Genomic DNA, 57,671 nt, shown 5'->3' on the forward strand with positions numbered 1-57,671 from the left:
GTTACCGGTTTTCTTTTTCGTTTTCTTTTTCATTCGTCGGTAAAGTTAATGATATTTGCTGAGGTTCAGGATGACAGTCTTTTTTCCCCTGGCAGGTTATTGCAAATAGGAAATAACAGCGTTGTTCCGTTCGGTTACATGGGTTTTTAATTCTTCCACGGCATTGTCAAATTCGGAATTGCTTCTTATGAAAGAATAACCAGTCTCTTCACTGTAGGCATAATCTTTTATTAAATCATAATAAGAAGAGTATAAGTTGACCATTTGCTCAGGGACAAACACTTCTTCAATAAATTGCTGAAGATAGTTGTTGTAGGATGCTTTGTATTCGGGAACTTCCATGAGGTAACTGATCAGAGGCCAGTTGTCATCAACTTCACTGAGCGAAAGACTTAATGCCCCGGATTGTTTGCCATCCTGAAGGGCTTCGTTGTTGTCCCAGGGAATCCAAGTCAGCAGACTGTTTTCCGGATTATTGTATAGATAATAGTTGTGGGTCATATTGCCATAGGTATCCCAGTTTTGAATGATTGTGTTGGCTGCCAGCCATTTTAAGAATTGTTCCACATTCAATACCGCTTCCAGATTGTTTTTCCAGGTTTCAACGTCGGTTGTTCTCTCTGAGCTGTGAAGCACGTCGTATAAACTTTTTAAATCCGAATAATCGGTCTCATCTTCATTGGTCTTGGGATAGAACTCGTCGGTGTCGAAGGTGCCGTAAGCAAAAGAGGCTGCATCACCGTCGGGTTTGTAGAGGTTGCCGGAATCATCACTGAATTGGGTTTCGATCACCGTATCGTCCACTTCTTCCACAATGGTGTAAACGCCATAATACTGGGGTCCGTTGCCATGGTCTACATAAATCACACAAAAGGCTGTTTGAGAGGCCGGAACACCAAACTCACGAAACAGATCGGCGGTTACTTTCTCACGCATCAAAGAGGCATCATCATAATTGTTGTTTAGATTCAGCTGTTTAAAACCATAAAAGCGTTGGTTTTTAATGGCAGGATAGTCGTCTTCGAATTCATCAAAATCGAGTTTAAAGGACAATTTATTGTTCCCCGACTGATAGGCCGATTGCAAACTTGAGTTGCCTTTAAAGCGAATGCCGACATGATACCATTCCGTGTCATTGTAATTAAATGAGCAGGGCACCCATACAGGATCAAAATCGGTAGTGGATTCCATGCCACCGCCCCCCATGCCGGGCCGATTTCCACCACTGGTTCCCAGGTTGGCGGCCAGGTCTTCCTGCATGGTTGTCCAATCTTCGCTGCTTATTACGATGTCGAAGCGGGCCACCTGAGACTGATTGAATACCACATCATAGTTGAGTTCCGCATTTTTGCTGTGGGTCTCGTCGCTCCAGTCGGAGTAGTCTTCATCGTCGTCGGTTGACGTCTCATCGGTTGTCTCTTCCTGGTCAATGTCGGTTTCGGTTAGGTCATTATCATCGTCTGAGCAAGCAGAAAAGAATGCCAGGGAAATGATAAGGATTGCTGTAAGAAAATTGTTTTTGTGCATTGTTGATAGTTTTTAAGTTGATAAATAGGTTTGATATCATCTTGATAGAGCTGTATCCGCCTTTTTGTTGGTTGGTTTATCGCCAATGGCTGAATGGCTGTTTTTCCAGTTTCATGCTGCCGTCTTCAGCCTTATAGATGTTGATCCATGCCTGCCAGTTCTCGTTGTCCGGGTTGGGATAATCCAGCCGGTAATGGCTGCAGCGGCTTTCGGTGCGCATGATGGATGCTTTCAGCTTCATTTCGGCACTGATGATCATATTAGCCGTTTCGTGGGCCAGCCGCAGTTCATGCAGGTCGGAAGCCCGGAGCATGGGCATATGGTGATCCCTTAACTCTTCCACATAGGCCAAAGCAGCCTTCATAAGCTTCTCTTTTTTAATATAAAGGATGAAGTTGGGAATGATGATGCTTTGCAATGTGTGGGTGACGTAGGCCGGGCTGTATCCTGCCTCACGGTTAAGAGGGGCATATATTTCTTCTTCTATCTGTTTTATTTTCGATTGAGATATTTCCACCTTTCTGATCGATTGGGCATATTGAGCAGCGGCTTGCCCTGCAACTGCACCCTGGACGGCCGAACCTGTAAGCGATGAACCTACCTGTGTGTAGATGGCGCCCGACATGTAAGAGCCCAGGGCATCGCCTGCAGCATATAGGCCCGGAATGTTGGATTGGCATTTGTCATTGACAGGCACCAATCCTTCCGATTTGTGGATGGCCATTCCGGCCGATGATCCGCCTACGGGGATACCGCCCATGCCGGGAGGGGCACCGCCTTCTTTGGGTGGTTTGCCATCGTCCTGAGGTCTTTGGCCTCTTGGTGGTTTCTGGCCTTTTTGTTCGCCCCGGCCTTCCTGAGGTGCTTTACGGTCATTATGTCGAAATTCTTCCGGCACATAAGGGCCCTGACCTTCGGGCAAGTTGGTCATTGGTGCGCCGGGACCTCCGCTTACCGGGTTGCCATTGATATAGGCCAAGTAGTTGAGTTCCATGCCCAGGTCGTGGTGAATATCTACCGAAGTGGTTCCCGGTTTCTGCTCAAACATATCGCCCCATCCGTCGTAGCAGGCAGCAGGATTCTCCGATTTACCGGGGTGTCCGTCATTCCATTCTTTTCCTGTTACTTTGGCACCTATATTATAGGCCATGATGGTTCCATCGTGTGTCAGGTCGTTAATGGGAAAGCCATTGGGTTTAAATCCACCCGCACCGGTACAAAGAATGACGCTTTTGGCCCGGAAAATATAGGTTTTGCGCTCATCGATGCTAAAGCCGGCGGCCCCGGCAACGCTTCCGTTTTCTTTTATCAAATGAGTCACCATAACACGTTCGATAACAGGGATGTTTCTTTCTGTGACGGGTTGGCTGAAGCTTTTATGATAGATGGCCGAGTCGAAGAATCCCCATTGCCTCAGTTCCTCAATGCGCGCTTTGGAATGTTCGGCCATCTGGCGCGTATAAACCGGGTTGTTGGTTCCCAATGATGAACGGCCCACCGCATCGACAAATTCATCTAATGAATATTTGGATGTGGCCGGGTCAAATTCAAACATTCCTTTGGCAAAGGGGGTAGAGCCGGAAGAGCCCAGCCGACCTTTGGATACCAGCATGACTTTGGCGCCGGCGTCGCGGGCTTTCACGGCCGCGAATAATCCTGCCATTCCACCGCCAATGACCAATACGTCGGTCTGTAATTGTTTCTGAAGCATATCTTTCGACTGAAGGGTGGGCTTGTTCTGGCCCCATCCCAATCCCATTGAGGCCAGAGCTGCAAACCCTGCCGTTGCCGCAGTCCTCTCTATAAATTGTCGTCTGGAAATATTTTGCATAACAGATGTTCTTTGTTGGTTAATGGATGTTCTTGCTCAATAGTGGTTTGGGATGATTCCTGAACCACTATTGTGAAGACTAATTCTGCCCGATCTCTTTGGTAATTTCGTTGGTTGTCAGTGGGGTTTTCTTTTTTCTGCCGGATGGCTTAATAACATAGGTTCTTAGCAATAATAGGATGCCACCACCTGTCAGCATCGCCATGAACCAACCCAATTCCGTGGTTATGTGTCGTCCGGTATCGATGACATGAAACGCTGCCGTGGAAATGAAGGCGATGGACAAAAGACCATGAAATATTCGCCAGGTTTTGTATGACCATGGAAGGCGTTTCCGGAGGAGGGCGGTTAATCCCAGAATCAACATCAATACCCATGCTGTTATGCCGGCGAAAATACCCGGAGTTTGGTATGAACCAAGCATTAGCATAAAAGCATCGGCCGGGGCAACACCTGGCTCAAAATAGCGGGGCAACACCACCAAAAAAGGATGAATCAATAATATGCCGATGAAGATGTAGCCCAGTATTTTATGCCATTTTATCATATGGCTTTTTTTTCGTCCTTCCCAAAATTTGTCGTTGGCACGCGACAAGTAGAACTGGAAAATCATGTCTAAAAAGGCAAGGACGGTGATTATCGATATCGACTCTTTCAACCATGTTTGTTGTGGCACACCGCTATAGGCATAAAACAAACCGGGAAAGACAAGAAATAGCCCGATGACTATAATGGATTGATAAAATTTCTTACTCATAATTATTACCCCCATGAAACGATTACCGGAATATATTTTTCGGGTGTGATGGTGATGGCATCCACCGGACAATTCAATCGACATAAATGGCAGATTTGACAATCTTCCGGGTATTTTATTTCTGCCTTTCCTTTACTGTTGAGGCGAATCACATCGGTGGGACAGCTTTTTACACACTCCCCGCATCCAATGCATCCGTTAATACTACTTATGGGCATATCTTCTGGTGTTATATTGTTTATTGCCCGGAAGGATCGGCATCAAAAAAATTGTTTGTGTTCGATGGATGATCCTTCCGGACCGTTGAATTCATTCGTTTACTCCTCTTTGTTTTTAGGCTGACATGTCTCAAAATATTCCCAACAACCTATTTGGCCTACTTCGCATCCCTTACCAGCCGTACATAATTATAGTAGCGTTCTCCGCCTTCGCCCAGCGGTCCGCCTTCATATTTGGTGTCGAACCGAACACCTCCGGCACCGTGAAAATCTAAACCCTCTCCATTTACGGCCCTGCCGAATGCCACATACCAAGCATAATAGTAGGGTTCGCCGCTGGTGAAATGGGCGGATGTGCCGGTCCAATAGTAGCCGTAATCACTGTCGCCCGCCTCATTGGTTATTGGGGTGCAGGAAAAGACCGGATCGATGGCCGGACCAACTTTTGATGCATCGGTGGCACTGGGTGAATAGGAATAGTCTACAATACTTTGAAGCTCCTTAACATTGGGCAGTCGCCAGTCGGTGTAGCCTGCCAGATCGGAGTTTTCGGCATAAGCCAGTGCGTCTTCCCAATCCATTGCTTCACCACTGTCGTTTTGGGCCCACATTAACCCGGTTGAGTTATCGGTGATGGTGCCGTCACCATTATCCGTAAAGTCGTTGATGCCATAGTTGTCGCCTCGCACGGCTCGAACCTGCTTCCCGAAGGGATTGCCCATGGGCATTTCGGCTCCCTCGCCGGCAGGGGGTGGGGGGGTCCCTGTCTCCATAGTCCCAAAACCAGAATCCCCGGCGGGATAGGCTTTAATGTGACCAGTAACATGGTTTACGCCAAAAGCGGCATTGTCCTGACCTTCTACTGTTATGCCCACATATTTGTCGGACGACCAGTACTGTTCGTCTTTGGTGACGCCTTCGCCTGCCAGCTTAAAGTAGGTGGTGTTCAGATAGGGCCATCCTGAAGAAAAGTCGCTGATAGAGTATAACTCTTTGCAGCTGGGTAACCGCCAGTCATCGTATCCTCCCAATTCCAGATTTTCACAATATTCGACGGCTTCATCCCAGGTGAAATCTTCCGAATCGGGGATTGATTGCCACATGAGACCGGTATTTAGGTCGGTGATGGTTCCGTCGCCATTGTCTTTATAGGCCATTTCAGCGCCTTTCATATAGTTGGCATCCTGGCCATAGAGGGCATCCCCCTCGTTAAGATGGCTGATTTCATTGCCGTCGTTATCGTAGAGAGATGTTTGTCCTGTTGCGGTTAACAGGTAGTTGTTGACTGTTGGCGCTTCGGCTTGTTCAGCGTCGATGGTGTTTTCATTGTCTTCGCAAGAACAGATGGCCATACTCATGATTGTTATCAGAATCACGCCTGCCGATATTAGTTCATATCTTTTCATGGTGTAATTTTTATGGATTTGACAGCAACAAATGTGAGGGTATAATTCAGGATGCTCAAACAAAGTCGGCCAATGGGGTAGTTGTATCGACCAAATGAAAAAATTGGGGGGCAAACCCTATTAAATTTCACAGCAGAAGCTGAATCTTTCACAGGCTATTACAGCGGAACGGCTAATTGTAAAAAAGCCGGTCGGCTTTTTATAACAAAGCAAAACGGATTTAATAAAAAAAGCGCTTTTGCTTTTTTTATTAGATTCGCGTGGCTTTTCAAGAAAAATCGCTACTGCCTGAACTATTTGCAAAAGCCACCTGAAATGGGTGGTATGGAAATTAATATAAGATTGTATGTTGTTTAAAAGTTGGTGAGGCGTGTTATGGGTGACATCTGGATGGAGGATCGGTGTCGTGGGGTGGTAGAATTGTATCGGAGAAAACCAGCCCCGAAATAATAAAACCATATAGTTTCAGGGCTGTCTTCTGTGTTCGTTTTTTGTGGGTCGGAGATGAACGGCTCAGCCATTAAGCGTTTCCACATTCAATGGATAGGGGAAGCGAAAGGTTTTTATGTGTCGGTCTTTAAACGCCGGCACTCTTATTTCCACTTCAACGGGCCCATGCATGTCTTCCGGCAGACTAAGGAGGAGTCGGGATGGAGTGTTGGTATGTATTTTTTGCGGACGTATTTCGTTCTTGTTTTGGTCGATAAAGAATATTCCCTGTTCCGGGTCGTTTGGGTCAATTTTAAGTCTTGATCCCTCAACAAGAATAACATTATTGGCCGTTATTAATTTATTTATGGTATTGGTGTGTAAGTCGGTAATTCTTCTAATGATAGGTGTCATGGGAAGCGTGTTTAACCTTTTAGGCGTTACTATTGAAAGCGCTTCTTTTAAATGTTTTGAAGGGGAACAAACCACATACAACTGATGTCGGGAGGGGGTGAAGTAGTCCTCTTCCGAATCGAAGGTTCCCCTAATGGACAAGCGGAAATTAAACAATCGGGTTTTGATGTTTACCCCTTCCCGTAAAAAAAATATTATGGCCTTTTGCAGCGCTTCCAGTACCGCCTTCACATCCGCCATTGTAATGGTAGAGCCTTGATTGACCATATGATCCATTAATTCTTTTTCGGTTATTGTGCGATTACCATGAATCACGGCGATATAGTTCTCATTACTGTTTTTTAACGGATTTTTGATTAACCGATATAGAAATGCCATAGCTGTTTGTTTTAAAGGATTAGTGTTTTTGGTGAGTTTTATGTTTAAATCTGAGCTGTTTAGGTGATTAGAGTCGACCGGATAGTTGATGACCCGGAGACATAAAATTTTTTAAAACAAACTGAGTACACCTTTTTTTCGTATTGCCTTGCATTCAGATGCAATAATTGCTTTTTATCCCTGCATCGGGTTTTGGTAATCTTAACTTTGGATGAACATTTATGTGAATCCTGAAAAAATAATGCCTGTCATGTGATATTCAGTTGTTTGATGATATTACAAATTTTAAAAAAAAATAAAAAATGGCCAAGGTCAACAGAACGTTAAGGATGCCCGGATTGGGGTTAACTAAAGCTGCGCTACCGATGGGAAGTTCGGTGAAGAAAGGGGGGGGAGAGATCGACAGAATCGGTCATTATAAAATGTGGGGTCGTTGCTTCTTTCCGGGAAAAATATCAATTTTGTCAGCTAACAGAAGTATTGCAATGAAGGCCTACCATTACTTTTCCTTCCTTATGTGGGGAGCTTCGGATTTTACTGAAAGAGGTGGGATTAATACGAACTAAAAATAAATTAAAAAATTGATGACCGATTCGAGCAAAGGCATACTATATGCCACTATCACAGCCCTGTTGTGGGGCGTTTTAGCCATTGTCTTAAAGATTTCGTTAGCCTATTTTGATTCCTATACGGTTGTTTGGTGGCGGTTTACTATGGCCTTTGCGTTTTTGGTGATATATTTTGCGATCAACCGCCGGGGGTATTTAACAATTTTGAAAAAGCCGCCCCTGAAGCTCTTGTTGGCAGGCGCCTTGTTGGGGTTGAATTACATTGGTTTTATGCAAGGGGTGCATTATGCAGGACCAGCGGTAACCCAGGTAATGATACAACTAGGTCCCATCATGTTGGCTTTAACCGGCTTTTTGTTTTTCAAGGAGCGACTCACTCGAATTCGGGCATTTGGCTTTTTGTTAGCTCTTTTGGGTTTTACTTTCTTTTATTTTCAGCAATTACAAACACTTGTTAATGAGCCTGCAATGTTGAATTTGGGGGTGTTGTGGGTGTTGACCGGTGCTTTGGCCTGGACCGCCTATGCCGTACTCAATAAAATATTGGTCCGCAATATAGCCTCGGGCCAGATTAATTTGATTCTATATGGAGTTCCCGCAATTCTTTTTCTTCCGTTAGCCGATTTTTCTTCTCTACTGGCCGTTGATTCGTTAGGGAAAGTCTTATTGTTATTGTTTTTGGGTGGCAACACGCTGGTTGCATACGGATCACTATCGTTGGCATTAAAATATGCGGAGGCCAATAAGGTTAGTATGATAATAACCATTAATCCGGTGATAACCTTTGTTGTGATGGAGATTCTGTTTTGGAGCCATGTAACCTGGTTTGACGTTCCTCCGGTTGGCGCCATGTCGTATGTGGGTGCTGCTATGGTGCTTGTGGGTGCCATTTTTGCCATTGGTGCCATCGACCGGAAAAATAAAGGAAGGTAAGAAACAGGTTTGCGTGTAACGTGCCGTTTTTTTGAGAGAGAATAGCTCCGGAGGCTCATCCCACCTGGGTTTACGGGAATTTTTAAATAGTGAATTTGTTAAGTTAAAGCAAATCGTGTTGTTGTTTAAATAAAAATGTATAAATTAGGTAATTCTAAATATTATGATGTTGTAGGAATTTATAATAAATGATTACTATAATAAAGTATATTGATATTGCCTTCATCGTATTGGTGTTATCAATTTTAGTCGTATTATTTATTCAAATAAAAAAGAACGGTGATAAATCAGGAAATCCCAACAATTCGGTTCGTGAAGGTTTCTTTTCACGCTGGTTTGGTCCTAAGGGCTCCGGTTTAATTCTGGCCTTTATAATTATTTTTGGAGGCTGGGTGATAGGCAGGGAAGCTTCCCGAACCCAGGAGTCTTTTATGAAACAGGCACTGATAAACAATTTAAAGGACCTGTCGGGATTGTTTCAATCGGAAGATACCACACCAATTACATTTACGCAAGAGGATGAAAATTCCGTTCACTTCAACAGAGTTGCCAATTTATTGAATCATTATTCAAAACTTACCGGAGTACATCATATTTACACGCTTCAAAAAAGGGGACGGCACTATTATTTTGGGCCCATGAACCACCAGAGTGATGATCCCTATTATTTTTCTCCCGGGAGTAAGTACCCAACCGACAGAGACATATTGGACAGCGTGGTTCTCAGCCGTACGATCTATTTTGCCGGTCGTCATAATGATGGGTTTGGACAAAATGTGAGCTGCTATCTTCCTTTGCTGGACAAATCGAACGATAAAGTTTTATTGGTTATAGGGATGAGTGTTTCTGCAGAGATGTGGGAACGGAATCTTTTTCTGGTAAGAATTATTCCCTTTTGTCTGACATTATGTTTGTTGATTATTGTTCTGATCTATGTTCGGTCATCACTAAGGAGGAAAAAAGGGCTGCAAAGGGTCTTCTACCAACGGGTCTTTTATTTTCGGGAAGGCATTTTGCTGTTTATATCAGGCTTGCTCATCACGCTGTATGTGACCCATTTTTCTTACCAGAAAAGCCTACGGTATCATCAGATTGTTTTTTCGCAGAGTGCGCATGGTCGTGGCAGTGTGATTTCGCAAACCATCAATAAGGTGCGCTATTCGGTTTCGGGATTGGCTCGTTTGTTTGAGGTCAGTGAAGAAGTCACCGAAAATGAATTTGCCGATTATGTGCAGGATTTAGTGAACTATCCGTTTGTGGAGGCCGTTGGGTGGGCCCGACAACTCTCTGAATCTGACGATAATTTTGTTATTGAATATCAGGTTCCTGAAACAGTTCAGTTTTCAGAGAACAGAAAACTGATATTGCGAGAAGATACTTTACGGCGGAACGCTGTGTTAGAGGCCTTGAAAAGCGGATATATTTCAGTTACCAATACTTGTGTTGATCATGGTAAAAAGTGGGTTGAACTTTTTTTAAGAACCAGGGACAAAAACCGGCAGACAAATGGATTTGTCATTGTGTCCCTGGATCTGACACAATTATTAGAAAGTATTTCACGAGTCAATACGGAAGATGATCCTTATTTTGAGATTTCGCTATTGCAAATAGATCATCTGGAGGCGCCCCGGCAGGATTGTAATAATCTTTTATTACCGGCTGTTTTCGGGAAGAGGAATGAATTATCTTATGAGTATTATGATTTCTTTTTTGGGAAAGTATATAACATATCCATCGTTCCCTTGTCGGGCTATTATGAAATTTATGGTGATACTGTCTTTGTCTCGGTATTGATTTTGGGAATATTGGTAAGCCTGGTTATTTCTGTGATAATTGTGGTTTTGGTGAATCGTCGTTATTTGCTTGAAAAACAGATAGAAAAATATTCTTCGAGATTAAAAGAGAGTCAAGATCGATTTCTTACTCTATTTTCGGCCATGCGCGAAGGGGTTGCCTTTCATGAAATAATACTGGATGATGAGGGTAATCCCAAAAACTATATAATAAAGGATGTCAATTCAGCATTTGAGATATTAACCACGATCCCGTATAAGAAAGTAATTGGAGCAGATACCAAAAAGATCTTTGGGAAAGCTTATTATTTGGAACAATTTAGCCAGGTCGTCAAAGAGAAGAAATCGGTGATTTTTGATGGATATTTTGAACCGGCCAATAAATATTTTAGAATATCGGCTGCGCCGTGGGGTGAAAATGGTTTTGCAGCGATTTTTTATGATATCACCAAGCAGGTTATTGTAGAAAAAAAGCTTAAGAAGAGTGAGGAACGGTATCGGTTGATTTCAGAGAATGCAGGTGATCTTATTACCATATTTAACCATAATACAGGGAAACTCAGTTATATTAGTCCTTCGGTAAAGAAAATATCGGGGTATTCTTATAATGAGGTGGTTGGTAAAGGGTTGGAGGAGGTTGTTTCTAAAAAATCATATGAAAAGATTATGTCTGCCATGCCGGAGCGAATCGTCCGCTTTGAAAAAGGGGACGATAGCGAACGCGTCAAAAGTGTCTTTCTGGAGATAAGACACAGGGGCGGCGGGACGGTACCGGTGGAAGTTGTCACCACATTGTTAACGGATAAAAACAATAAAGTGACCTCCATATTGGGGGTGGGCAGGGATATCCGAGAGCGTTTGAAAGCGGAAGATTCCCTTCGAAAGAGCGAAGAGAAATTCCGTTTGTTGGTTGAGAATCAAAATGATTTAGTGGTAAAGGTAGATAAACATGGTCGATTTTTATATGTTAGTCCTTCCTATTGCCGGCTTTTTGGACGAACGAAAGAAGAATTACAAAATAGAAAGTATATTCCAATGGTGCATCCTGACGACCGAAAGGCGACTCAGGAGGCCTTAAAGAAGTTGTTGAAACCGCCCTATCAGGTTACCATAGAGCAGCGTGCTATGACCAGAGATGGTTGGCGGTGGTTGTCGTGGAGCGATACCGCGGTTTTTGACAAATCGGGTGAAATAAAGGAGATTATTGGCATTGGAAGGGATATTACCGAGCGGAAAGTGGCCGAGAAAGCTCTTCAGAAAAGCAGGGAGTTACTGGAACGACAAAATAAGGAGTATGCTGCGCTCAACGAAGAGTATATGGCGATGAACGAGGAATTGTCGAAAATTAATGATGAGTTAAGTGTTGCTATTGAAAAAGCGGAAGAAAGTGAAAAGCTGAAGACTGCCTTCCTACAGAATATGTCACATGAGATCCGAACGCCTTTAAATGCGATTATAGGTTTTTCGGAAATGTTGGGAATGGATTACCTGACCGATGACGATCGTAAGGAATTTACCTCAATCATTGTAAACAGTGGCCGGCAATTATTGGAATTGGTCAACGATATTCTCACGATATCAGCCATTGAGACGCATCAGGATAAACTGAATTTATCGTTGTTGAATTTAAATCTATTGTTAAGGGAGCTGCACTCTGTCTTTAGCCCCAAAACCAAAGCGAAGGGGTTAGAACTAAAGGTGGAATTGGGACTACCTGATGATGGTTGTGATATTCGGAGTGATGAGCTGAAATTGCGCCAGATCTTTATCAATTTATTGGGCAATGCCTTAAAATTCACCTCTGAAGGAGAGATTGAATTTGGGTATAAGAAGGAGGATTCAGGCGAAATTCTGTGCTATGTCAGAGATTCAGGAGTGGGCATTTCTAAAGATAACCAGGGGAAGATCTTTGAACGTTTTGTGCAGGCCGACAGTACCATAAAGCCTAAATATGGGGGTACGGGCCTCGGTCTTTCCATCTGCAAAGGACATGTGGAAATGCTGGGCGGAAAGATCTGGCTTGAATCTACCCCCGGAGTCGGCTCAGTCTTCTACTTTACTCATCCTGGCTGACCGATTGGTCAGGATCATCTGTAACGACATCGTCTGCGTCGGCCGGATCGGAATCCACATTAAAAAAGTTCATGAATTTCTTAAGACGGTTATTGTTCCCTAATTGGAATACGTAATTGTCTTGTCCGAGGCCGGTTTTCATTTTCCGATCGTCAATATCGAGTTGTTGAATGGCAGTATTAAAGGTTTTAGAGGACGAGAGAACCATCATTTTTTCGTTGTTGTAACTAAAGAAAAACCAGGTATCCTCGTCCGACTGGATATGGATTTCGAATGAGTTGCCGCCTCTGCTTCTGGATATTAACGCTTTTACCTGCACTTCTTTTTCAATGGCTTGATCCTTTATCCAGCCCAGCGTAGCTTTGTCGTTGGCATAATAGGAGCGAGAAGGGGTATCCCATTTGAACTGGATGTTGGTAAAACAGAGCGTATGTTTGAGATGGTCCGGTATTATTTGAGAGAGATCGGCAGCCGTAACATACTGTTTGGTGATGTTTTCCGCGGTTTTTGAGTCGGTCCATTCTCTTAATCTGTTTTCCAGAATTGTTTTGTCGGTATTAGCATCTCCGGCTTTGGAGTCCAGAATGATGCTGGCCATGGCTTGAATGCTGTTGGGATCGAGCATAAAATCTGCACCAAAGAGGGCGTCTATTTCGATTTCATTCTGGTCGCGATAGTGGCGAATGGTACCGGATGAATGAAGTTTTACCTGCTCCAGATCGAGTGCTAAATCGAGTAATCCAGTTCCGCTAACGATGCATTTATCGCTGTAGAAACGCAAAATATTGCCGGCCGAGTCTGGATTGGCCAGTTTTTCTTTTTGGGCAATTTCGAAGCTTTTTAAATCATCGTTATATCTAAGGAAACCATAGGCATCAAGAATGGGATTGTTGTTCATGCCTTTGCTTTTTTCCAGGAAAGCACTGTAGGCATGAGTGGAGTCCAGTTGTAGGAAAAAATGGTGACTCAGTTTTTCTATATCGGTATTTACCGATTTTTCTTCCACGGGGATTAGGATGTCGGCGGGATTAATTCTGGCATTAAATCGCAGATAATCCTGTGGCCCATATTGATGACAAGAATGCAGTAGTTGCGTGCCACCGTCAAAAGAAAGAAATGGTTCGGCAGCGTTCAGTTCTACATCTCCGTTAAAGGCAAAGTGGCTGTCGAAGGTAAAGAGTTTCTCGTTGGGAATGGAGCCTTTTGCCACGGTGATGTTTTTGTTGTTGACCGTTATGTCGTTGAAATTGATTGTGTAGGTTTTATTATCCCCATTCCTAAAGTCATATTGACCATTGCCCTGGTATTGGTATTTACCTTCAACGGTGACGTGTGCATTTTTGAATTTGTGGGGAGAGTTGTTGATTAAAATTAACGTAGAATCCAGCGGGTCCATTTCCGCTTTTTCGCGGATGTTGATGATCCCGTCGTTAAGAATTATATTGGCATCAGCGACTTTGATGTTGGGGACTTCGCGTGCTTTGATGGTTTTTTCTTCCACATCATAAATGGCAATGGGTGCGATAAAATCGAGGGAGTCCTGACGTCGGTCAATGGAGACAAATCTGTTCCCTTTTGATCCGCTGGCTCCCAGGACGATTTCATTATTGTCCATGTTCCAGGTAAATTCGTTGATGAATGCAATATATCGGTTGTCAGTAAATTCAACCACATTTCCGACATCTCTCGACTGGAATCGTCCTTTTCTTTTTTCAAAGTCGATCTGAGCCTTGAGGTTGTTGGTTTTAAAAGAAATACCTTCCACATTTCCACCACCGATGAGGTGAAAATCAGCGCTGTCGGCCATCAGTGCGTGGTGGGTCAGGTCCATCTTTTCGGAGATCAGGTTTGCCGTAGGCATGAGGAGTTTTCCTTTAGCCTGCAGTCCGTTAGGCGAATAAGTGAGTTCTCCCTCCAGGGAGGTTTCCTTTTGGAAGAGATTAAAAAAGTTATCGGTTTGTTTGGCCATCAGCTTGTCTTCATAAGGCAGGAATCTGATGGATATATTCTGTCCCTGTACATCCGGGAGCTCAACGCCGGTGGTTTGGGGTTCAACATTGAAGTTTTGGGCCATGCCCTTTGTTTCCTCCGGCAAAAAAGTAAATGCCTCTGACTCGGCCTTGGTATTACCATAACTGAGTAGGCCTTTTCCAATAAGGCCCTGGTTACTGAGGTCGATGGTGTTGGTAAAGGTGGCTTTGTTTTGATAAATGGGGTAGCCTTCCGGAGGAGATGCTTTGACAAACCCAAGTGAAAAATCGCTCCGAACCCGGAGTTGATCGTCTATGTCGGGGAAAATATTGCTTCGAAATGTTCCATCGAAAACAATATTCCTTTTATTGAGCTGGTTAAGGCTGTCTATTTCAAAAGGTTGAAGTTCAAAGTAAAAGTTTTCTTTTGAATATGCGCCGCTTTGAATATCGGGTCTGTCATAGTAGACATAAGAATTTCTGTTGCTGACAAGAAGAGGAAAGTGGGGATAGTCAACCAATCCGGATTTATTGCTGGCGGTATCAATTTGCAAATATCCCGACAGTTTGGCGATGGTATTGTCCACCGGTTGCAGAAGGGGTTGTCCGTATTCATCCGTTTTATTGGTGCCGATGTTCAGCCGCATGGAATCGATGGTGGACATATCAATTCTAAAATCATCATAGGAAAAAAAGAAGCCGTCGCCAAAGAGTTGAATCATACCAGCGATAATGCGACCATTAAAGCTGAAATTACGATTGAACTTAAGAGTTACTTCCTGTTTTTCGGGAATAAATACCACGTTTTGCCGATCACTAATGGAAATGTTTTTCACCCCCTGAAGGGCCAGGTCATAGTTTTTGAGGTCAAATTTGGCGTTGGGAATATTTTTGGGTGTTATTGAGTTAAATCGAATGACATCATAGTCTTTTTTCCCCATTCGAAACAGGATGTAATCTTTCAGCCTTTCCTGTATTTTGATGGTGTCGGTATTTGGATTGTAGTCGACAAAACCGTAAAAGGAGAGTTGAAGGACCTGTTGTCTTACCTCACTCAGCGGTTTGTTCAAAAAGCGGGCATAATGTTTGGCCGTAAAGGGTTGTTGTTTGTTTTGATAGTAACAATTTCGGAGGCCAAAGAGGGGATGTATGGCATCCATTCCCTGAAGTTTGACGAAAAAAGCCTCACGATAATAGTCCAACGACTCAAAAAAGGAGTAGTTGTTGGCAGAACCCGGCAGCATGCGAAACTCCATGTAGTCGGAATCGAACTGCCAATATATGATTTCCGAATCGATGCTTACATTATGGTAGGTATCAAAGAAGGGACTTTGTGAAATCCCTTCTCCACTACGAATGAGATATAGTTCCTGAGAGGGCGCCATATATTTAAACTCCAAACCGGGATGACGAATCTGCCCGGTATCAAGGTGAATGGTAACGGCCGTGTTTCGGCTCAATATTTCATCTTCTCGCAGAGAAAAGATGAGCGATTGTGCCGTAATAAAAAGGTTGCCGTTTCGGAATATGCTAATGGTAGCGGGGTTATTGTCGGTCCCTGATCCGCGAAATTTGGCACCATGCTGCGAAAAACCACCTTTGTAATTAATGTTGGGATGGATATTGTTAATATGGAAGGTTTGACGGTGAGAGGTGAATTGTGGATATTTGCTTGCTGAAGGTTCGCGGATGAACATGACCTGGTGTTTCACGCTTCCTTCCAGAGGTTCATTGAAATAAAACTTATTGTAAAAGGTCACATTATCAACAAAAAAATCAGAACGACTCATGTTGATGGTATAGCTTCCAAAGGTGGCAAATACTTTGTCTTGGGGAAACCCGCTTCTTTCCCAGGTTATTTTTCCGGAAGTGCCGGTCCATAGGCCGGTCAGAATATTTAATTGGCCGGCGGTATTATAAATTTGGATGCTGTCGTTTCTGGAATGGCAAACCAAAGTGGTTGCCTTAACTTGCAGAAAAAGGGTGTCTTTTTCAAATTTAAAGGCATATTCGGGGCTTTTAGAATACCAGGCCACACCCGATGACCTGAATAATTTTTGTTCTTCCAGAATGCCTTTGGTCGTCTTCAATAATTCATCAAAATGACGGACATAATAGCGGGGTTGATTAAGGAAGGTAATGGCCGCCTCTTTCCATGTGAAAAAATTTTGATTGGGCGCTCCTTGATCAATAAAGGATTGGATGGTGTTCAGAAACAGAAAATAATCGGGAAATGCCCTTGCCTGCTTCTGGTAAAGCAAATCAGATATTTCAATGATTGATTGTTTTATTTCATCAGGTGCAGAATCGGAATACCAAAATGCCTCGAACTGATCCAGAAACTCTTTGGCTCTTTTTTTCTCGGGAGATGCTTTAAAAATGGTTTCTAACTTATTGAAGTATTCTGCTTCTCCGGCGGATGAAAAGTGGTTTCCCCGGGATTGGGAAAATCCAGAGACATATGAAAAAACGGAAATAAAAGTAAAAAACAAGGTTGCAAAGAAAGTGTGATGGCCGTGACCCGGTTTCTCCATTTTTATTAGTTTCTAAATTAACCAAAATTGTTATTTCTCAAAGCCTACCTGAATAATCGTAACCGGCAGGGAGACGTCGCATGGCAAAGGTTACCCCTATTCTCGGATCCCGGTGGGGGAAGAGAAAAAACTGCGATGCTCTTTTCGTTCGTATAAATATTTCTATGTTATTGGCCGAATGGATCACGCACGACTAAGGTTTAGACATTATCTTTAAGACAATTTCATATTGTCATGGCTGATTCATTCGCATAAAATTTATTTTTTTCTATACGAGAGAGCTATCCAATTGTTCTGTTCTTTTAAAGAAAGATGTTCCCACCCCAGCGATAGGGCCATTGCGTTTAATTTTTCGAAATCATCTTTGTAGAAACCACTGAGTATTACTAATCCGTTATTTGTGAGGGCTTTGTCGTAGGATGGCAAGTCTTGCAGGAGGATGTTTCTGTTAATATTTGCCAGAATAATGTGGAAGTGATTATCGGAGGAGAGGAGGTCAGCATTACCCTGCTCAACGGTTATGTTGGAAATATGGTTGAGATTAATATTATCCTTTGCATTGTTGGTTGCCCATTGGTCAATATCTATGGCGGTAATATGGGCCGCACCTTTGAGTGAAGCCAAGATGGCAAGAATGCCCGTACCACACCCCATATCCAGAACTTTAAGATTGGTTAGATCCATTTCCAACAGATGTTGAATCATGAGAGTCGTGGTTTCATGATGACCGGTACCAAAGGACATTTGGGGTTGAATAAGAATTTCGTAAGGAACTTTTTGCTCGGAGACCTCATGGAAGGGAGAGCGAATAATGCATTGGTTCGCGATTACAACCGGTTTGAAATAGTTTTGCTCCCACTCTTTGTTCCAGTTTTTGTTTTTCATCTTTTCCCATGAAATGGAAAAGCGGTAATCGGGGGAAGAAAGAAATGGCAGATTTTCAGGTCCAAGCGGACAATGTTTTTCAGAAGGAATATATGCTATTAGCCCGGTGTCTGTTTCCATAAAGCTATCATATCCCAGCTCACATAGCTGAGCAATCAGGATTTCACGGGCTGTTGCGTCGGTAGGGGTTATTTGAATGGTTGTTTGTATGAAATCCATCTGCTAGAGTTGAAATTTTAAAGGGTTAAATTAAGTAATCCAGGGAATTGACTTATTTCTTCCTTGCTGTCAATACCCGAAATAGAATCGCTCCCATGCGAGTGAAAAAAAAGTGCCAAAGGGCATTATCATTAATGCACCAATTGGCACTTTGGGTATTTTAGAAACTTAAAAAGCGGCAATAATTCCCATGAAATCGTCTGCTTTGAGAGAAGCCCCGCCAATAAGACCACCATCTACGTCGGGGTTGGCAAAGAGTTCTTTGGCGTTGGAAGGTTTGCAGCTTCCACCATAGAGGATGGAAATTTCATCGGCAACATTTTGTCCGTATTTTTCGGCCAAAGTTTTGCGAATGAAGGCATGTATTTCCTGAGCTTGGTCGGGCGAAGCTGTTTTTCCGGTACCGATGGCCCATACGGGTTCGTAAGCCAAGATGATTTTTTTGAAATCGTCAGCCGAGAGGTGGAATAAAGCTTCTTCAATCTGACTTTTTACTACCTCGAAATGTTTGTTGGCTTCTCTTTCTTCCAACACTTCTCCAATACAAAAGATGGGCGTTAATCCATTTTTTAAAGCCAGATCAACCTTTGTTTTGAGAATGGCATTGTCTTCATGATAATAGGCTCTTCTTTCGCTGTGTCCAAGGATCACATAGGAAGCACCTGTCGATTTCACCATTTCGGGCGATACTTCGCCTGTGTAGGCACCAGATTCATGATCTGCACAGTTTTGTGCGGCCACGCCGATCAATTCTTGGTCAACGGTTTTGCATACTTCTGAGAGATGAATAAAAGGGGTTCCTATGATCACTCTGCAGTTGGGTGCTTTGGCTTGTAATGCATTTTGGAGTTCTTTAGCCAATTCTACCCCCTCTTGCAGGGTCTTGTTCATTTTCCAGTTTCCTGCTACAATGTTTTGTCTCATTGTTCTTTTGTTTTATGGTTTTACTTGATTGTTGGATTTTAATATCAATGCTGCCAGTAGCGCTATCAAGGCTACATAGCCGAATATTAACAAATTGTTTCTCTTTTTCTGTTGAAGTTTCAGGGCTGTGGATAGCGGGTTTTGCATGCGGGAGGCCGCTGGCAAATCGTTGTAATGCCATTTTCCGACAATGGTGCCTTTAATGATGAGCAACATGCCGGGATTGGAACGGACAATGGTTTTTAGGTTGGTTTCGTCGCCTTGTAAAAACTCAAAATTGGTTTTGTATGAGCGATTAATTTTTTCAGCATCTTCGAGCGATGAAGAGGTCACCAAATAAAAAAGGGCACCTTGATCGTTGGCGGCTTGTTGCAGCTCTGCCAATTGGATTGCTGTTTTTTCTTTTATGTGATTGATATTTGGTGAAATAATCAGAAAAAGCGGGTTTTCCAGAGTCATTAAACGGTCTGTAATATTCCCTTCCTCGGGGTGTTGCAGAACAAAATCGTGGATGGGAGGTTGATAACCTTCTGACAGGAGTTGTGTTTTACTGTCGATGAATACCCATGTGGTATCATCGTAAGGGTAATCTTCTTCGGAAAACTCCTTTCTGACATTATTTTTTTCCAAAATAAAAGTTGTCTTATACTGTGGTTGCGGAGCATCATCCGGGATTATCATGCCCGATGGAATATGAGTCCCTATGGCGTAAGGTCTAAAATCCAACAGGGGAAGGTGGACAAGACTATACAATGAGATGCCTGCCACCCAAAGAATCATTGCCAGCAAAAAGATGCGCTGACGAATCAAAGGGTAGGGGGATGTGAGGCTTTCTCTGGACAGAAAGAGAAATGTGGCGAAAACCATTATAACAATATTTTTCCAGAAGGTTTGCCAATTGGTTAATTTTATGGCATCTCCAAAACAGCCGCAATCCGATACGGGATTAAAAATGGCTAAAACGAGGGTGAGGAGAGTGAAAAAACTGAGAAAAATGAATGATAAAGTGGTTGTCTTGCGGGGAAATATGTTGAAGATGAGTAATATCCCCATGGTAAACTCAAGGACGGCCAGTCCTATCCCCAATGGCAGGCCGAGAAACATGAGCCATTCTAAATGGAAGGCTTGGAAATAATCGTGAAATTTAATCCCGCCACCTATGGGGTCAACCGCTTTTACAAAACCGGAAAAGACAAAGGTGGCACCTACAAAAATACGGCTGAATGATCGTAAAATATTCCACATGGTGATGATGTATTAAGGTTTAGTTTTATTGTTTGGTTTCTGTATCATCCGTGTGGTCTTGTGGAAATTCAATTTTAATCAGACCAAAAACTGCATAATTGATGATGTCCATATAATTGGCATCAATACCTTCCGAGACCAGGGTCTTGCCCTGATTATTTTCGATCTGTTTGGTCCGGTGAATTTTCATTAAAATGAGATCGGTAAATGAGCTGATCCGCATTTTTCTCCAGGCTTCATCATAATCATGATTTTTGTCGGTCATGAGTCGTTTGGCCTGGAAAATATACCTATTGTATAGATCGACTGCTTCCTGGGGATCCATGGCCGGGTTGTCGCTGGCACCCAGTTCCAATTGAATCAGTCCCATTGTTGCATAGTTGACGATTCCGATGAATTCGGAACGAATATCTTCTTGTATTCGGGCTTCCCCTTTGGTTTCAATGCTTCTGATTCTCTGAGCTTTGATGAAGATCTGGTCGGTCATGGAGCTGGGTCTCAGAATACGCCAAGCCGTGCCATAATCGGCCATCTTTTTTTTAAAAACATCCCTGCACAGTGAAATGATGTGTTCGTATTGTTGGTCTGTTTTTTCTGCCATATCCTTATTTTGAGCCGTAAAAATACAAAAAAGCTACGGAACCTGTCGAGACAGAAGACTATTTTCTTGTTTTATGGTGTTGTCATGATATAAACCTTTGAAAACTCTCTTTTTTTAGTTTTTTTTGTTGAGGCTAAAAGGAATAAGGATGGAAGACTTTAAAGTAGAAAACCGATTTTTACATAAAGCGCAAACTATTAATTGTCGGGGGAGACTGGTCGATTTAACCCAACCGTTGGTAATGGGTATTGTTAATATAACGCCCGACAGTTTTTATAAGGGAAGCAGAGTTTCGGCCCCAGAGAAAGCGTTGCAACGGGTGGAGGAGATTTTGAGTCAGGGTGGAAGCATTGTGGATATAGGCGCCTATTCCTCCCGTCCGGGAGCTTCAGATATCTCGGCGGAAGAGGAAGGTTTGCGACTGTGGCCGGTTTTGGAAGCGGTGCGTAAGAAGTGGCCCGATCTATTGATTTCAGTTGATACTTTCCGAAGTTCTATTGCACGTCAGGCCGTTGAGCATTTCGAGATAGATATCATCAATGATATTTCAGGGGGGGAATTGGATGAAGCCATGTTTGAAACCGTGGCCCAACTGAAAGTTCCCTATATTTTAATGCATATGAAAGGGACGCCTGCCCATATGCAGGAGCAACCCTATTACGAGGATGTCACTCGGGAGGTGATATTGTATTTGTCGGAAAAACTGAACCGACTGAGGGAATTGGGAGTTTCAGATGTAGTTATCGACCCGGGGTTTGGTTTTGGAAAAACCATTGAGCATAATTATCAATTGTTGAAAGACCTGGAGCAATTTTGTATGCTTGAATGTCCAATTTTGGTCGGCTTGTCTCGGAAATCGATGATTTTTAAGTATCTTAATGGCTCTCCGGAGGATGCCCTCAATGGTACCAGCGTACTTAATACTTTGGCTTTGACCAAAGGAGCCAATGTTTTAAGGGTCCATGATGTTAAGGAAGCTGTGGAATGTGTTAAACTGGTATCGAAAATGACGGATCAGGATTTTCGGCATTAGAGGCCACTGACTATTGAAAGCCATGAGGGAGATAAAGGAGAAGAAAAAGATCAATTGATGCACGATAAAAATTTAATATGACATTTTTAGAGATACGATTTATCGACCTGGTAGATATTTTTCTGGTTGCATATTTGATGTTTCGGCTTTATAAGCTGATCAAAGGCACCGTTGCGCTAAATATTTTTATTGGGATTTTTGCATTTATTGTCTTTTGGCTATTGATCAAGTCATTGAAAATGGAATTATCCTCTACCATCCTTGATAATTTTGTCAACGTTGGTGTGCTGGCCATCATAGTAGTTTTTCAGCAGGAGATTAGGCGTTTTTTGTTATTGTTAGGAAGCCGCTATAACTTGCATAATAAATTTTCGTTTGAGCGTTTTTTTGAGGGAAAGTCGGCAGGTGCCGGGATGATGAATATCTACATAAAACCGGTCGTGCAGGCATGCGACTATTTTACACGCACCCGGACCGGCGCCTTAATTGTGATCACCAAGAATTCCGAGTTGCTTGATTTTGTTCATACAGGGGAACTTTTGAATGCCGTTATTTCCCGGCGATTGATAGAGTCCATTTTTTTTAAAAATAATCCGTTGCATGATGGGGCGGTAATCATTAATAGAAATAAGATCAAAGCAGCGGGTTGTATTTTGCCGGTTTCACAAAACATGGAGCTTCCCAAGCGTTTAGGTTTGAGGCACAGGGCCGGGATGGGCATTACCGAATCTACGGATGCTGTGGCTATTGTGGTTTCGGAAGAACGAGGCAGGATTAGTTTTTTCCAGAATGGAAGGGGAGAATATAACATCTCGGCCGAAGAGTTGGAAAAACGTCTGGAGGCGGCAGGATTAACACGCTAAAAACGTTTCATCATGAATATTGCTATTAGCGGAATTACCGGTCTTATCGGGCGGGCATTATCAGAGCATTTACGTAAAGAAGGTTATTCGGTGATTGGGCTATTACGGGATGATTTCGGAAAGGGAGAAGTTGCTTTGGCCGAAAAATTAGAAGGCTGTGATGCTGTGGTTAATCTGGCGGGAGCCCCTGTTTTAAAACGGTGGACGACCCAGTGGAAAGAAACCATTTATAGCAGCCGGGTGGATTCAACATCACTTCTTCGGCAAGCCATGGGACGGATGAAATCTTTACCCAAGGTAGTGGTATCTGCTTCCGCTGTTGGAATTTATGATACGTTGAATGTTCATGATGAATATTCCAATGAATATTCCAATGATTTTTTGGGGAAAGTGTGTCAGGATTGGGAAAAAGAGATGTATAAGGTTAATCGTATTAACATGCGATTGTGCATCGCTCGCTTTGGAGTGGTATTATCTAATAAGGGGGGTGCTTTGAGGAAAATGATTACTCCCTTTAAATTAGGTTTGGGGGGTAAAATGGGGGATGGTTTCCAGCCAATGCCCTTTATTCATGTAGATGATGCTGTAAGGGCTATTCAATGGCTTATTTCATCGGCTGATCAGGAAGGGATATATAATTTTGTGGCTCCTCAAATGATAACCAATGGGGAATTTACAAAGGAATTGGGAGAAGTGCTAAAGCGTCCCACATTTATGAGAATCCCCGGCTGGGCTATAGAAATGATGTACGGGGAGGCGGCAAGTGTTCTGATGCAGGGGCAAAAAGTGGTCGGGAGACGTTTACCGGAAGGAGGATTTCAATTTTTATTTCCTGATATCCGGTCTTCGTTGAATGATTTGCTGAGGTGATGGTTGGGGGCGGCAGTTCGCGAAATAGAGCGGGCTGTTGCGTGAGGTCTGGTGATTTCGGAAGTTTGGCTTGTTAAAAATGCAGATAAGAAAATGATGCAAAGAAAAGGGCTGTCCACCATTTTGGGACAGCCCTTTTTTTATGAATTTTTGCCGGAAAAATTATTCCGGTCAAACAAAAACTCTAATTAAATTAAAGCTGAGGACCAGCAGCTACCAAAGATTTACCTTCTTCGTTGTCAGTGTATTTTTCGAAGTTTTTGATGAATTTGGCAGCCAAGTCTTTGGCACGTTTTTCCCATTCTGCAGCATCAGCATAGGTATTCCGGGGATCCAGAATTTCGGTGTTAACACCATCCAAAGCAACAGGCACTTCCAGATTGAAAATAGGAATAACTTTGGTTTCGGCTTTTTCGATAGACCCGTCAAGGATACGGTCAATAATTGCTCTGGTATCTTTGATAGAGATCCGTTTTCCGGTTCCGTTCCATCCGGTATTTACCAGGTATGCTTCAGCACCGGCAGCTTCCATTCTTTTTACCAGTTCTTCGCCATATTTAGTGGGGTGAAGAGAAAGGAAAGCTTCTCCGAAACAAGCTGAGAAAGTAGGAACAGGTTCGGTAACTCCACGCTCAGTACCGGCCAGTTTGGCGGTAAATCCGGAGAGGAAATGGTATTTAGTTTGTTCTGCAGTCAGTTTTGAAACCGGAGGCATAACACCAAAAGCATCCGCAGTCAGGAAAATGACTTTTTTGGCATGTCCTGCTCTTGAAACCGGCTTAACAATGTTTTGGATGTGATAGATTGGATAAGAAACACGGGTGTTTTCAGTTTTTGAACCGTCGGTGAAATCGACTTTTCCGTTCTCATCCACTACAACATTTTCCAGCAAAGCGTCGCGCTTAATGGCATTGTAAATATCCGGTTCAGCTTCTTTGTCCAGGTTGATGGTTTTAGCATAACATCCGCCTTCAAAGTTGAAAACCCCTTCATCATCCCATCCATGTTCGTCATCACCAATCAGTGCACGTTTAGGATCAGTTGACAGCGTGGTTTTTCCTGTTCCTGACAAACCAAAGAAAATGGCAGTGTCGCCGTCTTTTCCAACATTGGCAGAGCAGTGCATGGCAGCAATGCCACGAAGAGGCAGGTAGTAGTTCATCATGGCGAACATACCTTTTTTCATTTCACCACCATACCAAGTTCCACCAATAACGTGCATTTTTTCGGTGAGGTTGAACACGGTGAAAACTTCAGAATTTAAACCATGTTCTTTCCAGTTTGGATTGGTGGTTTTTGAAGCGTTCAATGAAACGAAGTCGGGTTCACCAAAGTTTTCAAGCTCTTCTTTAGTTGGACGAATAAACATGTTGGTGACGAAATGAGCCTGCCAAGCTACTTCCATAATGAAGCGAATCTTCAGGCGCGTGTCCGGGTTGGCTCCACAAAAGGTATCTACCACATAAAGTTTTTTACCAGAGAGCTGTTTAACGGCCAAATCTTTCAGGTCGTTCCATACTTCCGGTGAAACAGGTTTATTGTCATTGGGAGCGTGTTCTGTTGTCCACCAAATAGTATCTTTAGTGGTATCGTCTTTTACAATGTATTTGTCTTTTGGGGATCTTCCTGTGAAAATACCGGTATCCACAGCAACAGCACCTAATTCGGTTACCACACCTTTTTCAAAACCTTCCAGTTCAGGACGGGTCTCTTCCTTAAATAACTCTTCATACGAGGGGTTGTGAATAATTTCTTTCACACCGGTAATCCCGTACTTGCTCAAATCCAAATTTTGCATGATTTTGTGTGTTTTAATTAAACTATTGGTAAATTTATTTTATTTGATTTCTAAAGCGCCAAAAGTATAAAAAAAGCCATTAAAGAAAAATATCTTTAATGTTTTTTTGTCTGAAAATTCACTTTTAACTGCTGAACAGTCATTATCAGGTTCTGGATTTTTTTCTGCCGGATTTGCTGATTTCTGATTGTTACAAACTGCTTACAGCCGTTTTAAATAGAATTAGTTTAAATTATTGATTGGCGGGCAGTTATTTTTTCAACGCGTAAAAATATACATTAGGTACCGAAAGAACAACTTAGGATTTGTTATAATATATAAAAAAGTCTTCAATGATTTTGATGTGATGGAACCAACCATCAGCACAAAACCTTCTGAAGACTTTTTTGTGGTTTGTAAATTAAAATCGCATCAAAGGTTTGTTACGACCTTGGATGATACTGAATAATGGTGTTTTTTAGATATTCTTTATCCAGATGTGTGTAAATTTCAGTGGTAATGATGGATTCATGTCCAAGCATTTCCTGTACAGCCCTTAAATTAGCTCCGCCATCAATGAGATGGGTGGCAAAGGAGTGGCGGAAAGTATGTGGACTGATGTTTTTTTCCAACCCCAGCTTGCGGGTTATGTTTTTTATAATGGTAAAAATCATTACTCTGGAGAGTTTTTTGCCGCGGCGATTCAGGAAAAGAATATCCTCATGATCTGGATGAATTCTTAAATTCCGACGATATTCACTTAAGTAAAGATTAATCTCTTTGATGGCTTTGGTGCTGATAGGTACCAATCGCTCTTTACTTCCCTTTCCTTCAATTTTTACAAAACCCGATTCGAAAAAGAGGTTTGAAATCTTTAGATCGATGAGTTCTGAGACTCTAAGTCCGCAACTGTAGAGCGTTTCCAAAATGGCTTTGTTGCGTTGACCTTCCGGCTTTTTGGTGTCGACCGCATTGATGATGGTATCAATTTCCTCTACACTCAGTATCTCCGGTAGTTTTCGACCCACTTTGGGGGTTTCCAATAAAGCGGTGGGATCTTTTTCCACTTTTTCTTCTATCAACAGGTATTTGTAAAACGATTTAATTCCGCTAATAATCCTAGCTTGGGTACGTGGGCTAATGCCTTTGTCGTTCACCCAAGCAATCATCTCTTTCAGATGGTCCAGTTTAACTTCTTCAGGGGCTACCTTATAATCCTTCTCTTTTAGGAATTGCACCAATTTGAGAAGATCCGTGATGTAGGCATGGATCGAATTGTCGGAGAGGCCCTTTTCCAATTTTAAATAATTTCTAAATCCGTTTACTTCTTGTTCCCAATTCATGTCGCTGTTCATTTTAAGTGTTCAAAAAAATCAAATTGCTCTAACTGTTTCTTATCATATTTTGTTTAAAGGTTTTATTATTAACCCAATTCTAATCTCATGTAAATATACAACGCAAAATTGTAAATGTAAATATTAATTCTACTGTAGATCAGTAATTTGTTTAAGCTTTTTTATGATTGCCTTACAAAAACAGAAACTAACAGGCGTAGTCATTCAATAAATAGACCTAAATAGACTTGGTGGGGCAGGATTGAAGTTAAACTTATTATAGGCATGTTTCTGTGTCTTAAGGCCTGTGTTAATCTTTGTTGGCCAGCAAAACGCAATCATTTTCATCCCTTGAATTTAATCGAAATGTAAGAGGGTGGAGTCAGGTGATTTGATTTGGAATATTCTTCCTTTGACATCTTATTTTATTCTGATTTTCTCTAACCGTCAAAGATTATCTTTTTTGTTCATTAGCGCTAAGATAATAATTTATCGGTTAAAAATAAAGATCAGTGAATTAAAAAAATTATTATCGGTTAAAGTCTCTGAACTTTTTTACGAAAACGCAAATATTGTTTAAAAAAATCGGGATCTCAAAAGAATTTGTAATATATTGTTACGTTTAGCTGGTTTGGATGGCTGTTCGGGTGGAGTAAATGGATTGTTTGACAGGTTGTTGTAAAATGTTTTTGCCGTGGTTTTTTATTTTATATTGATATCGTATTTTTGCACCCAAATAAATTGATATTTCAATGAAAATTCTCATAGTCAATGGACCCAATTTGAATTTATTGGGTGTCCGCGAACCTCAAATGTACGGAAAGGAATCTTTCGAGAATTACCTGGATACTTTACAAAAAACATTTCCGAATACTCATATTGAGTACTATCAGTCTAATCAGGAAGGGGACTTGATTAATAAAATTCATGAATATGGCTTTTCGGATTTCGGAATTATATTAAATGCCGGGGCGTATACACATACTTCTATAGCTCTTGCCGATGCTATTGCAGCCGTGGAGGCGCCGGTAATAGAAGTTCATATATCCAATGTCTTTAAGCGGGAACATTTCCGGCATCACTCTTTTCTTTCTCCTGTATGTAGGGGGGTAATCTGTGGTTTTGGGCTCGACTCCTATCGGTTGGCCGTTCAGGCACTTGTCAATCAGTAAAAATAAGTTTTAGGGATTTTAATTGGTTTAAAATTATGTAAATCAGATTATTTATTGTGCCTTTGTGTTTTGCATTTTTATTAGCCAATTGGACGAAATGATCATTTTTTCCGGAAGGCTGTTGAAAAATATAAGGAAGTATTGAGTAATATATATTTTTAAAAATTACAGGGAATGAAGAAATTCACCAAAATTGTTGCAACTATTTCAGACAAAAGGTGTGAGGTTGATTTTATTAGGGAACTATTCGATGCCGGGATGAATGTGGCCAGGTTAAATACCGCCCATCTGGATTTTGATGGTTTAAATAAGATCGTTACTAATATCAGAGAAGTTTCGGATGAAATTGCCATACTGATAGATACTAAAGGGCCGGAAGTGAGAACCACCAAATCGGATGAAGATATTGAACTGAAGGCCGGATCGGAGATTCTTCTGATCGGTGATCCTGATGGAAAGACTACCAATGAAAAAATTTGCGTTTCTTATCCGCTCATTGCCAAAGATGTTTCTGTAGGAACCAATATATTGATAGATGATGGAGAATTAGGGCTGGAAGTTCTTGAAAAAAATAGTGAGGGCTTAAGATGTAAGGTCCTGAATGATGGGATTCTGGGAAGTCGGAAAAGTGTCAACGTTCCGGGGGTACGTATTAATCTGCCATCGTTAACTTCGCGAGATAAGGGGTTTATTCTGTATGCCATTGAAAATGATCTGGATTTTATCGCGCATTCTTTTGTAAGGAATAAAGAAGACGTATTAGAAGTTCAAAAAATATTGGATGAACATGACAGTTTGGTTAAGATAATAGCCAAAATTGAAAATCAGGAGGGGGTAGAAAAGATTGATGAAATTTTGGAACACGTGTACGGCGTAATGGTTGCCCGTGGTGATTTGGGTATAGAAATTCCACAAGAAAAAATACCGGGTTTGCAGCGTAAGTTGATCCGGAAATGTGTGGAAGCCAAAAAACCAGTTATTGTGGCCACGCAGATGTTGCACTCCATGATTAGTAATCCTCGACCTACCAGAGCCGAAGTGACCGATGTGGCCAACGCCATTTACTATCGTACCGATGCTATTATGCTTAGTGGGGAGACTGCTTATGGGAAATATGCTGTGGAATCTGTAGAAACCATGTCGCGTATTGCAAAAGAAGTGGAGGCGGCTAAAGATAGTCGAAATGATATCCCTGTGGATGTGGTAAAACATGATATTACCGCCTATTTGGCCGATACGGCTGTAAAGGCTTCAAAAGAGCTGGATATTAAAGCCGTGTTGACCGACAGCCTTTCCGGAAAAACGGCCCGATATTTGGCTGCTTTTCGAGGCCCCAATCCGGTTATTGCCCTTTGTTATAATAAGCGTGTTGGTCGTCAGCTGGCCCTATCTTATGGTGTCTTTCCGGAGTTAACAGAACCGGGAAGGTCAAAAAGCGAAATATTGAGCAATACCCTCCAGCGATTAAAGAAATTCCATACCATTAAAAATGATGAGCTGGTGGCTTATCTGGGTGGAAGTTTTGGTATCGGTGGCGGAACTACTTATTTGGAGATTATGACCGTTGGAGGTTTGCTAAAAAAACATAATCACTTTGCTTCTAATGAGTAAAGGGTAATTTGCCACATCAGTTGTGGAGCTTGATGGCTGTTAATTTTGGGATCGTCAAAGTTGGCAGCCATTTTTGAATGAAAAAAATGAAAAAAATGGAGATTTTCGATGCAATTTTTATTGCAGAATAAAAAAGAACCATTATCTTTGCAACGCTTTAAAAACAAAGGGAAGCACATCTTTCCGGTCTGGTAGTTCAGTTGGTTAGAATGCCGGCCTGTCACGCCGGAGGTCGCGGGTTCGAGTCCCGTCCAGACCGCCATCGGAAAGTAATAAAAACAGACATTTTTAGGTCTGGTAGTTCAGCTGGTTAGAATGCCGGCCTGTCACGCCGGAGGTCGCGGGTTCGAGTCCCGTCCAGACCGCAAAAGAGTTATCCATCAGGATAGCTCTTTTGTTGTTTTAAGGGTTTTAGTTTGATTGTTCTAATTGCCTTCGAATATTATTCAAATCTAAAGAAAGAAAAATTGACCTTTCCATAGTGGCGAGATTGCCAGAAGAATGGGGTATTTTCAAAATTATGGGTAGGACTATGTTCCAAAACAAAAAGACCGTCATCGGTCAGCCATTGTCCATTCATAACCTTTGGAGGCAACTCTTCTAATTCAGCCAGATTATAGGGAGGATCAGCAAAGATGAAGGTATACTTCTTATCATTCCTTTCCAGATACTTGAATACATCGGCTTTGATAACTTTAATCTGGTTGTTCAACCCCAATTGTTGAGCGGTTTTCTTGATAAATGAAAAGTGGTTATAGTTTTTTTCGATGGCCGTAATGGATTCACAACCACGAGATGCAAATTCGTAGGAGATGGCACCTGTGCCACTAAAAAGGTCTAAAACAATCTGCCGATCAAAATCAATGAGGTTATTGAGTATGTTGAACAATCCTTCTCTTGCAAGATCGGTCGTAGGTCTGGCTTTGAAGGATGCCGGAGGTGAAAATCTTCTGCCTTTGAGTTGGCCACTTACGATACGCATGATGCCATACTTAACAAGTTGTGAAACTGATGTCCCGGGACTTCCTTGAATAGATAGCTGTATTGAAAGCCAGAGGGTAATCCGGGCTGTTTTACATGTTTAATGTATTTTTCAAGAGTTTTTTTTATGGTGTTAAAATCCGGATGGTGGCCGGTGATTTGGAGCTCTGTTTTTATTGGAGACAGTTGTAGTTGATCAAAAACAAAAAGAGTGTAGTAAATGAGGTCATTTTCGCCTTTTATGAGAAAAGAGTTGCAAAGCTTGAGGTTGTTGTTCTCTATTACTACCACATCAAAATAATCTCGTTGCAAGTTGATTATTAGTTGTGTTTTGCTTGCCCCGGGACGGCTGATGGCTAGTTTGGTCTCAGTCATGGGAACATACTGCTGAAAAAAAATAGGTCCGGGAAATTGTCTTTGGAAAATAGAGTGAAGATCGGAAGGGATGGCAAAAACATTCCAACCATCTGATAACTTCATTTGTGTGTAGCTCACCTGATAATTTTCTGGCACCTGGTGGGTGAAATGAAGCCATTGGGAGGCTTCTTCAGGTTTAAAAAGGCCTGATGGGACAATGGTAGAATAACGGGTTGGTATCAGAATAAATACTCTTCTGAAGGGTAAATTTAGGAGTTCACTTTCATTAAAAAGTTGGTCGGTTAATTGAGGAAGTTCCTTTTTCTTTACAGAATTTTTAAAGGCATAATGTCTGAACTGAATGTACTTATTACGCACCGGGTCCAGGGTGGAAAAAGAAAATCCATCCAGGCAGACCTGGATGGATAAAAAATATGACGATGAAATATTTGCGTCAAAAGTTTCATCAACGAACGAAAGGTCGGGAACCATAAGTCAAAAATTTATATTTATTCCCAGTTACCCGCACTGTTGTTGGCTTCGGTTAATGAACCCACTTTAAGTCCGGGATACTTTTCATAGGCTTCTGCTTCTTCATTCAGGTTAAAAATAAGCTGTCTGTCAAGCCCATTCAGGAAGATGTCATTATGTACCTTAGCTTCGAATACAGGCACTTCAACACCGGAAGCGGTTTCCAGCGAAGTTGCAGCCATTTCAAACTCTTTGTCTTTGGTAAAAGGTATAAAGCGTAAAGAGTCGGCAATGAAATTGGTTCCAAAAAGAGAATCTTTGACAGCAATAAAGGATGTATCCCGTTTAATGATCCCCAGTTTAAGTGCTTTCAACTCTGTCATTCCTTCTGCAATCATGCTGTCAGTCAGACGTCCTTCCATGCGCACCAAAGGCAGAGAATCGGTTTCGACAAAATTGATAAGCGTGTCAAAGCTACCGGTAAATTTGCCATAAAGGGATTTATACGCTCTTTGGGCTTTTCGAATACCCTGAAGGCGGTCAATTACTTTCTCCTGCCGTGTCTTAAGGGCTGCTTTAAATCGTACGGGTTTTTGAATACTCTCCCAACACAAGTACCCTAACGTAAGGATGGCAATAGTCAGAATAATCTGGATGGCTGTTTTCATTATTTTTCTGATTTTGATTTTTTGGTTTGAATGCACAAATTTAAAAAAAAATTCAAAGCCCCATTTCTTTCTTTCAAATAATTAAAAAATCTTTGTCTGTACCTTTCTTTTTTTATTCCTTTGAAAGAAAATTTTGTCAGACAGCCTTTCAAATAAGAATAATTAAGCTTCCAAAATTCAAAAATATATTTCGGGCAGAAGTGTTGCTATGATAAATGATTTTTTAAAGGAGAAAATTTTAAGCCAATTTGGATTTCAACCAACCTCTTCTCAGAGTCGTAGCATCGACTTGATGGTTCGGTTTTTGACAGAGCCTCAGAGTCATTCAGCCTTTATTTTACGAGGTTATGCCGGGACAGGAAAAACTACGCTTGTGCGGGCCATAATTCAGGTCTTGAATGAATTGGGGCAGAGGTCTATATTGTTGGCACCAACTGGTCGGGCCGCAAAAGTGTTGAGCAATAGTATTGGTATTCCTGCCTATACCATTCATAAGAAAATCTATCGGCAAAAATCGTCGCGTGATGGATTTGCTGCTTTTGCCCTTGATCGCAACTTGCATAAAAATGCGTTGTTTGTGGTCGATGAAGCCTCTATGATTGCCAATGATGGGGGGGGCGGATTTTTTGGGTCAGGTCGCCTTCTGGATGATTTGGTTAATTTTGTGTATCAGGGGGAAAATTGCCGGCTGTTGCTCATTGGCGACGATGCACAGCTTCCTCCCGTTGGCACCGATTACAGTCCTGCTCTGGAAACGGGTAACTTGGAGGCATTTGGCTGCGATGTTTATTCTGCCGTACTGACTCATGTGGTGCGTCAGAAAAATGATAGTGGAATTCTTTTTAATGCTACCCGACTTCGCAATATGCTCGATGAGAGTATCGGATCCATCGGTTTTCCAAAATTTCGGACTCATGGGTTTACAGATGTTTTTCGTATTTCCGGAGCTGCGCTTACCGAGGAGCTTGATTACTGCTATAACCATTACGGATTAGAAGAAACGCTTGTTGTTTGTCGCACCAACAAAAGAGCCAATCTTTATAACCAAGGCATACGCAATACCATTCTCTTCAGGGAGGAACAACTGTCTGTTGGAGATTACTTATTGATTATGAAAAACAACTACCATTGGCTTAAGGATCATAAAGAGGTCAATTTTATTGCCAACGGAGATATTGCAGAAGTGAGTAGGATATTAAAATACCAGAATCTGTATGGCTACCATTTTGCAGATGTGGTATTGCGATTGGTCGATTATAAAGAGATAGAATTTGATACGCGAATCATACTTGATTCCTTGATGACCCCCGGTGCAGGGCTCAATCGGGAAGAACAAGAGAAATTCTTTTATGAGGTAAAAAATGATTATCAGGAGGTTGCCGATGCTAAAAAACAATATCAGCAAACGCGAGAGAATGATTTTTACAATGCTCTTCAGGTGAAGTTTGCTTATGCTATGACATGTCATAAATCGCAGGGAGGACAATGGAAAGCTGTTTTTGTTGATTTGGGATATTTTACGGAGGATTACTTGTCCCGGGACCTGCTTCGTTGGCTTTATACAGCAATTACTCGGGCTACAGACCGCCTCTATTTGGTCAATTTTCCGGATTCCTTTTTTGAATAACCATTTGGTCTCTGGTTCTATTATGCATTGTGTTTTTCAAAAATGTGATTAAATAAGTAAGGTATAGATGTATGCTAGATTGGCTGATAGATAGTGGATCGAAAGGCATAATAGCCCCAACACCTTTCTGGGAAGAAAAAAGCAGGAACGGATATCAACCTGGTTCCTGCTTTATATTTTGTTGAAATGTAGGGGATTGTGTTGAATGAATGATCTGTTTAAAACTTGATTCCTATTTCCCAATCCAACCTTTAATTTCCAATATCCAAATTATTTTCGTCAAAATTTATTTGAGTTATGGGTCGAATGTCACTTACATGATCCAGATTTATACAGCCTCTTTTGTGTTTCGTTAAATTGATCATGTATGGTTCATTTTTTAAATCTCCATATCCTTCATTATACAGTCTATTTTGTTAATTGCTTTTTCTGTTACCTCATTAAATTCAGCCCGGTTGTTCAATTGATCTTTAACCTCAAAATAAAATTTAATTTTGGGCTCGGTGCCGGAGGGTCGCACAGATACTTTGGATCCGTCTTCAGTAAAAAATTGGAGGACATTTGATGTTGCCGGCTTATCTGTGATATTCATTACCTCGCCGGTTACTGCATTTTTAACTTTTAGGGTGAGGAAATCTTTGATCAAGGTAACTTTTGATCCACCCAGTTGAGTTGGTGGCGTTTCTCTGAATTTTTTCATAATCGCTTGAATCTCTTCCGCCCCACTTTTTCCTTTCCGCACGATATATTTCATTTTTTCCTGCGAAAAACCATATTTGATATAGATATCCAGCAATAATTCAAACAGTGATTTCCCTTGATCTTTTGCCATGGCTGCAATTTCAGAGATCATAACCACCGCACCTACTGCATCTTTATCGCGCACGTAATCGCCCGGCAGAAAACCGTAGCTTTCTTCTCCACCACAGATGTATTTTCTTTTACCTTCAAATTCCCTAATTACACTGGCGATCCATTTAAAGCCGGTATAGGTGTCGAAACATTCTACCCCCGCAGCATCGGCAATGGTTTTGATCATTTCTGAAGTTACAATGGTTTTAACGGTGAACTCATTTCCTGTTAATCGTCCTTTCTCTTTCCATTGATTCAGCATATACCAGGTGAGCAAAATGGCTGTTTGGTTCCCGTTTACCAGGATAAACTCTCCCTTTTCGTTACGTACAGCAATGCCCAGTCTGTCCCCGTCGGGGTCGGTGGCAACAACCAGATCCGCATTGGTTTCCTTGGCTTTTGCAATGGCCATTTCCAGTGCTGCCGGTTCTTCGGGGTTGGGAGATACTACGGTTGGGAAATCGCCGCTTACCACATCTTGCTCCGGAACATGGATGATGTTTTCAAACCCTATTCGTTTCAAGGCGGCAGGAAGAATCTTTACGGTGGTTCCATGTATTGGGCTGAAGACAATTTTCATGTTTTTTTGCCGCTCAATTATGTCCGGATTGAAGGATAGGGATGCAACTTTATCTATGAATTTTTCATCGATATCAGTTCCCAATATTTCGATGAGATCATCATTGCCGTCGAATTTTATATCATTAACATCTGTAATCTTCCTTACCTCTTCAATGATGTTTTTGTCATGTGGTCCAACAATTTGTGCCCCATCTACCCAATAGGCTTTATAACCGTTATATTCTTTGGGATTGTGAGAGGCGGTCAGAATCACACCGCTTTGACACTTGAGTTCTCGAATGGCAAAAGAAATTTCCGGCGTGGGACGTAGGTCGTCAAATAAGTAAGCTTTAATGCCATTGGCAGAAAAAATGTTGGCCACCGTTTCTGCAAAAAAACGACTATTATTACGACAATCGTGGCCGATAACAACCTTGATTTCCTTAAGCGCGGCAAACTCTTTTTTCAGATAATTGGCTAGTCCTTGTGTTGCGGCCCCAACTGTATATTTGTTCATTCTATTGCTGCCGACACCCATAATGCCACGTAAACCACCGGTCCCGAATTCCAGATCTTTATAAAAAGCATCGATCAATTCGGTGGAGTCGTCGCGTTCGAGCATTTCCTTCACCTTGGCTCTGGTCTCCTGATCATATTTTTCGTTGAGCCATAGTTCTGCCTTTTGTTTTACTTGCTCAGGTATGTTTTTACTTGTCATATCTTAACATTTTAATTTCTGGCTAATGGAAAATTTGTTATTGCTTATGTTTTTTCCCCTCTGCTGGGATTATTTTTTTGTCAGGCAGATTGGTGCCCCGTTGGGGTTTTGCCTGCAATATGTAAAAATACTGAATTTTTCTGTTTTGATGGACCTTTTTACTTGAGAAATTGAAACCCTAGAAAGGAACTTTGCTCAAGGGGTACCTTCATTGGGAATTTAGAAACAAAACCTGATCATTCTGTTGTGAGAAATTAGTTTTTTAGCAAGGAATAAGTTCCTTCGTTGCATCTTCAATGGAATCGGACTGTTTATTGTTGAATAAAATTAGAATCAGGTTCTTTCTTTTAAATTTTTTTCTAAAAAAGGAACCTGCATTTTAGGCTTGACTTCATAGGCCGAAATGGAAACAGAATTATTATAAGTTGAAAATCTACGTCTGAAAATGGGACTCAAACTGTTCAGATGGAAAATCGTTTTTAGGGTTGTGAATTAAAACATCTTCAACTGTTTCAGACAACGTACCAGGCTCTCTTGCCAATGTGGTATCGCAATGCCGTATGTTTGTTTAATAAGTGATTTATCCAAAACAGAATAGTAGGGGCGTTTTGCTTTGGTGGGGTAGTAGTCTGATGTTACAGGTATTACATTACAATCTATTCCTGTTATCCTGAAAATCGCTTTTGCGAAATCGTACCAACTGCAGACTCCTTCGTTGGAATAGTGATAGACTCCGGGCATCGCCTTGGTTTGTCCGGTGGTAATATTCTGAATAATGGAAAGAATCGAGGAAGCCAGATCTTCTGCAAAAGTGGGGGTCCCGATCTGATCGAAAACCACATTCAAGGATTGTTTTTCTTTCCCCAATCGAATCATGGTTTTTAGAAAGTTCTGCCCATAAATGGAATAAAGCCAAGAGGTACGTATAATGATGCTATCAGGATGAATCCGTAACACTTCCTTTTCACCTTTTAATTTCGATTTTCCGTAAATAGATACAGGATTGGGGGTGTCGTTGGGGGATAATGGCCGAAAATGTCTTCCATCAAATACGTAATCGGTGGAGATATGAACGAATAGAGCCCTTAATCGTGCAGCCTCACGAGCGATGAGGGCCGGGGCTTCGGCATTTAGTTGATAAGCCGTGTCAGACTCCTCTTCAGCTTTGTCAACGGCCGTGTAAGCCGCACAATTAATAATGAAATCGAAAGCTTTGTCAACAAAAAATTCTTTAATGGAAGTTGGATTGGAAAGATCCATCTGGTCGATGGTGGTGAAGGTGACTTGTTCTTGTGGAAACTCCCAAGTCAGCTTGTGAAAGGTACTTCCCAGTTGTCCTTCTTTGCCTATTATAAGTATTTTGGGCATTATATTTCAACTTTAAAATCAAAATTATGTTCGGCCTCATTAAATGTTGGCAGTATAATATCCTTTTCTGATGCAATAATGTCCTTATCAGGGATTTGCCAGTCGATGTTTAATGTTGGGTCGTTAAAGATAATTCCTCGTTCTGCTTCTTTGTTGTATAAGTTGTCGCATTTATAGGAAAAGATAACCTCGTCGCTAAGCACCGAGAATCCATGGGCCATCCCTCTGGGTATAAAAAACTGAAGATGGTTTTCATCGCTTAGTTCTATTGCATAATACTCACCGAAGGTGGGAGATCCTTTGCGCAAATCCACCGCCACATCCAGCACTTTACCTTTTAAGACGTGGATAAGCTTGGCCTGTGCGAAAGGTGCCAACTGGTAATGAAGCCCTCTTACCACTCCCCGAATTGAAGAAGAAACATTGTCCTGGACAAATCGAGCAGGGATGCCAGATTGTTGATATCTGTTTTCGTGATAGGATTCAAAAAAATATCCTCTTTTATCTCCATGTATATTCGGCTCAACAATTAAGAGGCCGGGAATTTTAGTTTTGTGTACCTGCATGAAAGGTTATAGTTGTTTTTGAATGTTTTTCAGATTTTGTTCTGCTATTTTTATGAGATATTGGCCGTAATCATTTTTTTTCAGGGGCTCTGCCAGTTGTATCAGTTGCTCCTTGTTGATGTATCCTTTTTTATAGGCGATTTCTTCTATACAAGCGATTTTTAGGCCTTGTCTTTTTTCGATGGTAGAGATGAAATTGGCGGCCTGAAGGAGACTGTCGTGGGTGCCGGTATCGAGCCATGCCATCCCTCGACCCAGCAGTTGTGTTTTTAGTCTTTTTTCATTGAGGAAAAGACGGTTCAGATCAGTTATTTCGAGCTCCCCACGTTGACTAGGTTTTAAAGTTTTGGCCTTTTGAACCACATCGGGGGGATAAAAATAAAGTCCGGTAATGGCATAGTTGGATTTGGGATGTTTGGGTTTTTCTTCAATACTGAGTACGTTGCCCTTCTCATCAAATTCTGCGACTCCATAGCGTTGCGGGTCATTGACATAGTAGCCGAAAATGACGGCGCGATCCTCTTCGGCTTTTACCCCGTTGAGGATTCGGCTAAATTCATACCCGTAAAATATATTGTCCCCCAAGATGAGACAAACCGGATCATTGCCGATAAATTTTTCTCCAATCAGGAATGCTTGTGCCAATCCATCGGGAGAGGGTTGTTCGGCATATTCAAAATGCAATCCCCATTGGTTTCCGTCTTTGAATAATCTCCGGTATAGGGGCAGGTCGTCCGGTGTAGATATAATTAAAATATCCCGAATTCCTGCAAGCATCAGAACCGACAGGGGATAGTAGATCATAGGTTTATCGTAAATGGGAATGATCTGTTTGGAAATGCTTCGGGTGGCTGGATAAAGGCGTGTCCCGGAGCCCCCGGCCAGAATGATACCTTTGTACTGTGTCATAGATAAGAAAATGTTGAAATTAAAGAAGTTGTTTTGTTATTCCTGTTTTTTCAACAACTGGTCAAAATATTCAATGGTTTTTGTCAATCCCTCGCGCAGCTGAACTTTGGGTTCCCAATTGTTGAGCTCTTTTTTTGCCAGTGATATGTCAGGCTGACGTTGCGTTGGATCATCTTCAGGCAATGGTTCAAACACAATTTTAGAGCGAGATCCGGTGATGTCCAGCACTTGTTTTGCCAATTCAAGCATGGAAAATTCATGAGGGTTACCAATATTGACGGGGCCTAAGAAGTCATCTCTGGAGTTCATCATTCGCAACATGCCATCGACCAGATCGTCAATATATTGAAAACTTCTGGTTTGATTTCCATCTCCGAAAATGGTGATAGGTTTGTTTTTAAGGGCTTGAACGATGAAGTTGGATACTACTCTTCCGTCGTTGGGATTCATTCTGGGCCCGTAGGTATTAAAAATACGGATGATTTTAATTTTGACCTGATTCTGCCGATGATAATTCATGAATAGACTTTCGGCACAGCGTTTTCCTTCGTCATAACAAGAACGTATCCCGATAGGATTTACGTTTCCCCAGTAATTTTCTACCTGAGGATGAATCAGTGGATCACCGTAGACTTCACTGGTTGACGCCTGCAATATTTTCGCTTTGATGCGTTTGGCCAGTCCCAACATATTGATGGCACCCATTACCGATGTTTTGATGGTTTTTATGGGATTGTACTGGTAATGGATGGGAGAGGCAGGACAGGCCAGATTGTATATCTCATCTACTTCCACAAAGTAGGGGTGGGTAACATCGTGACGCACCAATTCGAAGTAAGGATTGCCCATCAGGTGTCTGATATTGTGTTTGGAGCCTGTGAAATAATTGTCCAGACAAATAACATCATGTCCCTGCGCAATAAGGGTGTCGCAAAGATGTGACCCAATGAAACCGGCCCCTCCGGTAACTAATATTCGCTTCATTATTTAATGTTGTTGGTTTCTACTTTTTTGAAAGGCCAATGCCAAAATAATCGAATCCGTTTTCGTTCATTTCGTTGATATCATAGATGTTTCTTCCATCGAATACTACTTTGTGATTCATTAATTTAGACATCACTTTGTAATTCGGAATTCGGAATTCAGGCCATTCGGTAAGGAGGAGTAAGCCATCCGCTTCAATGAGAACATCATATGGATCTTGTCCGTATTGTATGGTATCTTTAAATTCCTTTTTTGCTTCGTCCATTGCCACGGGATCATAAGCTTTTACATGAGCTCCGGCTTCGAGGAGTTCGTGAATGATAACCTTCGATGGAGCTTCACGCATATCATCGGTATTAGGTTTAAAGCTGAGTCCCCATATGGCAAAGGTTTTATCTTTTAATTCGTTTTTAAAGTAATTTTTCACCTTGGCTGCCATGATTCTTTTTTGGTCTTCGTTAATGGCCTCTACAGCCTGAAGGAGTCTCAGCGGGTAGTTATAGGAATTGGCGGTACGAATAATGGCTTTTACATCTTTTGGGAAACAGCTTCCCCCATATCCGATTCCGGGGTAGATGAACTTGTTGCCTATACGGCTGTCGCTCCCGATACCTTTACGCACCATATTAACATCAGCGCCCACCAATTCGCATAAATTGGCAATGTCATTCATAAAACTGATTTTTGTGGCTAGCATGGCATTGGCAGCATACTTTGTAAGTTCGGCCGAGGGAATATCCATGAAGAGAATGGGATGGTTGTTGAGCAAGAAAGGTTTGTAAAGTCGCCGAATGACTTTTTCTGCTTCTTCGGAATCGGTACCCACAACAATTCGGTCGGGTTTCAGAAAATCTTCAACGGCATTTCCTTCTTTTAAGAATTCCGGGTTGGAGGCTACATAAAATGGAATATCCTCGCCACGCTGTTCTAATCCTTCGCGAATCGCTTTTCTGACTTTATCTGCTGTTCCGATTGGAACAGTACTTTTGGTCACCACCACGATGGAATGATCCAGATATTTCCCAATTTCACTGGCTACCGCCAGTACATGTCTTAGATCAGCACTGCCGTCCTCGCCGGGAGGTGTGCCAACAGCAATAAAGATGACTTCTGTCTGGTCCAGGCTTTCTTTAAGGCTGGTTGTGAAGTGGAGCCGTCCTTTTTCCACATTGGATTTGATCATGTTTTCCAAACCCGGTTCATATATAGGTACAATTCCGTTTTTCAGGTTGGTTATTTTTTCTTCGTCGATATCTACACAGGTAACGTTAACGCCGGTGTCAGCAAAACAAGTTCCTGTAACCAATCCGACATAACCGGTTCCGACAATTGATATTTTCATAATCTAAGTATTTTGAATTTAATAGTTTCGTGCGCTGATTTTAAATTAATCATATTGTTTTTTACGCACCTTTAATTTTGATAAGGTCAAAAATATGAAAATTATTGCTGGAAGTAAATTTTTTTGTTTCGGGGGGGGGCGCAATTATTGTTATCCGAACATATGGTAGGTGTTCGATGGTCCAAGTTGTCAGTCGGTTGTCTTTTCAAGGGAATGGGTTCAGGGGTTCTACTTAATTTTTACCAAATGCCATTTTTTGAGGAGGGTGTTAAAAGGCTTGGAAGGGATTAAAGTTGTTCGGTGAGTGGATACAAAAATGGTCAAGGAAACATTTTTGTATCCTCGTTTATTTAATGGAAATTATCGAGTGACGAGCCCCATCGTTAAAGGGATTTTAAAAAATTGACATTTTGAGGTTTAAGCTTTAATTTTAGTGCCAAATCGGTTGTTAACGTTGATTGGGGAAATATAACAGCTTGATGACTGTGAATAAATGAGTTTTTAACTATGATAAAATTAGGTTATTATTGTTTGTTTTGTTAGAAAAGTTCCTATTTTTGCACCGATTTTTAAACAATATAATGTCTAACCAATAGATTTTGCGAGGTTTAATTAATGGCAGAATTAGAAGAAAAAGAAAACTTGCAGGAGCAGGAAAATGTTTCTGAAGTAAATGAAAGTCCTGAAAATCAGGCAGAGAAAGTAGAATCAGCCTCCAGTGGAGAGCTTCGGGGAGAAGAAAAACCCCAAAACCGTAATGTTGAAACCGCAGAGACATCTGATGCTGATTTTGACTGGGAAAAGTATGAAAGCGGTGATTTGGTGGTTGAAGCCAAAGGAGCAGAAAAAATAGAGTTAGAAAAACTCTATGACAAAACCCTTTCCACTATTTCTGAAAAAGAGGTGATTGAGGGAACCGTGATCGCTATGAACAAGCGTGAGGTTGTCATCAATATCGGTTTCAAATCTGATGGCATTGTCAGCCGCAATGAGTTTCGTTACAATCCCGATCTAAAAGTGGGAGACCCTGTAGAGGTTTATGTGGAAAGTCAGGAAGACAAAAAGGGACAGTTGGTTCTTTCACACAAGAAAGCTCGGGCTCTTCGTTCTTGGGATCGTGTTAATGAAGCCCTGGAAAAAGATGAAGTCATCAAAGGATACATCAAGTGCCGCACCAAAGGTGGTATGATTGTAGATGTCTTTGGTATTGAAGCTTTCCTTCCGGGATCACAAATTGATGTGAAGCCCATTCGTGACTATGATATGTTTGTGGGTAAAACCATGGAATTCAAAGTGGTTAAAATCAATCCTGAATTCAAAAACGTGGTGGTATCGCACAAAGCGCTTATTGAAGCAGAACTTGAACAACAGAAGAAAGAAATTATTTCCAAACTGGAAAAAGGTCAGGTATTGGAAGGAACCGTCAAAAACATCACATCTTATGGGGTGTTTATCGATCTTGGCGGGGTAGATGGTCTGATCCATATAACCGATCTTTCTTGGGGCCGTGTTTCTCACCCCGAAGAAATTGTACAGTTGGATCAAAAACTGAACGTTGTAATTCTCGATTTCGACGACGAGAAAAAGCGTATTGCGCTTGGATTGAAACAATTAACGCCTCATCCTTGGGATTCCTTGGATGCCAATCTGAAAGTTGGAGACGTGGTGAAAGGTAAAGTGGTTGTTATGGCGGATTATGGCGCTTTTGTTGAAATCGCACCAGGTGTTGAAGGGTTGATCCACGTATCTGAAATGTCTTGGTCGCAACACTTGCGCAGTGCACAAGACTTCCTGAAAGTGGGAGATGAAGTGGAAGCACAAATTATTACCCTTGACAGGGAAGAGCGTAAAATGTCCCTGGGCATGAAGCAATTGAAGCCAGATCCTTGGGATGATATCGAGGTTAAATATCCGGTTGGTAGCAAACACAAAGCTAAAGTTCGTAACTTTACCAATTTCGGCGTTTTTGTGGAAATTGAAGAAGGAATTGACGGCTTGATCCACATTTCAGATCTTTCTTGGACGAAAAAGGTAAAACACCCTGCTGAGTTTACCAACGTTGGAGAAGATATTGAAGTCGTTGTCTTGGATATTGACAAAGAGAACCGTCGTCTTAGCCTCGGACACAAACAGTTGGAAGAAAATCCCTGGGATGTCTTTGAATCTATCTTCACTGTAGATTCTATTCATGAAGGAACTATTGTTGACATTTTCGATAAAGGTGCCGTAATTGCATTACCATACGGTGTTGAAGGGTTCGCAACTCCTCGTCATCTGGTAAAAGAAGACGGAAGTCAGGCAAAAGCTGATGAGAAGCTGCCTTTCAAGGTTATTGAGTTCAATAAAGGAACCAAACGTATCATTTTGTCGCATTCTCGTGTATTCGAGGATGAAAAGCGTTCTGACGAACAATCGGCTAAAATGGCACAAGCCAAGAATACCAAGAAAGGAGTTCGTAAACTGAAAGAAAGCCTGGAAAAAACCACTCTTGGTGACATCACTGAACTGGCGGCATTGAAAGATCAAATGGAGGCCTCAGAAAAGAAAGATGAAGCCAAGGATAAAAAGAGTGAAGAATAGTTTTTAAAATAAAGGGGTGACATTATATGGACTTTAAAATTGATAAACTCGACGATTTCATGGTGGTTAAGGTGTTGAAGGAAAAACTCGACACCAATATAGCCCCCAATCTTAAGTCAGAAATTGTACTGCTTTCCGGAAACGGAGAGAAGAATATATTGCTTGATTTGAGCCAATGTAACTATTGCGATTCATCGGGATTGAGCTCCATACTTGTCGCCAATCGGTTGTGTAAAAATGCCGAAGGAGTCTTTATCATTTCGGGTCTTCAACCTGCGGTTGAACGGCTTATTGCGGTCTCACAGTTGGACACTGTTTTAAACATTGCACCTGATACAGAGAATGGCATTCAAATGATGCGACAATCAATCGGTAAAAAATAGAGTGTATATGGGGTTATCTGTCACTATTCTTGGCAGTAATTCAGCACTTCCCACATCCGAAAGAAATCCAACCGCCCAGGTGCTTAACGCATCGGGGCGGTTTTTTTTGATTGATTGCGGAGAAGGAACTCAGCTGCAGTTACGCCGTAACAGGGTGCACTTTGGACGCATTCATCATATTTTTATATCCCACCTTCATGGCGATCATGTCTTTGGTTTACCAGGACTAATTTCCTCCTTGGGTTTGTTGGGGCGTACCGCCGATTTGCATATATATGCTTTGGCTGATCTTGAAATTCTACTGAAGCCATGGCTTGAATATTTTTGTCGTAATTTGCCTTTTCAGGTAGTTTTTCATGGTGTAAATCCCGGGCTGCAGCAAGTGATATATGAAGACGACTTACTTGAAGTTAATACCATTCCTTTGGAACATCGAATTCCTGCAATGGGGTTTTTATTTAGGGAAAAAATTAAAGAACGGAAAATTGATAAAGTAAAATGTGACTTTTATCGGATTCCGCTTAAATGGTTGCCCAAATTAAAAAGAGGTGAAGATTATTTAGGGGAGGATGGAGTGTTGATCCCCAACAATATGCTGACGCTTCCTCCAACGCCATCTAAAAGTTATGCATTTTGTACCGATACCCGGTTTAGTGAAAATGTGATAACTGCTGTTCAGAATGTTGATGTTCTTTATCATGAATCCACATTTTTATCGGATAATGAAGAACTGGCCGGAAAAACCTTTCACAGTACTGCCCGTCAGGCTGCGGAAGTGGCTCATAGGGCTCGGGTCGGTAAACTCTTGCTGGGGCATTTTTCATCTCGGTACAAAAATCTTGATCCTTTTGTAGAGGAAGCCCGTCAGGTATTTGAAAATGCCTGGATCGCAGAAGAAGGCTGTACCTTTGAAATTTAGGCTGTTGAGATTGTAAGAAGCTGATAGGGCTAATGAGTCCAAATTGGGATCAAACGATTAGGACGTTGCAAGTTTATCCTCTGATCCCTTATTAAGAGGGTTTCCCGAATCCCTCTGTCTTGGATGACAGCAAATCGATACAATCTACTTATATTTGCACTGATTATTAATTCTTTTTTAAACTTTGTCGATGCAGGAAAAAATTCTCATTCTTGATTTCGGGTCGCAGTATACCCAATTAATTGCCCGACGTGTTCGCGAGTTAAATGTCTATTGTGAAATTCATCCTTTTAATCATTTTCCCCATCCGGATGAGACCGTGAAGGGAGTAATCCTTTCAGGAAGTCCGTTTAGCGTGAGAGAGAAGAAGGCTCCTGTTCCCGACCTGAACGGAATAAAGGGCAAAATTCCTGTTCTGGGGGTTTGTTACGGGGCTCAATTTATGGCCCACCATTATGGCGGACTTGTTGAAGCTTCTGATACGAGGGAATACGGTCGAGCCAATCTTAAGTTTGTGGACCATAATAATGAATTATTTCAAAAAATTGAAGATGATTCCCAGGTTTGGATGTCGCATGGAGATACCATCATTAAGCTTCCGGAGAATTTTCGGATTATAGCTAGCACAGGAGATGTCGAGGTGGCCGGGTATAAGGTTGAAAACGAATCTACTTACGGTATACAGTTTCATCCTGAAGTATACCATACCACCCAAGGGCTGCAACTCCTTTCTAATTTTGTTGTGGATATCTGTGGATGCCGCTGCAACTGGACTCCTGCTTCTTTTGTGGAAGAAACGGTAGCCTCATTGAAAAAACAAATTGGCAACGACAAAGTGGTTTTGGGCCTGTCGGGAGGGGTGGATAGTTCAGTGGCAGCCATGCTTCTTCATAAAGCCATTGGTCAGCAACTTACCTGTCTTTTTGTGGATAATGGTCTTTTAAGAAAGGATGAATATGAAAAGGTGCTCGATTCATACAAACATATGGGGCTGAATGTGGTGGGCATAGATGCTAAAAACCACTTTTTGGGTGAGCTGAGTGGTGTTTCAGATCCTGAACAAAAGAGGAAAATTATTGGGCGGGTATTTATTGAAGTATTTGATTCAGAAGCGCAAAAAATAAGTGGGGTTAAATGGCTGGCCCAAGGAACCATCTATCCTGATGTAATTGAATCCGTTTCGGTGAATGGTCCTTCAGCAACCATTAAGTCTCACCATAATGTTGGGGGATTGCCTGAAAGGATGAACTTGAAGGTGGTTGAGCCCCTTAAATTATTGTTTAAAGATGAGGTGCGAAGGGTTGGAAGGGAATTAAATATTTCTTCAACAATTCTTGGTCGTCATCCATTTCCGGGACCAGGTTTGGCCATCCGGATTGTAGGAGAGATAACTCCTGAAAAGGTCGCTCTATTGCAGGAAGTAGATCATATTTTCATCGAAGGACTTCGTAACCACGGCCTTTATGATAAGGTGTGGCAGGCAGGAGCCATTCTGTTACCTGTTCATTCCGTAGGGGTAATGGGGGATGAGCGAACCTATGAAAGTGTGGTCGCATTGAGAGCTGTGACGTCGACTGATGGAATGACTGCTGATTGGGTCCATCTTCCTTATGAATTTTTGGGACGGATTTCTAATGAAATTATAAACCGGGTTAAAGGTGTTAACCGTGTGGTTTATGATATTAGTTCCAAGCCCCCTGCAACCATTGAATGGGAATAAATGATCGATTTGAATATTTCAGGTAATACGAAAATCATGTGATGCGAAATTTTTCCTTTATACTTCTGTTTCTTTTATTTTTTCCGTCGCTGTTAAAGTCACAAATGACAGATCCGGAACTGGAAAAGATTCAATTATCGTGGCAACTGATCAATACTTTTTATGTTGACAGTGTAGCTTCTCACGGGTTAGCCGAAGATGCTATTAGAGGCATGCTGGAACAGCTTGATCCTCATTCGGTATACATCCCGTCCGAAGAGGTGGAGGCTATGAATGAGCCTCTTGATGGAAACTTTGAGGGGGTTGGGATTGAATTCCTAATTCAGGAAGATACACTGCTGGTGGTGGCCACGATTCCTGGTGGGCCATCCGAAAAGGTTGGCATGAAGGCCGGTGACAGAATAACCAGTATAGACAACGAGAATGTGGCGGGTATTGGCTTGTCCAATCAGGATGTTTTTGAACGGTTAAGAGGACCAAAAGGAACGGAAGTTAAAATAAGGGTATTAAGGGATTCAAAGGAATTGCAGTTTAATGTGGTTCGGGATAAAATTCCCATTTTTAGCCTGGATGCCTCTTATCTTATGAGCCCTGAAACGGGTTATATAAAAATTTCAAGGTTTGGCCAAAACACGCATCAAGAGTTTAGAGAAAGTTTGATAGCATTAAAGGCGCAGGGGATTAAAAATCTGGTGTTGGACCTGCGTGGTAATGGCGGTGGATATCTAAAGGCTGCTTTGGATATAGCGGATGAATTGGTGCCAGACCACCGATTGTTGCTTTTTATGGATGGTTTGGCGATACCCCGATCAGAGTATTTTTCCCGTTCGGGAGGATTATGGGAAGAGGGGAATTTGGTAGTGTTGATTGATGAGGGATCTGCTTCTGCCAGTGAAATTGTAGCTGGGGCCGTGCAGGATTGGGACAGGGGCGTGATAATGGGTAGAAGAAGCTTCGGGAAAGGGCTTGTTCAAAGACCCTTCAGGTTGCAGGATGGAGCAGAAATTCGTCTAACCATTGCTAAATATTATACACCTTCCGGACGATGTATTCAAAAACCTTATAATAAGGGAATAAATAAATACTACAGTGAAATATTCGAACGTTTTGAGCATGGAGAATTGATCCATCCTGATAGCATACATATGCCCGACAGTTTGGTTTTTCGTACTTTAAACAAAAAGCGGATGGTGTACGGTGGCGGTGGCATTGTGCCTGATGTGTTTATTCCAATGGATACAATCTACTATACCGATTATTATAGAGACTTGGTGGCATCCGGCACAGTTAACGGTATGGTTATGGAATGGCTGGATCGATGGAGAAAGAGCTGGATTGAAAAGTTTCCGGATTATGACCACTTTTTGAAAAACTTTGTGGTGGAGGATGCTTTTATTAATGAGCTGAAAGAAAAAGGGATTGAAAGTGGCATAGAGCCAAATCTGGAAGAGTTGAAAACATCGGAATTATGGCTAAAACTGCAACTTAAGGCTTTAATAGCCAGAAATCTTTGGAGTACCAGCGAGTATTATCAAACGATTAATCCTGCCCTTCCTGTATTCTCCAAAGCATTGGATCTATTGGAAGATGCCAGAACCTATTCAGAAGTTTTTGAGCAATGATGATGCAGTGGTTATGGGATCATTGGTTAGAACTGACCGGTACATTGCTGTCTCTTGTTTACCTCTATTGGTCGGTTCGTGAAAATATTTGGCTTTGGCCTACGGGGTTTATCTCTTCGCTTATCTATTTGATCGTTTTTTTCGATGAACGGCTTTATGCAGATATGAGCCTCCAAGTTTATTACCTGATTATTAGTGTGTATGGTTGGATTACTTGGAGGATGGGGCGTAGGGCTACCGGAAGCAAAAAAATGGCCATAAAAAGAACCGGAATTCGACGGGGACTGGTGTTGCTTGCTGTTGGAGGCGGGCTCTATTTGTTTGTGTTGTTGATTTTGCTGAAAGTGCCGGCATTGCTGGACATTCCTTCCTCTGATTTACCCTATTGGGATGCCTTTACCACTACCGGAGGGATCATAGCTACATGGATGCTGGCACGAAAATACCTTGAGCACTGGCTTATTTGGATCGTTGTGGATTTTGTGAGTAGTGGAGTGTACTTTTATAAAGGAATGATAATAACTGTTTTATTGTATCTGGTATATACTTTTGTTGCTGTGGTTGGTTTCCTGGAATGGGGGAGGAATATGAAAAATCGCGATGGAAATATTGGATCCCTTGAAATAGGATGAGTTAATTCAAAAAAAAGATGATTTCAATTGTTCTTACAGGACCGGAATCAACCGGGAAATCAGTATTAACCCAACAATTGTCCAAACATTTTAACGGATTTGCGGTTAATGAGTATGCGAGGGAATATGTAGAAGGCCTTCAACGACCGTATACATTTGAAGATGTGGAATTAATTGCGAAACATCAAATGGAAGCGTATTCCTATTTGAAGGCCACCAAAGGACAAAAAGACTTTATATTTTTTGATACTTATTTGATTATTACTAAAGTCTGGTTTGAGGAAGTGTTTAATAGCTGTCCTGATTGGGTGGATAAAGCCATAAGAAATTCGAAGATTGATCTGGCGTTGTTATGTTTTCCTGATTTGTCTTGGGAAACCGATGGTGTCAGGGAAAATCCAAATCGGCGTGAATACCTTTATCAAAGGTATCTTAAGGAATTGGAATTCTATGAAATACCTTTTTGCATTGTGCGTGGAAGAGATAGAATAAGAACCGATAATGCTATTGGGGGTGTTAATAAGTGGATCGGAAAAAGATGAAAAGAGAAATCCGATTATGTTGATAGAACAAAGGGTTATGGAAGTGATGATTGAGAATTGGAACGGATGTTATATTTTTCCTGTTTATGGTAAAATAAAAAGTGATTTTGGAGTTATTGAACAAGAAAAGAGGAACAGTGTATGCGCTATATGGAATATCCACGTAGGTTAAAAGATATAATAGAAAATTTATCACGTGAAGAGTCATATCAGTCTGTATGTCACAGGCATCAGCCAGACCAGCCCATGCCATCGTCCAAGGTGCTTAGTGATATTGTTGATTTGCTAAGAGAAATCATATTTCCGGGATATTTTGGCGATTCATCCACCCGATCGGAGAGTATCCGATATTATCAAGGGGTGAATGTAGAAAAACTATATGATCTTTTGCGTCACCAGGTGTATGCCGGACTGTGTTTTGATTGTAAGATGGCGAGCAAAAAGGATTTGTGGGCCAGAAAAGATAAAGCAGCTGAGATTAGCTTGAAATTTATAGAAAAACTGCCGGTAATTAGACATTTGCTTGCTACAGATGTCGAGGCTGCCTATTTGGGCGATCCGGCAGCACAAAGCAGTGCTGAAGTGATTTTTTGTTATCCCGCCATTCGCGCCATAACGAATTATCGTATTGCTCATGAACTGATGAAGTTAGGCGTTCCTTTGATTCCTCGAATTATTTCGGAAATGGCCCATTCAGAAACAGGAATTGATATACATCCCAGGGCAAGAATTGGTCACCATTTTACCATAGATCATGGGACCGGGGTTGTTATCGGTGCCACATCGATTATCGGTAATCATGTGAAAATCTATCAAGGAGTGACATTGGGTGCCAAAAGCTTTCCTTTGGATGAAGACGGAAATCCAATAAAAGGAATCGACCGCCATCCTATCGTAGAAGATAATGTCATCATTTATGCCCAGGCGACCATTCTTGGAAGAATTACTGTTGGTTCCAATTCGGTAATAGGGGGTAATGTTTGGTTGACTTCTTCGGTTCCACCCAATAGTAAAATTTTGCAGGAGAAATACCGACATGGTGGATTTATTGGAGGAGACGGTATTTAATTAATCATTTATTTGATATGGTTAACCAATTTTTTTTTAATCTTTACCAAAAATGAGGCAAAGAGAACGGATAATTCCAATAGAATTGATTAAACTTCGGCAAATTAATGCTTTAAAATTTATATTTTAATATCTTTGCGAAGGATCAATGGTAGACATTAGGATGGGGTTCAATCTCGAAGAGTGGTATGCTCACAAACTCCAGGGTGATGTTATTCTCAAGCATGTAGGAAGCATATCACCCGAGATGATTACTCATGCCTTGGAGGCTGTTGAAGAAAATTCGCAACTTAAACAACAAAGATTACAGACTCGAAAAAAACTATACAATGTTTTTGTCGAATGCATGCAGAATTTGTATCATCACGTAGATGCTCCACCAGCCAGTCTTTCTGTAGAAGGGTCACCCAATTTTGGAATTGTCATAGTCGTTCATGATGGTTCCTTTTTTCGCATCACTACAGGTAATTTTATTGATCGTTCGAAAGTCAGCTTTATTAAAGATCGAATTGAACAATTAAACTCGTTGTCGGATGAGGAGGTGCGTTTGTTGTACCGGGATATATTGGGCAACGAAGCGATCTCTGAAAAGGGCGGCGGAGGACTGGGGATGCTCGATATTGTGAGAAAAACAGGAAATAAGCTCGAATATTTTTTGTATCCTTATGACGAGGAACATGTGTTTTTTTCGTTGGATGTATATATTAGTTAAAAAGATTTATAGTTATTATGGAAACAATCATTCGTGAAGATACGCCGAAAACTCCTTTTGTTAGGCTGGATGGAGAAAAAGGGTTTGTTGAAATTAAAGGACGGTCAATTCCCGAAAATTCAGTTGATTTTTACAAACCGCTTATCGACTGGATTGATCAATATGCAAAATCTCCGCAGGAAAATACTGTAATTAACATTCAACTGGAATATTTCAATACTTCTTCTTCAAAATGTATTCTTGATATTTTTAAAAAACTGGAATTGTTGTATAAGAAGGGCTTTAGAGTCCAAGTGAATTGGTATTATGAAGAAGATGATGAGGATATGTTTGAAGCAGGTGAAGATTATCAGTCGATTATTAATTTGCCTTTTAAGATGATTGAAATGGAAGAATAAAAGAATACGAGTTTTTTAAAAAGTGGACCACAGAAAAATTGCTTCTGTGGTTTTTTGTTTTTAGAAAATGGGATTTAAAATTTTTGCATTATCCCTTTTCCCATAGTAAGGAGTTTCTTCAATATTTGGTGATAAAGCAGAAGAAAAAGAAGAACATTCATAGCCCATAAAACTCCTACATTGACCCAAAAGGTATCAAAATGGATCTGTCCGATCTTTTTGGTTGAGGTAAGAAAATGAGCCTTTATGAATTTGTGTTCCGGCTTTCTGAATATGGGATCAAATTTTTGAATCAGACGATTATTGTACCTGATGATTCGCTTTGAAAAGAAGTCATCTTTTTTTCTTACGAATCTTTCCAAAGCTTCATTATGATACTTGTCACGCAGTGATGAAAGATACGTTTTGCCATACTTTTGAATAATATGTTGTCGGTGGATATCCTGACGTTGGTCTGCTTCATTGTATAGGGCTATGAAATATTTTTTTATTTGGCTCAAATAGAGGCGTGCTTGATCAATATTATCTTTTATAGGTATGTTTTGTATTTCTGTATGGGCCAATGATTGAAGTTGATCAGGAAGATTTGGTTGAATGGCCGCAAATTCATTGTTGAGCAATTGGACTATGGTGGAGTCAATATTGGTACCATTAGAATCTTCCAACTTTCGGAGTTCTGATTCCATGGAGGGACACCAGAAGTTGATTCGATAGGTGGCATCACTTTTAATTTGATTATAGAGGTAGAATTCCCTTTGGTAATCATTATTTTTGAATTGATGCACCGCCAGTGCCTCAAAAGCCCACCTTGCCGTAATTAACTCTCCATACCATGGAATGTCGGAGATTGACGAAAATTTAGGGTTGAGGCGGTCGTACGATACAAAAACACCACTCAATACCAGTTGGGGGATAATTAGGAACGGAATAAGGATGTAAATGTTGACAGATTTTTTGAGTGAATCAGAAATAATAAGTCCCAAAAGATTGGCAAACATTGCGGAACTAAATAAAACAATCCAGTAGGCGCCATACATCTCTTCAATTTGTAGAATTTTATTGCCAATCCATACTAATAGAAACACCTGAATGGCCGAAATGATTGCCAGAATGACTACTTTGGATAACAAATAACTGAAGCGGCTTAAATTTAAAAAGGCTTCACGTCTTAAAATTTTCTTATCAGTGATAATCTCCTCAGCACTGACTGTTAAACCCACAAATATGGCTATTATAACCGTGATAATGATATAGGTGACGAGGTTGGGATTATTATATAAACTGTATGAACCGTTGGATTCATCTACTTGGAAATAAAACAACATCCCGGCGAGGATCAGGGCCAGTGCCGGCATTTCGAGGAGATTGATAAGCAGATACTGGAGGTTGGCTAGTTTAGATTTTAGGTCTCGGATGAAGAAGACTTTAAATTGACCAAGACGATCGGGAATACGAAATTCAATATCGGGCAATGGAAGTCTGGTGTCTTCCTTTTTTTTGGGTGATGGATGCGCATTTTTAAATATCCTAAACCATTCGGTCGGGGTTATTCGTCGCACCGGAGTAGGAGTTCCGTATTCGTCAAGGACTCTTGAATTAATTATATTGAGTATTTGTTCGGGATTTACATTGCCGCAAACCGGACATTCATTTTCGTCACGATTGGCGTGATTGACACAAGATTTAAAATAGTTAATGGCACCGACGGGATCACCATTGTAAATTAAGTAACCACCCGTATCCAGAACCAGCAACTGGTTAAACATTTTAAAGATCTCGGAGGAGGGTTGGTGAATAACCACAAAAATCAACTTGCCTTTGACCGACATATCTTTGAGCAAGTCTATGATATTTTCGGAATCCCTTGATGATAATCCGGAGGTTGGTTCGTCCAAAAATAGAACGGAAGGTTCCCTGACCAACTCCAGGGCTATATTTAGTCGTTTTCTTTGTCCTCCGCTAATTTTCTTGTTAAGGCTTGAGCCCACTTTCATATCCTTGATTTCGAATAATCCAAGGGTTTTAAGCATCTGATCGACCTTGTCATGAATTTCCTGATTGCTCAGGTTTTCATAACAGAGTTTGGTGTTGTAATATAGGTTTTGGAATACGGTCAGATCCTCCATTAACAGGTCATCCTGTGAAACGTAGCCAATAAGACCTTTTATCTTTTCCGGAAATAAATGGAGATCAATGCCATTGAGTAATACTTCTCCTGAAGCAGGGAGGTAGATGCCCGTAAGCAAATTGATTAAGGTGCTTTTCCCGGCCCCGGAATCTCCCATAATACCTACCAGCTGACCGGAATGGCTGGTGAAACTCATGGGGTGTAAGCCGGCTTTCCCGAGCTTGTCAAAGCTGAATGAAACATCTCTTACGTCCAGGATAATAGGCGTTTTGTTGGCTTGATAATTAAAATGAGCGGCAATGTCACTGAAGGTAATTGGGCTTCCGTTTTTGTAGCGAATGGATCCTCCCGGCCGTAAATATTGAATGCGCCGAGCAATAAGTACTTGGCCATTAATGGTGAGTTGGCTGTTTTGGCTGGTTTTTAATAGAAATAAAGATATCGATTTGATGTTTAGGACATAAATATCGGCCGGAAGGAATTCCCGAAACAGATATCGTTGTTCCGATCTGTTTTCTTTTGAACCGCCAATTATCAGCAAATTTTTGTTTTTGTCAGGGGGTTGGCGGGTGATGAATTGTTTTATGGAAAAATATTCATCTTTTGGGATGTTGAAGGTGGTGGCAACGGTATCAGCCAATTCATTACCAAAGTCTGAAATACTCCAGTTCCTTAAGTTTAAAAACTCCAACAATTGGATAATGACAATGGTCTTCTGGTAATGGGTCAATTCTTCATTGATGGCGGTAGCGATACGAAGCACTTTGACTGAGCTGGCAGCATAGAGTTTGGGGACTCTGGTCTTTTCCTTGAGCTTTTTTTGAAAAGTCAGGCAATGCTGATCAAATAGTGCCAAATACTCTTCTATAAGTTGGGTATTAAGGTGGAGTGAGAGATAATCTCTGACGATATTACGACGCGATTCTGCATCCTGAACAGGTACAGCAATAAGCGCAAATAGCTGCATCAATGCTTTTAAAATACCTTCACTCATGTAGCGTTTCGAGTTAAGATTTGTATCCTGAAAGTTTTCTATAAATCAAAATCTGATTTTTAGATGTTTCTGAATCCAACATTGCTTTTTTACCACCAAAAAGTTGCCTTACTACTCTGAGAAGAATAATTTTTAAGCCTTTATCGATGGTGGATTACAAAGAAGGGTTTCCAAGGCTTTTTACCCCAATAAGGATTACCGCCATGCCTGAATTGCCTTCTCCGGGCATCAGTCCGGCTTCTATCTTACATTCCAGATTTCCCTTCATTTCAAAATCCCAGGACGAGGAGAAGTTATGTCGTGTGGTGGAAAAGAGTAGATTGTTATTGGTATCGTATATTGAAAACCATATTTTTTTGTTGGTCGGTGAACAGGTGACAATTCGATAAATATTTCCCTCGAACAGAGTTGTTCTGAATTCCGCAACTTCAGAACCGGTGAGTAGCGCCTTCATGGGCTGGCTGTTATGAATAAAGCCATCGTCAATTTGCTCCATGCAACCGGAGTAGAAGTGTTGAGATTGGTTGGGCTGACTTAATGCAACTGCGCAAAGAGAAATAATTGTTAGCAATATTAGAGTTGTCGTTTTTCCGGAATTCATGTCGTACTAAAATTCTTTTAAAATGTTGGGTTGTTGGCCCTGACTTTGTTTATAGTCAAAGATATTCAAAAAAATATAATTATTCGATAAATCCTTAAAAATAATTACTTTGTCAAGATTGTTTAGTCGATGTTGTGGAACATTATTAAATATGCAGTGCGAAATTAGAATGTTAATAGTAGGTGGATGACCCGGGCTGGTCAGGAACAAAACTTTTGAAATCTCGTGAGGATTCTCCTGAAATTCGAAAACTAAAGGGTAGTTCCCCTGATGGCACTCTGGGCATTATGGCAAGCATGATTTGTAAGGTGTTGAATACCATGTTGTCATTTCTGATCCTTAATCCACCGCCAAAACTGAAATAGGGCGAGTGACGGAATAGTTGTTTATCGCTCTCTTTTAAAAAGGCAGTGTCGAAAAAGGTAAAAGCTACAAATTTGAACCCCCATGGTTCTATGTTGGTAAAAAATACCTGTTCTGTTTTAAATACTAATTTTTCACTTCCTTTTATGGCCTGGTTAAAGTCAAATCGGCGGAGACCTTCTTCGTCTTCATCAATAAATAGAAATTCTCCCGGCAGCCGTTTGAAACCATTGACATATTGAATTTCCATAAAATGTCTAAACTGGCTGGTGTTGAGGTTGATGAGAGGAGAGATGTATTCGGCCATGAGTTTGATGTGACCTTGTTCCGGCTTGCCGGCTTTAAAATAGGATCCTATATCACCACTAACATACACATATCCTTTAGAGGGAATCAGCGCTTGGCCTCTGGAATGGTGAAACTCAAGGTAATGTCGATTGGATTCATTCCCATTTTGAAAACCATAATTGAAAGATGTTAGAGATCCGAAAGGAACGTCCTCGGTGCGGCCAAAGGAATAGATGAGGTTGTTCTTGTAATAACCCCTTCTGGAGAAAGAAACTCCGCCGAAATAGAATTTTCCTTCAGGCAGGAACTCTTGGTTCTCCACTTGGTTGTACAGTTTTAGGTCGAGGTAGCGCGTCATGATGTAAAAGTTGCTACGAATGGGAAGGGTTGAAGTCCCTAGTAAAAAGGAACGCCCTGCCCAGAAATTTTGTCTTCTGTAATCAAGGGCTGGATCCCATTCCAGTGAGGGATAGTCTTTCAATCCCGGATTGATATAGGAGCGATTGATGGTTGCCCCTCCTGCATACTTTATTTCTGGCAAGACAAAGTTTTTTTCAATGTTTCCGGATACTACCTGGAAATTATTCATTTTGGCGTAATCAATATCAAAATTGAAGTATTGTCCGGGAAAGTTTTCTGCTCCGAAGCGTTCTCTGAAACCCCAGTCTCTTATTTCGGCGGTGGGAGTAACAATGGTGTTGGAAAGGTAGATGCCTCGGCCAAACAGGTTTTTGTTGATCAGTGTAAAAGAGGGTTGTTGTTTTTTTAAACCTAATGAGACAGCCAGGGGATAGCGATCTTGTACATAAACGCTGATGTTAACGGTATTGTTATCACCTGATGATGTCCAGGCAACAATTCTGGTATCATTGATAAAAGAAAGAGCACGTAACAGACGTTCACTGTCTGTAATGTCTGTTTTTTTTAGTGTTTCTCCCGGTTGGAATGTCAGGGTTTTTAAAACTATACCCGGGGCAGTCTCAAATCTTAGTTTGTTTCCCATTTTTATCAGCCACGAATCCGAAACGCTGGATGTGTCGTTAATGGAAGCACCAAATGGAGGAATACTTCGAATGTGAATACACGCAATTTTTTTTCCAATGTGCTGAAAATAGGATGGCTGACGGATGGTGTCCTTAATGGAGTCTAAACTGCTCTTAACAAGCCATTCGTGTAATTTGCGAGAAAAAAAGTTTTTTTCAGATTGATTTTTCAGGATTTCTTCTAGTTTTCGTCCTTCGTTAGTCGTTGTTTTATTTATTGTTTTCGGCGTAATTAACCGGATTATGGTGTCATTCCTGAAAATCGTAATGGTGTCTGATATTTGTGCATAAAAAATACTAGGCCATGAGAAAAGAAACCAAAATAAAAATATTGTCAGGCACCGTATCGGTCTGTTTGGTCCGAAGAGCTTGAGCAATTGTCTGAAATATCCTTTCATTGGCGGGCTATGCATTAATTATTTACCCTTAATATAAGACAAATATTTTTTTTACAATTTTACAGAAATGAGAACAGTGGGATTGTAAAATTGTAAGGTTTGTGAAAACAAGTTTTTACTGTGTGCTATAAGGAAGCCTTCTGTTGGTTAAAAAGGCATCAATAATGGTTTTGACAGGGATTGCTAAAATAGGCATTTTTTAATTTTTTTGTCTTAGCTGAAAATATGACATGTTATTTGAGGCAAAAGCAGTCAATATGACAGTGTTTTAACTTGTGGCAAAAACATTGATGCCCAAAGCGTGAAAAAAGTGAACAACTATGAATCTGGATAAATTTACCATCAAAGCACAGGAAGCTATTCAACAAGCCTTTCAAATAGCTGCAAATCATCAGCATCAATCCATTGAAAATGCCCATCTGCTAAAAGGCATTCAGCAGGCAGAAGAAAACGTTCCCCGATATCTGTTTAACAAATTGGGAGCTGGTTTGGCGTTTTCCGTATTAGATA

At 41.3% G+C, this 57,671-nt stretch carries 46 protein-coding genes and 2 tRNA genes (2 of these 48 running past the window's edge); 22 read left to right on the forward strand and 26 right to left on the reverse strand.

Translation table 11 applies throughout. From position 1 onward, the window contains the following. From ACT29H_RS13800 to ACT29H_RS13830, 7 genes are all read right to left on the reverse strand, one after another. Nucleotides 1-33 carry the start of a sensor histidine kinase gene (locus ACT29H_RS13800; RefSeq protein WP_444822228.1) on the reverse strand. 1,068 nt of this gene lie to the left of the window's left edge, so the window shows 33 of its 1,101 coding nt (coding positions 1-33); its start codon is at nucleotides 31-33; its stop codon lies off the left edge, out of view. Between the two features lie 63 nt (nucleotides 34-96). Beyond that, on the reverse strand, nucleotides 97-1,527 hold the full coding sequence (locus ACT29H_RS13805) for a CotH kinase family protein (protein WP_444822229.1): 1,431 nt from the start codon (nucleotides 1,525-1,527) through the stop codon (nucleotides 97-99). 76 nt (nucleotides 1,528-1,603) lie between these two features. Then, nucleotides 1,604-3,358, reverse strand: a complete 1,755-nt coding sequence (locus ACT29H_RS13810; protein WP_444822230.1) for an FAD-dependent oxidoreductase — start codon at nucleotides 3,356-3,358, stop codon at nucleotides 1,604-1,606. Between the two features lie 79 nt (nucleotides 3,359-3,437). Beyond that, the gene (locus ACT29H_RS13815; RefSeq protein ID WP_444822231.1) at nucleotides 3,438-4,115 is read right to left on the reverse strand and encodes a ferric reductase-like transmembrane domain-containing protein; all 678 of its coding nucleotides are present in this window, start codon (nucleotides 4,113-4,115) and stop codon (nucleotides 3,438-3,440) included. A gap of 5 nt (nucleotides 4,116-4,120) precedes the next feature. Further along, complete coding sequence (locus tag ACT29H_RS13820) at nucleotides 4,121-4,333, reverse strand: 4Fe-4S dicluster domain-containing protein (RefSeq protein WP_444822232.1); 213 nt, start codon at nucleotides 4,331-4,333, stop codon at nucleotides 4,121-4,123. Nucleotides 4,334-4,491: 158 nt separating this feature from the next. Further along, a complete protein-coding gene (locus ACT29H_RS13825; RefSeq protein WP_444822233.1) occupies nucleotides 4,492-5,739 on the reverse strand; it encodes an Lcl C-terminal domain-containing protein in 1,248 nt (415 codons plus the stop codon). A gap of 513 nt (nucleotides 5,740-6,252) precedes the next feature. Next, the gene (locus ACT29H_RS13830; protein WP_444822234.1) at nucleotides 6,253-6,960 is read right to left on the reverse strand and encodes an HU family DNA-binding protein; all 708 of its coding nucleotides are present in this window, start codon (nucleotides 6,958-6,960) and stop codon (nucleotides 6,253-6,255) included. 302 nt (nucleotides 6,961-7,262) lie between these two features. Between ACT29H_RS13830 and ACT29H_RS13835 the strand changes: the two genes are divergently transcribed. From ACT29H_RS13835 to ACT29H_RS13845, 3 genes are all read left to right on the forward strand, one after another. After that, nucleotides 7,263-7,526 (forward strand): hypothetical protein, encoded by a 264-nt coding sequence (locus ACT29H_RS13835; protein ID WP_444822235.1) that lies wholly within the window; start codon nucleotides 7,263-7,265, stop codon nucleotides 7,524-7,526. A gap of 18 nt (nucleotides 7,527-7,544) precedes the next feature. After that, the gene (locus tag ACT29H_RS13840) at nucleotides 7,545-8,462 is read left to right on the forward strand and encodes a DMT family transporter (RefSeq protein WP_444822236.1); all 918 of its coding nucleotides are present in this window, start codon (nucleotides 7,545-7,547) and stop codon (nucleotides 8,460-8,462) included. A gap of 188 nt (nucleotides 8,463-8,650) precedes the next feature. After that, a complete protein-coding gene (locus ACT29H_RS13845; RefSeq protein ID WP_444822237.1) occupies nucleotides 8,651-12,328 on the forward strand; it encodes a PAS domain S-box protein in 3,678 nt (1,225 codons plus the stop codon). Here ACT29H_RS13845 and ACT29H_RS13850 read toward each other — a convergent pair. From ACT29H_RS13850 to ACT29H_RS13870, 5 genes are all read right to left on the reverse strand, one after another. Then, nucleotides 12,312-16,832 (reverse strand): hypothetical protein, encoded by a 4,521-nt coding sequence (locus tag ACT29H_RS13850; RefSeq protein WP_444822238.1) that lies wholly within the window; start codon nucleotides 16,830-16,832, stop codon nucleotides 12,312-12,314. The genes ACT29H_RS13845 and ACT29H_RS13850 overlap by 17 nt on opposite strands. A 258-nt stretch (nucleotides 16,833-17,090) precedes the next feature. Further along, a complete protein-coding gene (gene prmA, locus ACT29H_RS13855; RefSeq protein ID WP_444822239.1) occupies nucleotides 17,091-17,936 on the reverse strand; it encodes a 50S ribosomal protein L11 methyltransferase in 846 nt (281 codons plus the stop codon). 168 nt (nucleotides 17,937-18,104) lie between these two features. Next, nucleotides 18,105-18,860 (reverse strand): triose-phosphate isomerase, encoded by a 756-nt coding sequence (gene tpiA / locus ACT29H_RS13860; RefSeq protein ID WP_444822240.1) that lies wholly within the window; start codon nucleotides 18,858-18,860, stop codon nucleotides 18,105-18,107. Nucleotides 18,861-18,872: 12 nt separating this feature from the next. Continuing rightward, entirely contained in the window at nucleotides 18,873-20,105 is a 1,233-nt protein-coding gene (locus tag ACT29H_RS13865; RefSeq protein WP_444822241.1) for a BT_3928 family protein, read from the reverse strand. 25 nt (nucleotides 20,106-20,130) lie between these two features. Beyond that, nucleotides 20,131-20,706, reverse strand: coding sequence for a DUF1599 domain-containing protein (locus tag ACT29H_RS13870; RefSeq protein ID WP_444822242.1), 576 nt, complete (start codon nucleotides 20,704-20,706; stop codon nucleotides 20,131-20,133). A gap of 148 nt (nucleotides 20,707-20,854) precedes the next feature. On the opposite strand from ACT29H_RS13870, the gene folP reads away from it, so the two are divergent. The 3 genes from folP to ACT29H_RS13885 all read left to right on the forward strand — a co-directional run bounded on the left by folP (nucleotide 20,855) and on the right by ACT29H_RS13885 (nucleotide 23,472). Next, a complete protein-coding gene (gene folP, locus ACT29H_RS13875; RefSeq protein WP_444822243.1) occupies nucleotides 20,855-21,739 on the forward strand; it encodes a dihydropteroate synthase in 885 nt (294 codons plus the stop codon). A 77-nt stretch (nucleotides 21,740-21,816) separates the two neighbouring features. Beyond that, nucleotides 21,817-22,602, forward strand: a complete 786-nt coding sequence (gene cdaA, locus ACT29H_RS13880) for a diadenylate cyclase CdaA (protein WP_444822244.1) — start codon at nucleotides 21,817-21,819, stop codon at nucleotides 22,600-22,602. A gap of 12 nt (nucleotides 22,603-22,614) precedes the next feature. Continuing rightward, nucleotides 22,615-23,472: a TIGR01777 family oxidoreductase gene (locus ACT29H_RS13885; protein WP_444822245.1), complete on the forward strand. Its 858-nt coding sequence runs from the start codon at nucleotides 22,615-22,617 to the stop codon at nucleotides 23,470-23,472. A 193-nt stretch (nucleotides 23,473-23,665) separates the two neighbouring features. Here ACT29H_RS13885 and pckA read toward each other — a convergent pair whose 3' ends face one another. After that, on the reverse strand, nucleotides 23,666-25,270 hold the full coding sequence (gene pckA / locus ACT29H_RS13890; RefSeq protein WP_444822246.1) for a phosphoenolpyruvate carboxykinase (ATP): 1,605 nt from the start codon (nucleotides 25,268-25,270) through the stop codon (nucleotides 23,666-23,668). 422 nt (nucleotides 25,271-25,692) lie between these two features. Further along, nucleotides 25,693-26,592 (reverse strand): site-specific tyrosine recombinase XerD, encoded by a 900-nt coding sequence (gene xerD / locus ACT29H_RS13895; RefSeq protein ID WP_444822247.1) that lies wholly within the window; start codon nucleotides 26,590-26,592, stop codon nucleotides 25,693-25,695. A 743-nt stretch (nucleotides 26,593-27,335) separates the two neighbouring features. On the opposite strand from xerD, the gene aroQ reads away from it, so the two are divergent. The 4 genes from aroQ (at nucleotide 27,336) to ACT29H_RS13915 (ending at nucleotide 29,731) form a co-directional block, all read left to right on the forward strand. Further along, complete coding sequence (aroQ, locus tag ACT29H_RS13900) at nucleotides 27,336-27,755, forward strand: type II 3-dehydroquinate dehydratase (RefSeq protein WP_444822248.1); 420 nt, start codon at nucleotides 27,336-27,338, stop codon at nucleotides 27,753-27,755. Between the two features lie 174 nt (nucleotides 27,756-27,929). Beyond that, the gene (pyk, locus tag ACT29H_RS13905; RefSeq protein WP_444822249.1) at nucleotides 27,930-29,366 is read left to right on the forward strand and encodes a pyruvate kinase; all 1,437 of its coding nucleotides are present in this window, start codon (nucleotides 27,930-27,932) and stop codon (nucleotides 29,364-29,366) included. A 185-nt stretch (nucleotides 29,367-29,551) separates the two neighbouring features. After that, a tRNA-Asp gene (locus ACT29H_RS13910) sits at nucleotides 29,552-29,628 on the forward strand. Between the two features lie 29 nt (nucleotides 29,629-29,657). Continuing rightward, nucleotides 29,658-29,731 (forward strand) — tRNA-Asp (locus ACT29H_RS13915). A gap of 77 nt (nucleotides 29,732-29,808) precedes the next feature. Here the strand turns inward: ACT29H_RS13915 and ACT29H_RS13920 are convergent. The 3 genes from ACT29H_RS13920 to ACT29H_RS13930 are packed head-to-tail and all read right to left on the reverse strand — an operon-like array spanning nucleotide 29,809 to nucleotide 31,843. Further along, nucleotides 29,809-30,348, reverse strand: coding sequence for an RsmD family RNA methyltransferase (locus ACT29H_RS13920; protein WP_444822250.1), 540 nt, complete (start codon nucleotides 30,346-30,348; stop codon nucleotides 29,809-29,811). After that, complete coding sequence (locus tag ACT29H_RS13925) at nucleotides 30,336-31,196, reverse strand: DUF3822 family protein (RefSeq protein ID WP_444822251.1); 861 nt, start codon at nucleotides 31,194-31,196, stop codon at nucleotides 30,336-30,338. Before ACT29H_RS13925 ends, ACT29H_RS13920 begins: the two co-directional genes overlap by 13 nt. Before the next feature lie 17 nt (nucleotides 31,197-31,213). Then, nucleotides 31,214-31,843, reverse strand: a complete 630-nt coding sequence (locus ACT29H_RS13930) for a hypothetical protein (protein ID WP_444822252.1) — start codon at nucleotides 31,841-31,843, stop codon at nucleotides 31,214-31,216. A gap of 208 nt (nucleotides 31,844-32,051) precedes the next feature. Between ACT29H_RS13930 and ACT29H_RS13935 the strand changes: the two genes are divergently transcribed. Next, nucleotides 32,052-33,470: an ATP-dependent DNA helicase gene (locus ACT29H_RS13935; RefSeq protein WP_444822253.1), complete on the forward strand. Its 1,419-nt coding sequence runs from the start codon at nucleotides 32,052-32,054 to the stop codon at nucleotides 33,468-33,470. Between the two features lie 379 nt (nucleotides 33,471-33,849). Here ACT29H_RS13935 and ACT29H_RS13940 read toward each other — a convergent pair whose 3' ends face one another. The 6 genes from ACT29H_RS13940 to ACT29H_RS13965 form a co-directional block, all read right to left on the reverse strand. Further along, on the reverse strand, nucleotides 33,850-35,601 hold the full coding sequence (locus ACT29H_RS13940; RefSeq protein ID WP_444822254.1) for a phospho-sugar mutase: 1,752 nt from the start codon (nucleotides 35,599-35,601) through the stop codon (nucleotides 33,850-33,852). Between the two features lie 492 nt (nucleotides 35,602-36,093). Then, nucleotides 36,094-36,969 (reverse strand): dTDP-4-dehydrorhamnose reductase, encoded by an 876-nt coding sequence (gene rfbD / locus ACT29H_RS13945; RefSeq protein ID WP_444822255.1) that lies wholly within the window; start codon nucleotides 36,967-36,969, stop codon nucleotides 36,094-36,096. Further along, nucleotides 36,969-37,535 carry a dTDP-4-dehydrorhamnose 3,5-epimerase gene (rfbC, locus tag ACT29H_RS13950; RefSeq protein ID WP_444822256.1) on the reverse strand — a complete coding sequence of 189 codons (567 nt, stop codon included), beginning with the start codon at nucleotides 37,533-37,535 and terminating at the stop codon, nucleotides 36,969-36,971. Before rfbC ends, rfbD begins: the two co-directional genes overlap by 1 nt. Nucleotides 37,536-37,541: 6 nt before the next feature. Then, entirely contained in the window at nucleotides 37,542-38,444 is a 903-nt protein-coding gene (gene rfbA / locus ACT29H_RS13955; protein WP_444822257.1) for a glucose-1-phosphate thymidylyltransferase RfbA, read from the reverse strand. A 36-nt stretch (nucleotides 38,445-38,480) separates the two neighbouring features. Continuing rightward, nucleotides 38,481-39,428 carry a UDP-glucuronic acid decarboxylase family protein gene (locus ACT29H_RS13960; protein WP_444822258.1) on the reverse strand — a complete coding sequence of 316 codons (948 nt, stop codon included), beginning with the start codon at nucleotides 39,426-39,428 and terminating at the stop codon, nucleotides 38,481-38,483. 19 nt (nucleotides 39,429-39,447) lie between these two features. After that, entirely contained in the window at nucleotides 39,448-40,770 is a 1,323-nt protein-coding gene (locus ACT29H_RS13965) for a UDP-glucose dehydrogenase family protein (RefSeq protein WP_444822259.1), read from the reverse strand. Between the two features lie 615 nt (nucleotides 40,771-41,385). On the opposite strand from ACT29H_RS13965, the gene rpsA reads away from it, so the two are divergent. The 10 genes from rpsA to ACT29H_RS14015 all read left to right on the forward strand — a co-directional run bounded on the left by rpsA (nucleotide 41,386) and on the right by ACT29H_RS14015 (nucleotide 51,346). Next, nucleotides 41,386-43,350, forward strand: coding sequence for a 30S ribosomal protein S1 (rpsA, locus tag ACT29H_RS13970; protein ID WP_444822260.1), 1,965 nt, complete (start codon nucleotides 41,386-41,388; stop codon nucleotides 43,348-43,350). Nucleotides 43,351-43,376: 26 nt separating this feature from the next. After that, nucleotides 43,377-43,733: an STAS domain-containing protein gene (locus ACT29H_RS13975; protein WP_444822261.1), complete on the forward strand. Its 357-nt coding sequence runs from the start codon at nucleotides 43,377-43,379 to the stop codon at nucleotides 43,731-43,733. Between the two features lie 7 nt (nucleotides 43,734-43,740). Then, entirely contained in the window at nucleotides 43,741-44,652 is a 912-nt protein-coding gene (locus ACT29H_RS13980; RefSeq protein WP_444822262.1) for a ribonuclease Z, read from the forward strand. A gap of 190 nt (nucleotides 44,653-44,842) precedes the next feature. After that, the gene (guaA, locus tag ACT29H_RS13985; protein ID WP_444822263.1) at nucleotides 44,843-46,372 is read left to right on the forward strand and encodes a glutamine-hydrolyzing GMP synthase; all 1,530 of its coding nucleotides are present in this window, start codon (nucleotides 44,843-44,845) and stop codon (nucleotides 46,370-46,372) included. A gap of 104 nt (nucleotides 46,373-46,476) precedes the next feature. Then, nucleotides 46,477-47,994 (forward strand): S41 family peptidase, encoded by a 1,518-nt coding sequence (locus ACT29H_RS13990; protein WP_444822264.1) that lies wholly within the window; start codon nucleotides 46,477-46,479, stop codon nucleotides 47,992-47,994. Beyond that, nucleotides 47,991-48,626 carry a nicotinamide riboside transporter PnuC gene (gene pnuC, locus ACT29H_RS13995; RefSeq protein ID WP_444822265.1) on the forward strand — a complete coding sequence of 212 codons (636 nt, stop codon included), beginning with the start codon at nucleotides 47,991-47,993 and terminating at the stop codon, nucleotides 48,624-48,626. Before ACT29H_RS13990 ends, pnuC begins: the two co-directional genes overlap by 4 nt. A gap of 17 nt (nucleotides 48,627-48,643) precedes the next feature. Next, nucleotides 48,644-49,168, forward strand: a complete 525-nt coding sequence (locus ACT29H_RS14000; RefSeq protein ID WP_444822266.1) for an AAA family ATPase — start codon at nucleotides 48,644-48,646, stop codon at nucleotides 49,166-49,168. A 141-nt stretch (nucleotides 49,169-49,309) separates the two neighbouring features. After that, nucleotides 49,310-50,236 carry a serine O-acetyltransferase EpsC gene (epsC, locus tag ACT29H_RS14005; protein WP_444822267.1) on the forward strand — a complete coding sequence of 309 codons (927 nt, stop codon included), beginning with the start codon at nucleotides 49,310-49,312 and terminating at the stop codon, nucleotides 50,234-50,236. Between the two features lie 163 nt (nucleotides 50,237-50,399). Next, nucleotides 50,400-50,948 carry a SiaB family protein kinase gene (locus tag ACT29H_RS14010; RefSeq protein WP_444822268.1) on the forward strand — a complete coding sequence of 183 codons (549 nt, stop codon included), beginning with the start codon at nucleotides 50,400-50,402 and terminating at the stop codon, nucleotides 50,946-50,948. Nucleotides 50,949-50,965: 17 nt separating this feature from the next. Next, nucleotides 50,966-51,346 carry a DUF1987 domain-containing protein gene (locus ACT29H_RS14015; protein WP_444822269.1) on the forward strand — a complete coding sequence of 127 codons (381 nt, stop codon included), beginning with the start codon at nucleotides 50,966-50,968 and terminating at the stop codon, nucleotides 51,344-51,346. 74 nt (nucleotides 51,347-51,420) lie between these two features. Here ACT29H_RS14015 and ACT29H_RS14020 read toward each other — a convergent pair whose 3' ends face one another. From ACT29H_RS14020 to ACT29H_RS14030, 3 genes are all read right to left on the reverse strand, one after another. Next, nucleotides 51,421-54,468: an ATP-binding cassette domain-containing protein gene (locus tag ACT29H_RS14020; RefSeq protein ID WP_444822270.1), complete on the reverse strand. Its 3,048-nt coding sequence runs from the start codon at nucleotides 54,466-54,468 to the stop codon at nucleotides 51,421-51,423. A gap of 154 nt (nucleotides 54,469-54,622) precedes the next feature. After that, nucleotides 54,623-55,069, reverse strand: coding sequence for a hypothetical protein (locus ACT29H_RS14025; protein WP_444822271.1), 447 nt, complete (start codon nucleotides 55,067-55,069; stop codon nucleotides 54,623-54,625). A 172-nt stretch (nucleotides 55,070-55,241) separates the two neighbouring features. Continuing rightward, entirely contained in the window at nucleotides 55,242-57,161 is a 1,920-nt protein-coding gene (locus ACT29H_RS14030; RefSeq protein ID WP_444822272.1) for a hypothetical protein, read from the reverse strand. Between the two features lie 320 nt (nucleotides 57,162-57,481). Between ACT29H_RS14030 and clpB the strand changes: the two genes are divergently transcribed. Beyond that, a protein-coding gene (gene clpB, locus ACT29H_RS14035; RefSeq protein ID WP_444822273.1) for an ATP-dependent chaperone ClpB crosses the window boundary here: on the forward strand, nucleotides 57,482-57,671 show its start. 2,396 nt of this gene lie beyond the right edge of the window; the window shows 190 of its 2,586 coding nt (coding positions 1-190); it begins with the start codon at nucleotides 57,482-57,484; its stop codon lies beyond the right edge, outside the window.

Origin of the sequence: Thermophagus sp. OGC60D27, assembly GCF_052400625.1 — a bacterium.
In the GTDB taxonomy this organism is placed as follows: Bacteria; Bacteroidota; Bacteroidia; order Bacteroidales; family Marinilabiliaceae; genus Thermophagus.

Coding starts and splice junctions, on each gene's coding strand:
- ACT29H_RS13805 (WP_444822229.1), bottom strand. CDS start 1,527: ATGCACAAAAACAATTTTCTTACAGCAATCCTTATCATTTCCCTGGCA.
- ACT29H_RS13810 (WP_444822230.1), bottom strand. CDS start 3,358: ATGCAAAATATTTCCAGACGACAATTTATAGAGAGGACTGCGGCAACG.
- ACT29H_RS13815 (WP_444822231.1), bottom strand. CDS start 4,115: ATGAGTAAGAAATTTTATCAATCCATTATAGTCATCGGGCTATTTCTT.
- ACT29H_RS13820 (WP_444822232.1), bottom strand. CDS start 4,333: ATGCCCATAAGTAGTATTAACGGATGCATTGGATGCGGGGAGTGTGTA.
- ACT29H_RS13825 (WP_444822233.1), bottom strand. CDS start 5,739: ATGAAAAGATATGAACTAATATCGGCAGGCGTGATTCTGATAACAATC.
- ACT29H_RS13830 (WP_444822234.1), bottom strand. CDS start 6,960: ATGGCATTTCTATATCGGTTAATCAAAAATCCGTTAAAAAACAGTAAT.
- ACT29H_RS13835 (WP_444822235.1), top strand. CDS start 7,263: ATGGCCAAGGTCAACAGAACGTTAAGGATGCCCGGATTGGGGTTAACT.
- ACT29H_RS13840 (WP_444822236.1), top strand. CDS start 7,545: ATGACCGATTCGAGCAAAGGCATACTATATGCCACTATCACAGCCCTG.
- ACT29H_RS13845 (WP_444822237.1), top strand. CDS start 8,651: ATGATTACTATAATAAAGTATATTGATATTGCCTTCATCGTATTGGTG.
- ACT29H_RS13850 (WP_444822238.1), bottom strand. CDS start 16,832: ATGGAGAAACCGGGTCACGGCCATCACACTTTCTTTGCAACCTTGTTT.
- prmA (WP_444822239.1), bottom strand. CDS start 17,936: ATGGATTTCATACAAACAACCATTCAAATAACCCCTACCGACGCAACA.
- tpiA (WP_444822240.1), bottom strand. CDS start 18,860: ATGAGACAAAACATTGTAGCAGGAAACTGGAAAATGAACAAGACCCTG.
- ACT29H_RS13865 (WP_444822241.1), bottom strand. CDS start 20,105: ATGTGGAATATTTTACGATCATTCAGCCGTATTTTTGTAGGTGCCACC.
- ACT29H_RS13870 (WP_444822242.1), bottom strand. CDS start 20,706: ATGGCAGAAAAAACAGACCAACAATACGAACACATCATTTCACTGTGC.
- folP (WP_444822243.1), top strand. CDS start 20,855: ATGGAAGACTTTAAAGTAGAAAACCGATTTTTACATAAAGCGCAAACT.
- cdaA (WP_444822244.1), top strand. CDS start 21,817: ATGACATTTTTAGAGATACGATTTATCGACCTGGTAGATATTTTTCTG.
- ACT29H_RS13885 (WP_444822245.1), top strand. CDS start 22,615: ATGAATATTGCTATTAGCGGAATTACCGGTCTTATCGGGCGGGCATTA.
- pckA (WP_444822246.1), bottom strand. CDS start 25,270: ATGCAAAATTTGGATTTGAGCAAGTACGGGATTACCGGTGTGAAAGAA.
- xerD (WP_444822247.1), bottom strand. CDS start 26,592: ATGAATTGGGAACAAGAAGTAAACGGATTTAGAAATTATTTAAAATTG.
- aroQ (WP_444822248.1), top strand. CDS start 27,336: ATGAAAATTCTCATAGTCAATGGACCCAATTTGAATTTATTGGGTGTC.
- pyk (WP_444822249.1), top strand. CDS start 27,930: ATGAAGAAATTCACCAAAATTGTTGCAACTATTTCAGACAAAAGGTGT.
- ACT29H_RS13920 (WP_444822250.1), bottom strand. CDS start 30,348: ATGCGTATCGTAAGTGGCCAACTCAAAGGCAGAAGATTTTCACCTCCG.
- ACT29H_RS13925 (WP_444822251.1), bottom strand. CDS start 31,196: ATGGTTCCCGACCTTTCGTTCGTTGATGAAACTTTTGACGCAAATATT.
- ACT29H_RS13930 (WP_444822252.1), bottom strand. CDS start 31,843: ATGAAAACAGCCATCCAGATTATTCTGACTATTGCCATCCTTACGTTA.
- ACT29H_RS13935 (WP_444822253.1), top strand. CDS start 32,052: ATGATAAATGATTTTTTAAAGGAGAAAATTTTAAGCCAATTTGGATTT.
- ACT29H_RS13940 (WP_444822254.1), bottom strand. CDS start 35,601: ATGACAAGTAAAAACATACCTGAGCAAGTAAAACAAAAGGCAGAACTA.
- rfbD (WP_444822255.1), bottom strand. CDS start 36,969: ATGCCCAAAATACTTATAATAGGCAAAGAAGGACAACTGGGAAGTACC.
- rfbC (WP_444822256.1), bottom strand. CDS start 37,535: ATGCAGGTACACAAAACTAAAATTCCCGGCCTCTTAATTGTTGAGCCG.
- rfbA (WP_444822257.1), bottom strand. CDS start 38,444: ATGACACAGTACAAAGGTATCATTCTGGCCGGGGGCTCCGGGACACGC.
- ACT29H_RS13960 (WP_444822258.1), bottom strand. CDS start 39,428: ATGAAGCGAATATTAGTTACCGGAGGGGCCGGTTTCATTGGGTCACAT.
- ACT29H_RS13965 (WP_444822259.1), bottom strand. CDS start 40,770: ATGAAAATATCAATTGTCGGAACCGGTTATGTCGGATTGGTTACAGGA.
- rpsA (WP_444822260.1), top strand. CDS start 41,386: ATGGCAGAATTAGAAGAAAAAGAAAACTTGCAGGAGCAGGAAAATGTT.
- ACT29H_RS13975 (WP_444822261.1), top strand. CDS start 43,377: ATGGACTTTAAAATTGATAAACTCGACGATTTCATGGTGGTTAAGGTG.
- ACT29H_RS13980 (WP_444822262.1), top strand. CDS start 43,741: ATGGGGTTATCTGTCACTATTCTTGGCAGTAATTCAGCACTTCCCACA.
- guaA (WP_444822263.1), top strand. CDS start 44,843: ATGCAGGAAAAAATTCTCATTCTTGATTTCGGGTCGCAGTATACCCAA.
- ACT29H_RS13990 (WP_444822264.1), top strand. CDS start 46,477: ATGACAGATCCGGAACTGGAAAAGATTCAATTATCGTGGCAACTGATC.
- pnuC (WP_444822265.1), top strand. CDS start 47,991: ATGATGATGCAGTGGTTATGGGATCATTGGTTAGAACTGACCGGTACA.
- ACT29H_RS14000 (WP_444822266.1), top strand. CDS start 48,644: ATGATTTCAATTGTTCTTACAGGACCGGAATCAACCGGGAAATCAGTA.
- epsC (WP_444822267.1), top strand. CDS start 49,310: ATGCGCTATATGGAATATCCACGTAGGTTAAAAGATATAATAGAAAAT.
- ACT29H_RS14010 (WP_444822268.1), top strand. CDS start 50,400: ATGGGGTTCAATCTCGAAGAGTGGTATGCTCACAAACTCCAGGGTGAT.
- ACT29H_RS14015 (WP_444822269.1), top strand. CDS start 50,966: ATGGAAACAATCATTCGTGAAGATACGCCGAAAACTCCTTTTGTTAGG.
- ACT29H_RS14020 (WP_444822270.1), bottom strand. CDS start 54,468: ATGAGTGAAGGTATTTTAAAAGCATTGATGCAGCTATTTGCGCTTATT.
- ACT29H_RS14025 (WP_444822271.1), bottom strand. CDS start 55,069: ATGAATTCCGGAAAAACGACAACTCTAATATTGCTAACAATTATTTCT.
- ACT29H_RS14030 (WP_444822272.1), bottom strand. CDS start 57,161: ATGAAAGGATATTTCAGACAATTGCTCAAGCTCTTCGGACCAAACAGA.